The following is a 57,671-nucleotide window of genomic DNA, read 5'->3' as shown; positions in this document are numbered from 1 at the left end:
TGTGTAATGACAACAAAGTTAATTGAACGTTCAAATAGTAAATTGTGGCTGGCGGCAATCAAGCCGCCCATGTACAGCGTTGCGGTGATTCCTATTTCAGTAGGAACTGCAATTGCTTTTGCCGAAACTCAAACGATTAATTCGTCAATTTTTTCGACATTTTTAATGTCAGCCATTTTGATTATAGCATGGCTGAATCTCAGCAATGATGTATTTGACTCAGAAACAGGCATCGATAAAAACAAAGCGCATTCCCTAGTTAACTTAACCGGAAATAAAGCTTTAATTTTCTGGCTAGCCAATCTGTTTTTAGCAGTCGGAGTGTCAGGAATCTGCGCCATAAGCTGGTGGCAAAAAGACCCAACAGTAATTTTGCTAGTAGTTTTATGCTGTGCTCTCGGCTACACTTATCAAGGGCCTCCGTTTCGTCTTGGCTATCAGGGTTTGGGAGAAATTATTTGCTTTTTCACCTTCGGGCCACTAGCTTTGGCTGCGGCTTATTACAGTCAAACTCAAACTTGGTCTGCCACTAATTTGGTGGGTTCTGCAATCGTGGGAATTACAACGAGTATCATTTTATTTTGTTCCCATTTTCACCAAGTTGAGGACGATTTGGCTGCGGGTAAAAAATCGCCGATTGTGCGACTCGGTACGAAAAAAGGTGCTCAGTTGTTGCAGTGGTTATGCGGGAGCGTTTATGCTTTGACTGTGCTATTTGTGGCTTTGGGAATGTTCCCAATTGGGACGCTGTTGATTTTTGGGAGTTTGCCATTTGCGATCGACCTTTGCAGCCATGTCACAGACTATCACGACCAACCGATAAAGGTCAGCAACTCTAAGTTTATCGCAGTTACGCTGCATTTTTCGAGCGGATTGCTGCTGGCGTTGGGGTTTGTTTTGTAGAGTGGCTAATCAAAAATTTCGGTAAAATTGAGGTATGGTTTGCTAAGCTGAGGGAGTTGGGAGAGTTGGCCGAGTTGGGTGACTTCTCAAAATCTTCTTTAATTTAGCAATCCGTACCTCACATTGAATCGTATATTTGTATATGGAAAAATTTAATAATTATAAGTTTCAATATTCCTTAACTGGTCACACAAATCAGCCAAAAATTTTATTTTTGCATGGATTCACGGGCAGCACTCAAGACTTTAGCAGGGTCATTCCCTTACTTTCTAACAGTTATTGCTGCTTAGCAGTTGACCTTCCCGGTCACGGAGAAACCAGAGTAATCGGCGACGAAAGTTGCTACAATATATCAAATACAGCTCAAGCATTGATACACTTATTAGATGATTTACAAATAGATAAATGTTTGTTGTTGGGCTATTCAATGGGCGGGCGGTTGGCACTTTACATGGCATTACATTTTCCAGAAAGATTCGAGAAAGTAGTGTTAGAGTCAGCTTCGCCAGGATTGAAGACAGAAAAAGAGCGATCGCACCGCCGGGAAGCCGATTTACCGATAGCACAAAAGCTGGAAAATAGCAACATTAAAGATTTTTTATTCAACTGGTACGATCGCCCTTTATTCAAATCTTTAAAAAACTCTCCCAATTTCGACAAACTCATAGAAACCCGCTTAGCAAACAATCCCTTAGAGCTAGCCAAATCTCTCCGCAATATGGGAACCGGCAACCAGCCCTCTCTCTGGGAAAAACTCGCACAAAATCACATCCCCCTCCTCTTGCTAGCGGGAGCTTATGATGATAAATTTACAAGTATAAATACCGAAATTGCCAGCTTGTGTCCAGCCGCCCTTCTGGAAATTGTACCAAAAGCTGGTCATAATATCCATTTTGAAAATATTGATACGTTTGTCGCACTTGTGAGAGAATTTTATGATTAACTAAAAAACTAATGCTTTATCAATTCGAGTTTCGCACTTATCAGCGAAAATTTAAGCGTCCCTTGCAAACAAGTCACGGCATCTGGGATATTCGATCAGGAATTATCCTGCGACTTGTGGGCGAAAACAATCAAATTGGGTGGGGAGAAATTGCCCCTTTGAGTTGGTTTGGTTCCGAAAGTTTTGAGCAAGCTTTAGATTTTTGTAACTCGTTGCCAGGTAATATTTCATCAGAGATGATTTTTGCTATTTCCGCTGAATTGCCGGCTTGTCAATTTGGCTTTGAGTCAGCACTATCAAACGAGCAAAATTCACCCCCCCCAGCCCCCCCTTGGCAAGGGGGGGAGAAAAGCGAAAATTTAACTTACCTTTGCCAAGAGGAGGAGAAGAGGCTGAGTCAGTACAGCGGTTTATTGCCTGCCGGAGAAACAGCTTTGCAGGCTTTGCAAGTGCTTTGGTTAGAGGGATATCGGACGTTTAAATGGAAAATTGGTGTTGCTGCAATTGAACAAGAATTAAAGATTTTTCAGCAGCTAATCGAAGCAATGCACAATTTGTGCGAGCGCGAAAAAGCATTTTTGCGCTTAGATGCCAACGGGGGACTCAGTTACTCGCAGGCTAAAACATGGCTGGAAGCTTGCGACGAGGTAAAAGCAACTCCCGATTTTTCCGCAGACATTGAATTTTTGGAACAGCCCCTGCCCGTAACCCAGTTTCAGGAAATGGTAGAATTGAATGCTATTTATGCAACTCCGATCGCCCTTGATGAATCTGCCGCCAACCTCGATCGCATCCAAGAGTGCTACAGCCAAGGCTGGCGGGGCATTTTCGTCATTAAACCTGCGATATGCGGTTCCCCATCCCAACTGCGAAAATTTTGTCAAACTCACAATATAGACGCTGTTTTCTCATCAGTATTTGAAACCGAAATCGGCCGACAAGCAGCATTAAATTTAGCAACACAATTGTCTTTAAATAAGAGAGCACTCGGCTTCGGCACCGATTGCTGGTTCGATGAAAATCATTCGATTTTAGATTTTAGATTTTAGATTAGTCTCACGACTAAATCAGGCGAGTTAGGTAATTGTTTTGAATCGAGAAACTTGGTGAAAGCATCTATGGCAACAAATCTCACAGTAAATATTCGGGATCTCGCGCCTAGCTTGCCAGATAATTGGCTGATTGGTTGTGACAGTCGCGAATTTTCCCGAATTGTCGATCGGCTATTTCAAGAAATCACCCAAAATCACGCACAAACAACACCCCCAAAAATTTGCCTCGCAGAACCAGATCCCGTGCAATTTCTTGCCAGTTTCACCGCCGCCCGCGCCGCCCAATGCCAGATTTTTCTGTGCAATCCCAACTGGGTAAAACAAGAATGGCTACAAGTCTTTGATTTAGTTCAACCAGACATATTTTTAGGACAATACCCGCTTCCCAACAATCCCCATATCCCAGTCCGCGAAGGCGGACTTCGTTTGTATAGCCGCGAATTCCATTCGCCGACAAAAAGCGGTTTTGATACGATCATGATTCCCACCGGCGGTTCTTCAGGAAAAATTCGTTTTGCCATCCACACTTGGGAAACGCTAACAGCATCCGTACAAGGTTTTCAACAATACTTTCAAGTTGACAAAATCAATTCATTTTGCGTTTTGTCATTATACCACGTCAGCGGTTTAATGCAATTCATGCGTTCCTTTACTACCGGAGGACAACTGGCTATTCAGCCATTTAAAGAATTAGAAAATGGTAAAAAAAGCGATATCGAACCCGAAGAATTTTTCATTTCTTTAGTTCCCACTCAACTGCAAAGGCTGCTGCAAAACCCAGATACAGCTAATTGGCTGGGACGGTTTCGTGCTGTACTTTTGGGCGGTGCTCCCGCTTGGCCGGAACTTTTAGAAACAGCTAGAAACTATCAAATCAAATTAGCGCCTAGTTACGGCATGACCGAAACAGCCTCGCAAATTGCTACACTAAAACCCGAAGATTTTCTCGCGGGTAATAACAGTTCCGGTCAAACTTTACCGCACGCTCAAATAACTATTCGCAGTGCAAAAGGCAAGATTTTGTGCGATAATAAAATTGGAAATATTGTGGTTAATGCTCAATCTTTGGCGTTGGGTTATTATCCTGAAAAATTTGGAGATCGCGAATATTTCCAATTAGACGACGTGGGATTTTTTGATAAAAATAACTACTTAAATATCGTCGGACGCAGCAGCGATAAAATTATCACAGGCGGAGAAAATGTATTTCCGGCGGAAGTTGAAGCCGTTGTGCGATCGACTAATTTAGTTGCGGATGTTGCTGTAATTGGCTTGCCAGACAAAGATTGGGGTCAAGTCGTTACGGCTATCTACGTTCCCGCTAATTCCGAAGTTACTATCAAAAATCTGCAAGCGGCAATAGAAGATAAGTTGAGCAAGTTTAAGCGGCCGAAATATTGGGTAATCGTCGAACAATTGCCCCGCAATTCTCAAGGCAAAGTCAATCGAGAACAATTGCAAGAAATTGCGCTCAAAGATCAATAATTATTAGGCGCAATCTATACAGAAGGCAGAATTTATCATGCTTATTTCCGACTCCTGACAACAGTCAACAGTCAACATTCAACAGTCAACTGACTAATTACGACAAACCTAACAGCCTTCTCGTCCTCTCTGCTTCTTGTCTTTGAAAATCCACAAACTTCAACATTCGGTAAAGTACCTCTATTTGGGGCAACTTAACACCTGCTTGCTGCGCCACCCGTATCGGATTACCAAAAATTGCCTCAACTTCCAGGGGCCGCGATTCATCATAATCGATTTTCATGCTGGTGCGGTAAGGCTTCATTTTCTGAGTGTATTCAAGCATTTGTGGGATAAAGTCATCGGGAATAATGCGATCGCAACTTTTGGCTCCCGCTACCACTTCCCCCATGATTTCCTCCACTAAAATCAGAGTATCAGGATTAGCCATCAGTTCGTCAGTTCTCGCATCCAAAACTACAGACAGCCCGTTATAAGGAATATTCCAAACCAGCTTTTTCCACCTTGACAATAGCAAATCATCGCTCATTTTTATGGGAATATGAGCACGTTTAAAGTCCGCTGCAATTTGGTGCAATCTATTAGTAATACCGATTGCTTTGTACTCTTGGGAATATTCTCCCAGCGTGATAGTGCCGTAATCTAGGTGGCAGATATGACCTGGCCCAACTTTATAAGAACAGAGAAAACACAGCCCGCCAACCACTCGTTCTGCACCGACAATTTTAGCTACTTCCGGTTCTGTATTCAATCCGTTTTGCAATACTAAAACCGCGCCGTTATCCTTTAATAAAGGAGGCAAAATTTTGGGCAACAAGTGATTTTGAGTTGTTTTCAGCGCTAGAATTACTACGTCGCACTGAGGCATTTTGTGCGCGTCGTGGTAGGCGCGGACGTGGGGGAGGGTGAAGTCGCCTTCGGGAGACTCGACAATCAAACCGTGTTTTTTGACGTAATCGTAATCGCTGCGCAGCAAAAAATTGACTTCTAAACCTGCTTGTTGCAGTCTAGCACCGTAGAATCCGCCTAAAGCTCCCGTGCCCACAATGGCATAATTGCGATTTGACATAATATCAACAATTCAGAAATAATTATCAACAAAACAGAAATTTTACAGTCATTCCCTGCTATTATTTAAAGATAGAACTAATCGGAAATCTCAATCTCAAATTTCCTCATCCACTGCATCAAGTCTTCAGATAGCTGTTTTCTAGTTCGGCTAAGTGCATCGATGCAGACGTGCTTAGTCAGAGCTTTAGCAGCGCTTCTTCCTGCAACTTCCTCAGAAAATACTTGATAGGCAATTTCAAATTCATCGCCAGTAAGTTGTTTGGGCGTCAATTGAATTATCAGCCGATCGCCCGCAAACATTGGGCGATAAAAATCTACACTAGCATGAATTATGGGAAAGGCAACCTCGGAATTGCTGAAAAATGCTTTGAGATTGATTCCAGATGCTGCTAGAGATGCCTCGTAAGCTTCGTGGCACATCGCTAAAACGTTAGCAAAGTAAACGACTCCAGCAGCATCGGTATCTTGAAAGCGAACAGTACGGGTGTAAGTGAAAGGCATTTGAGGTAGTAGCTGGCGATCGCAAATTTGATCGCAATTTTACTAACCATCATATCGGTAAACCCGCACTTTTGGAGAAGTTATCAGCTAAGTAAGTAGGCGCTAATTTTTTATATTGTAAAATTCGCTTTCCTCACTCCTCCCCCTTCTTTCTTAACCTTTGTTCTTAATCAACATCACGTCTATAATCTTGAGCGCAACATCTTCGGAAAGCCCCAAGGCACTGTAAAGATCGTTCAAAAGTTGTTCTTCTTCTTCTGAAACCTCGCCATCGGCTAAAGCGATATCAGTTGTGACAGCAAAAACAGTTTCTTTAAGTTCGTCGGGAAGCGTTGCTAAAGCCGCATTAAACAGTACCTCAACTCCTTGCCGTTGCAGAATCATCAGCAGGCGATCGAGCATTTTTCTCATCACGTCATCGGGATAACTGCGGAACAGTTGCATCCGAGATAGCGTCATGCTAATCGCTTTACTTTCGCTGTCATTGATGTAACCGTCGGCTGCTACGGCAATTAGCGCGATCGCGGCAAATGATTCGGCAGGCCCTAACGTTACGTCCGTTTGTTGGCGAGTCTGCGATACTTTATCAAATAAACCCATGATATTTTCCTCATTATTTAGTGGTCGATTTATGGAGTCAGGATGGGTTCTGGCTCTGGAGGTTTCTTTGGGGATTTTGATAATTATATCAAATTTTGTTAGTTAGTTGTTATGAATAAAATTATGAAAAAATTAAGAATTTTTATTTCGCCCTTGGGTGCTGTAAGGGCGGGTTGATTCATATCCTGAATTGCCTTCCCATATATCGGCTAAAACAGGCATCTTGCACCCTTGTAAGTAATAGGCAAGATGCCTGTTCCACAAAGAGTGAATTTTATTGTGGAACAGGCATCTTGCCTGTTCATAAAAAACTTATTGAGAAGGATGTAACATCTCAGTTAAAACCCGCCTTCCCAGCGCAGACCATCTATTTGTCAAAAAGGGCTAAATCTGCTTTCAGGAAATCAACAAACTGCCGCGCAGTCCTGCCCGATCGCCCGTTGCGACGAGTTGCCCATTCTTTAGCACGGTGTTCCAAATCCTCAGCAGCGAGTTTGATTCCAGCGAGTTCTGCCAGATGTCGGACAATTGTTAAATAAGTGTTTTGATCGGCCGGTTCAAAAGTTAAAGTCAACCCAAATCGATCGCTAAATGAAAGTTTTTCCTGCACAGTATCCCAAGCGTGAACTTCGTCTCCATCGCGGGGGCGAGGTCTGTCGTCAAAAAACTCTCGAATTAAATGCCTGCGGTTAGATGTGGCGTAAACTACCACATTTTGAGAGCGAGCAGTGACATTCCCCTCTAAGACAACTTTCAGAGCTTTAAAAGCATCGTCATCTTCCTCAAAGGAAAGGTCGTCCACAAAAATAATAAACTTTTGAGGAACTCCTCGCAACTGCTCGACAATTAGCGGCAAATCTTGCAAATCCGATTTAGATACTTCAATCAAGCGCAGATTGCGAGAGCCAAATTCATTTAATAGCGACTTCACCAAAGAAGACTTGCCCGAACCGCGGCTGCCGTACAGCAAGACGTGCAAAGCCGGATAACCGGCCAACAAAAACTCCGTATTTTTCACCAGAGCATCCCGCTGCCAATCGCAGCAAACCAACTCTTTTAAAGTTATACCATCGGGATGCGAAATACTCGCCAACTGCCCTCCCCGCCACCTAAAAGCGCGATATTCAGCAAACAAACCTGTGCCAAACTGTCGGTAATAAACTGCCAAAGATTCCACCGCGCTCGACCATTTTTCCAGTTTTCCGTGCAGCGGCAAATCTCCCGGTTCTGCTACAGTTTCTGAATGCCAAATCGGAGGAACTGCGTCAAGTTGACCCGCTACGCGCACCCACTTGCTCAACTGTTCGCTGCTGCATTCGTAAATATTTTGCAGCACTTCTAAATCATGTCGGGCGGCTTCCACCAAAGCGGGGGGCAAACTTGCAAAATCTGTTTGCTGAGCTCGGCGAGAAAAGGGGTTTTCGTCTTTGAGAATTTCGGAAATCAGAGAATCTTTCCAGCTTAAATTTTTAGCAGCCTGAAGTTTGAACCAGTTTCCGTAAGCTATCTGACATTCCAAACCGCTGACTTCGCTGTGATGAAGGGCTTGCAGCAAATCGAGAAAAGCTTGACCTGCGGGGCTTTTGAGAACTGATTGATACAGCAGCAGGGATGCTGCTTGGCGCTGGAGGTAACGGATTTGGGCGATCGCACCAGAAGTTAGGGCTGACATAATGGCAATTGTATAACAGTTACATATCCTGACTGGCTTTAATAAATTTTCTAACAATTCGTGACACTAATTGCAGGCTGCGCTGTATAAATTTAGATGCAAACAGTGAAATCGGGAGGATTAAAAATGAATTTAGGTACAACAGCCGCGATCGGCTACGGCATTTTAACACTGGTTGGCGGCATCATGGGTTATATCAAGGCCAAAAGCCAAGCCTCACTCATTTCCGGCCTGATTAGCGGTTCCCTGCTAATTTTTGCCGGCACCGCCCAGCTTATGGGACAAAGTTGGGGTTTAACATTAGCAGCAGCCATCTCCGCTGTTTTAGTAATAGTCTTTATTGTGCGCCTTGTTAAAACTCAAAAATTCATGCCGGCCGGAATGCTAATTTTAGCTAGCTTAGCGTCTTTGGGCGCGATCGTTTACGAAATCAGCGGTCAATATCAATAATCTGTTGACGGTTGACGGTTGACTGTTGACGGTTGACTGTTGACTGTTGACTGTTGACTGTTTTTAGTGGTCAGTGGTTATTTGTTAATTGTTAGTTGTTCGTTCTAATAACCAATAACCAATAACCAATAACTACTAACCAATAACCAATAACCAGTGACCAATAACTAATGACTAATGACTAATGACTAATGACTAATGACTAATGACTGCATCAATATACTGCTGAACTTCCCTGAGTTGCTGCCGCTGGCATTCGATCCAAATTTTTTCCGCAGATCGCTGTTCCGGCGTCTCTTTCTGATACCGCGCCTGCTTCTCTAAAAAATTATTGTAGAATTTAATCGCTTTTTCAACTGTTTGAATTGCCAGTTTCATGCGCTCCTCAAAAATTGCTATAATCACATTATCCAGGATTAACCCAATCACTTTACAGGACTCTTCAAAATCGACCAAACTGATTCCCATCTTGCTTTTGTGAACCAAATTCTCTACAGGTTCTTTCAGTGTTTCTTTAAAAGTTTTAATATAAGAATCAGGCAAATATTTCAGTGGCTCCGTAAACTTCGATACAATCTCCCCGCCTATTGATTGTAGTCGCTCTCTAAATTTCGACTGACTCTTTAGGTCGAAGCATTCAATACAAATTTCAAATTTTTCTATATCTATAGATTGTAATTCTTGAAAAATTAAAGTTAGTTCATTCTCCATAATTAAAATCACTCGCTCGGCTTGGGCATCAACTTCATTCCGCAACTCTTTGTGCAAATTATCTTTTTCAAAAAAACCAATAGTATCTCTTTGAAAGACTTGAGCGTTTTTATCCCACAAAAACCACTGATTTTTTAACTTAGTCGCCTTGTCGCTCCAAGATTTGCGAACTTTAACAACAGCATCATATTTGCCCTGCTTTCCTAAACTGCGAATTCTCACATCGCATCCGCTTAGTTCGCCAATTTGCTCCCAGACATCAACAGGAGATGATCCAGCAATTCTCGGCTTGCTATTCCAGACATCCTCAGCCTGAGATACATCTTTGAAACATACCTGAAGTAACCCCTTGAGTCTGATGGCAGATTGCTTAATTTCGTCAATACAAGGTTCCACATCTAAACTGAGTTGGGTAGCTGACTGTTTAATCTCCACGGATTGATATTCGTCTGCCAACAATCGATCGCTAAACTGGGTAATAGCCTGGAATGCCTTGAGATACTCATTCATTTCCTTTCATGCCTCGTTTCCATAAACAGCATACAATACAGAACATCTGCGTTTTTGAATGGAAACTGAGTCACAACATGGATTATATATTCACCCCTGCAACTCAGGCGCGACTCAATAGTGGCAACCTTGTACAGCCTGCTGCCAAAACAGGAAAATTGCTCCCTGCTGCTAGAGATCCGGTGACAGGAGAGTTTGTGGAGATTGCAAAAATTTTTTATCAATCAAAAAGTGAAACTCAATCGGATCGCGGAGTTATAGGATTGCTCGCACAGTTAGGCGGAGGTGGCCCCATACAGCCGCTGGTAGCTCCCGTGTACGTGACACTGGCGCCGTTGCAGGTGGCTCAAACTCATCAGGGGTTTCAAAAAACATACAGAATGCTTAACTGTCTGAAAATTAATTTGGCAGTGATCCAAGCAACTGCTGCTGTCATTGGTATTGGCACTGTATCGAGCACAGTTTTGTCAGCAGTAAACCTCAACCAAGTATTAAAAATCCGAGAAGAGGCCAAGCACCAGAAGCTAAAAATTAAAGACGGGTTTATTGATCTCAGACACATCCTCAAAGATAGGGGAGTAGAGGTGATCCAGCATATTTTTAAGGTGGCTCACGACTCTAGTTTTGAAATGCACCGCCAGAAACTGGTTAACGGTTATGAGATTTTTTCTAAAGCTATCAAACGCTGTCAGTCAGCCCTGACAGTGCCAGATATTAAACTTCGGAATTCCGAAATTAATAGCGGGCGGGATATGCTGTTTGAGGCTTTAAAAATTTATGAGAATCCTAGTTTGTTAGAGGGGCTATGTTCTGCCGGACAACTCAGGCAAATGGAATGTGTTTGGGCGATCGAGCAGGCGATCGGCGTCACGTTTCACTTGCAGCGGGCCTACGATATGGTGAGCGATCGCCTGCGGGAACTCCAATCAAAAATTTGTCAAAATCTTCTAACTGTTGTTAAAGGATGTCAATCCGAACCAGAACTAGATTTTTTATTTCCCGAAGTTACTAGGATTCTAGGTCATGATTTAAGTGTAATAGAATTTTGGCAAAATGAGGTTGATTGGATGGAAACTTTGTCTCCAAAAGAGCAGCACCAGTTAGCTAGTTTAGATAAACTCACTGCCGATAGTTTAAAAAGCAGCGTGTACACTACATTCGCGGTATTAGCTACGGAACCTTCCCTTTATGAAACTTTAAAGCAAAAGTCTCACTTTCTATCCTTGCGCGACCAGCTAACCTTCGCTGTGTCGCCGGAAATCCGCCGGGGATACGAATTTTATATCAGCCAGCAGGCGATCGCTACTGGCTATCAAGCTTTAGCTGCCTCGAATTGGCAAGAAATATCCGATTTAACTGTGGCTAACCTCTACCACTTTTTTCAAATTCGAGAGGAATCCCCTGAAAATTATCCAACTGAGGACGAATTAGAAACGCCTTATTGGCACTTTCCCAAAACCTTAAAAAACGAGTTGAATTACAGCAATTAAATGACTAATGACTAATGGATACTGTTGACTGTTGACTGTTGACTGTTGACTGTTGACTGACTTCTTCCCTCGTAGATACAACTTTTCAATTGTTACACTATCTGTAGTAGTAAGGTGTGTACTGCCCACCCTACAAGTATAATCTGTGCGTCAAGGACTATTTCTCCTTCTTCCTTCTATCTTTTACATCCGTTACATCCGTTACATCCGTTACATCCGTTACATAATCCGTTGCCGAACTTCCTTCTGATTACCTCAACCACAACTTAATAGTATTGTCTTTAGAACCGCTAGCAATAGTTTTGCCATCAGGACTAAAAGTCACCACATAAACCTCATCGGAATGTCCCGTCAAAGTATTCAGCAATTCTCCGGTAGCAAAATCCCAAACTTTAATAGTTTTATCCTTGCTCCCGCTCGCAATAAAATTCCCATCCGGGCTGATAGCAACCGAGACAATATCGTCAGAATGTCCCTTGATAGAGCGAATTAAATCTCCTGTTTCGATATTCCAGATTTTAATACTTTCATCGTAGGAACCGCTAACAATGGTCTTGCCGTCTGGGCTAACAGCAATCGACCTCACGGGGTCGCCGTGTCCCTCAATAGTTTTGAGCAACGCCCCTGTTGCGACATCAACAATTGTAATTTTTTTATCCTTAGAAGCGCTAACCAAACTTTTTCCATCTGGAGTGAAAGCCACAGAATAAACAAAATCTGTATGGTCTGGAAAACTCTGAATCAAACGGCCAGTTGCTGCCTCCGAAATCTTTGTGGTTTTGTCTCCGCTGCCACTAGCGACAAGCTGTCCGTCGGGGCTGAGAGCGACAGACCACACAGAAGCAGTGTGGTCTAGACTGCGAATCACTTGCCCTGTTTTCAAATCCCACAGCATGACTCGCCAAAAACCGGTTCCAGTCGCCAGTTTAGTACCGTTTGAGTCAAAAGCAACCGACCAAATGGTGGAGGAATCTCCTGGAAAAGTGCGGATAGACTTGCCTGTAGCTAAATCCCAAATTTGGATGGTTTTGTCTTTAGAACCGCTGGCTAACATTAAGCCGTCTGGACTGAAAGCAACAGACCCAACGGCATCTGAATGCTGAGCGAAATTTTTGACTTTGGCGTTCTTCCACCGCAGACCTGCTTGGCACTGTTCCTGTAACTCCTGAGCGGATGAATAGCTGCTGGAAGTGTTGGCAATTGTTGGTATTTGGCTGATGCAGTCTTCATAATTACTGCCTTTATAAAAAGCTTCAATTTGATTGAGCTCTTGGGATTCTTTCTGGGCTCGCTGCTGCCATTCTTGCCACTTGAGATATCCGTAAATTCCCCCGATCGCAGCTAAGAGAGCCGCAATTGTTGCCCCGGCAAGATAAGGATTGAATTTGCGAGTTTCTTTGGGGACAAGTGCTGCTGGGCTGGCGATCCTCTCCGTTGGCGTAGCCCCCGTAGGGGCGGGCTGCGCTAACGAGAAATCGGTTTTTCCGTTCAGATTTACCTGCGAGGATACCGCCGGACTTGCCTGCAATTCGAGGTGAGGGGCGCTACTCGGTGGTGGCAGATTGGGGTTGCGGTGTCCCTCCAAAACTGTGGAGATCGCCTTGTACAATTTAGCAAATAAAGATTTAGGAATGACTAATTCTTCGATTTTCGCGGCATCTTCGTCGGTAAGCCCTAAAACTTGCTGCAAGCGTTTTAACTCCTCGCGAGTTTCCTGAGAAAAGGGATATTCTTGCTGCATTGCTTCTTGCAGTGATTGTTCGTAGCGTTCGCCTTTTTGCCTGTATTTCCGGTAAGGGTTCAATACCTCATCTTCGATCGCCTCTGCTTCTTCTGGCAGCAATTCCAAACTGACGCGCAGTTCATCTAATATTCTCCGACCGACGACGGTAATATCACCCCGGCTGCTGCTGCGCCGATCGACTTCTTCGCGATATATTGTTAGCTTGGGAATCCGCGCCCGCGATCGATCGCCAATTTTCCTCAAATCGGCTAAAGCTTCCGCCGCCGACTGGTACCTCTCCCGAAAATCGTAGCGCACCATATTATCCAAAACATCGGCCAGCGCTTGGGAACACGTGGCTAAATGCCGCCAAACAATTTCGCCTTTATTAGAATTTTTCAAATCCCGCAGTTTCGGCAAATCGTAAGCCGGCAAACCCGTCATTGCTTGGATGCCAATCATTCCCAAAGCGTAGATATCGCTGTTGAGTTGCGGGTTGTATTGAAATTGTTCGATCGGCATATATTCCAGAGTGCCAATCCGCACAGTTACCGGCGCTTGTCTTTGAGCGATGTGAATTTCTTTCACCGAGCCAAAGTCAATCAAAACTAACTTATTATCTGAATAGCGGCGGATTAAATTAGCCGGTTTAATATCTCGGTGAATTACTCCCTGTCCGTGTACAAACACTAAAATTTCTAACAGTTCCTTCAGCAAAGGAATCATTTTTTCTTCAGTTAGAGGCTTGCCCGGTACAATCTCGGTTGATAGCGAGTGACCGGCAACAAAGGATTCAACTAAGAAAAATTCTTCATTTTCTTCAAAATAAGCGAATAGCTGAGGAATTTGGTCGTGTTGACCGAGCTTTTCTAGAACTTCTGCTTCTTTTTGAAAAAGACGGCGCGTAGTATTAATTAATTTCGGTTCGGTAGTACCGGGACGCAGGTGCTTGACAAAGCACTGCGGTTCTCCGGGACGGCGAATATCTTTGGCCAGATAGGTTTGTCCAAATTCTCCTGTTTCTATGACTTCAATGATTTGATAGCGTCCATCTAAAAGTTGGCTCACCATGATAATAACGCAGCCTTTTTTTGGTTGATTTTCGCAAGAAACAGTTGCAATGTTGAGTCAGTTGTATAGCCTTGTTCAGGTGAATTAGGTCTTCCTGGGCAGGGGCAAAACAGGGCATTGGGCATTGGCAAAACAGGGAATTGGGTATTCGGAATAGTTGTTTCTTTCCTTCTTCTTTCTTTCCTTATTCCGAGTTCCATCGGACTTCTTCCCTCTGACTTCTTTCCTTCAGACCTCTTTCCTTCATACTTCTGACTTCTGACTTCTGACTGAGATATTGCACCATTCTCAATTACTTGTTGAGGAACAGGCAAGATGCCTGTTCCACAAGAAAAATCATTCTTTGTGGAACGGGCATCTTGCCCGTTCTTGACAATGGTGTAACATCTCAGTTCTGACATACTTTATTTTTTCAACATCTGCAAAGCTTGATATCCCAAAAAGAAAAAACCCAAAGCGCCGAGTACCGCTATCGTGTTCGCAAACACATCGACTGTAAAAAATTCGCCCATTGCAATATCCTCTGAAAACTGATATCTATCCTCGGCTTTTCGGTCGCTGTCTGGGTGAGGGGTCTTGCCCCTCGCTGCGGGCGAGCCGAAAGATGCTCACAAATTATAGCAAAAGAGTTGGTCAATCGATTTTAGATTTTAGATTTTAGATTTTAGATTGAAGCATTGACCCCACGGATGAATCCGGGGGCTTGTATCCTGGATGCTTTCGGTCAAAATAACTTTTCGGGCGATCGACTAGCTTTTTGTTTTAATATTTTTTAATATTTAGGGAGACAAATCCTGTACCGAAATTTTGAGGTCAGTTCGCTTTGATATTGTTAACCCTGCTAATTTTTTCTCTGATTGTAAGTAGAGCTTACACTAAGAATTTGCGCCGATCGGTCGAAAATGCGCCTCGAACCGACACAAATTCCGCGAGGCCCTCACCGGAGTCCGCCGCAAATTTCCCTAAAGTTTCGGTAATCGTACCAGCATACAACGAGGCAGAGAATATTCGGGATTGCGCGATCGCCATTTTGGAGAGTACACCGCTGTCTGTGGACAACTTAGAGGTTTTAATTGTAGACGATCGCTCGACAGACGACACGTTAGCGATCGGGCAAACCCTGCAACAGCATCTCAACGACCCCCGGCTTAAAATATTAGCAGGTCAGCCGCGACCAACCAACCAATATTGGGCGGGCAAAAACTGGGCCTGTGCCCAAGCTGTTCAAATAGCAACCGGAGACTTCTTATTATTTATCGATGCCGACGTGCGACTCAAACCAGGGGCGATCGAAACCGCTATCGCCACAGCCGAAACCGAGAAAATAGACTTGTTCACCTGTATGCCAGCGCTGGTTTGTGAGTGTTTGGCCGAGTGGTTAGTACAGCCGATAATGTTCAATCACCTAGCAGTTTGCTACGACTTTACCGCCGTCAACGATCCCTCGAAAACAGACAGTGCTTTTGCCGGCGGGCCGTTCATGTTATTTAGGCGATCGGGCTACGAAAAAATAGGCGGCCACGAAGCAGTTGCCGGCGAAATTGTGGAAGATGTGGAACTAGCTAGACGCATCAAACGTGCGGGTTTAAAGCTCGGACTTTATTCCGGGTCAAATTTGGCATCCGTGCGGATGTATCGGTCTTGGAGCGCATTGTGGGAAGGCTGGACAAAGAATTTGTATCTCGGCGCTAACCGCAGTTGGGGCTTGATGGTTTACATGGCTGCAATTATGTTCTTTATTTATCCTATGCCGTGGATAGGATTATTCATTATTCTGAAACAAATAATTTCCGTCTTCCCTCTTTCTTCTTCCGTCTTCTCTCTTCCTTCTTCCTTCTTCCTTCTTCCTTCTTCCTTCTTAGTAATAATCGTAATTTGGCAGCATTACAATTTGCGCCGCTTGGGTGCCGAGATTTCTGAATGTCCGACGAAATACTGGTGGTTAGGAGGTTTGGGAGGTGCGTTAGTGGCGGCGATGGCGATCGGTTCTGCGATTAAAACCGAAACTGGTTGGGGATGGACTTGGCGCGGTAGAACTTTGCAAATTAAGAGTTAATTAAGACTTACATAGGGGCAGGCAAGATGCCCACCCTACAAAAAATTAACTCCTTGTGGAACAGGCATCTTGCCTGTTCTTAAAAATCATCGAAAATGTGAGTTATAGAAGACCGAAGGCAGAGCTAATCATAACATCCGTTACATCCGTTACATCCGTTACCGAACTTCCGCGTATACAAAAGCAGGTACGCGCTTGTAAGCAGGCGTGCCCGATCGCTTTTCAATCTCCGGGTGAAAAATCACATTAACTTCAGGATAAAACATCAAAGCAGCACCCTCACGAACCGCCCCGTAAATCACCTCGACATTTTCCATTTTCCCCACATTTCCCTGCACCGTCACGCGCTGATGTTCTTGAAAACCAGTGCTTTCTGCATCCGCGCGATTCATCAAAATGCAGTTGCGGTGCGGCATTCCCCGGTACTTGTCATCAATTTTGTAGACGACAGTATTATGCTGAGAATAGCTGCGTCCCGTCATCAATGCCACAACAATACCCTGTGTTGACTCCGATACTCCAAATTCTTTCGCTTCCGGTAATTTCAGCTTAGGTAAAGGCGTGACAAACATCTTCGCTTTCCCAGACTCTGTAGGGAATTTAGGTTCTGTAAAAATGCGACCGCCGATCGTGAATTCCTCTTTTGTTTCATCAATTGTGGCTATTTTTTCATAGCCCGGAATAGTTTTAGCAATCAATTGGCGAACGTATTTTGTGTCTTGAAGTTGGCGCCAATTAACGGGAAAATTACCGTGAATTCGGCTGGCTAATTCTGTTAAAAAATGTACTTCAGGAATCAAATCCGAATTCTGGAGATGAGTTTCTCCCTCATCATTTAAACGCACAAAATTATTCCCCGATTCCACCGTTGTTTTGTGGGGGTTTTCAAAGCGATTCAGCACGGGAATCACAATTGTATTGTGCTTGGCTAATCCGTGAAAATGCCCTAAATTCGGTTTGGTTGCGAGGTAGATAACGGTTTCAACATTGCTTAAAGCGCGTTTTGCCTGCGTTGAATCTGGATTCGCCCCGTACAAGTTGCCGCCCAGACAGATCAGCGTATCGACTTTGCCTGCATCTGCTGCTTCAATGAGCGATCGAGTTTCGTAACCCTTAACAGGACTGAGGGGACGATTTAATAACTTTTCTAAAGCTTGTTGAATTTCTTTTTTCAGCTTGACAGTGACGCCCATAGAGCCGAATCCTTGGACATTTGAGTGTCCTCTGACTGGCATTAATCCCGCCCCTTCTTTGCCGACATTTCCCGTCATCAATGCCGTATTGGCGATGCTGAAAACGTTATCTACACCGTTACCGTGTTGGGTAATTCCCATCGCCCAACCGAATACAACTCGCTTTGAAGTGCCCAGGATTTTGGCTGCTGCCTCAATTTCTGCTTGGGAAACTCCGCAGGTTTTAGTAATAGTTTCCCAAGAGGTTTCGCGGGCGTGCTGGACTACTGCTTCCCAGCCTTCTGTATGAGCTTGCAAATAGCTTTCTTCCAGCAAACCTTGTTCGATTATAGCCTTTTGAATGCCGACAAATAGCGCCGTATCGCTGCCGGGAATTGGTTGCAAGTATAAGGAGGAAATATCGGAACCGGGGATGAGCGACTTGACAGGAAATGCGGGAGAACCAAACTTGACTAACCCAATTTCCATCACCGGATTGATTACAATTATTTTACCGCCTTTGTCGCGAATTTTAATTAACTCGTTCATCAAGCGGGGATGGTTGTAGGAAGAATTGCTGCCCGCTAGCACGACGCAATCTGCTTCCTTCAAGTTTTCTAGACTCACTACCGAGGTGCGTGTGGCAAACATTTCGCTTAAGCCAGTTGTCGAGGGAGCGTGACAGAGATCGGAACAATCTGCTAAGTTATTGGAACCCATCGCCCGCATCATCAATTGCAGCAGAAAAGCCGCTTCGTTGGAAGAGCGACCAGAACTGTAAGATGCGACTCTTTCGGGGGTTTTGCGAAAAGCAGCTTCGGCAATTTGATAAACTTCTTCCCAAGAAATGCGATCGTAATGAGATGAACCAGCCCGCAAAATCATCGGAAAACTCAGCCTTCCCAGCCTATCGGCTTCCATTGAAGTTAATTGCTGTAGTTCTGCAATACTCTTCTTTTCAAAAAATTGAGTTGAGATAGCCGGCTTGATTTCAGCGGAGATGGCTTCGACGCTTTTCATGCAGCGCTGAAGTTTTTCACCCTCTTCATTTGTAAAACCTCCTTTCTGCCCGCCAGTGCCCCAAGAACATGACAAACAAGCACTTTTGTGCAGCAAAGTTTTCCAAAGTTTCGGCCCTTCCGGGGACAATGTATGTTCTGCCCAATATTCTATTACGGGCAAACCGCCACCTATGTCTGGTGTTTCCTCGTTTGTCTCGTTGAATGGCGGGATTGGTTGGACATTTTGGGAGTTGACATCCATGTGGTTGACCTTTTGTTTGAATTGCGGATTGATGGGGCGGGCGAACCGCCAAATGAGTTAAATTTATTACTGGAATTTTACCGCAAATTTACAGCCCAAAACACCAGTCAACAGATAGATTTTTTAATCTAAATTTAACTCCATGTTCGCCGTCACGAATGCAAGTTTTTATTCATCCGCCGACAGAGGAATGCAGTCCTCACTAAAGGGTTTATTTCCTCTTATTTAACGCCTGCTTGCCAAATCCCAGACACAGCAGCCGATCGCCCTCAGCAACATTCGGGTCATTCTGCAAATAATCTCCCAACCATTCGCAACTCCGAGCAATGATTTTATTCAGTTCAAAATTCTCCAAAGGCCACAGAATTATAGTCCTATCGCTGCTAGCAAAAGCCAGAGTTTTGCTGTCAGAACTAAAAGTAACGCTCAACACGCGATCGCTCGATTCTAACGTCTTAGATAGCAGCGCCTTCTTGCCGTCAAAATCCCACAGCTTAACAGTATTTCCCCCACTCGCCGCCGCAATCAATTTGCCGTCTGGACTAAAACTCACGCTTTCTACAGTATCGCTGTGGTCTAGTTTTTCAGTTAAATTCGCCACCTTTCCATCAAACCCCCACAAGTAAACTTTTTTGTCAGCGCAAGCAGCAGCAATAGTCTTACCGTCGGGACTAAAACTAACATTTTTAACGCTGTCTTGGTGGTCGAGAGTTTTCAGGATTTTCGCCGACGCACCGTTAAATTGCCACAGGTAAACTCTCTTCTCTCCGGTAATTTCAAAAGCCTTTTTCTTCCCGCTTGCCTTGTCCTCAGCAGCGGTAGCAGTAGCAATAAATTTGCCGTCGGGACTGAAGGTAACGCTAATTACTGGATTGGTGTGATCGAGTTTTGCAAACAAAGTTGCTTTAGAACCGTTCCACCGCCATAGGTACAATTTGCGATCGGCACTGGCGGCGGCAATTATCTTTCCGTCCGGACTAAAACTCACGCTTTTAACAATACCGCTGTGGCTGAGAGTATTTAACAGTTTGCCGTTTAAACTCCAGACTTTCACTGTTTTGTCATCGCTGGCAGAAGCAACAGTTTTATCATCAGGTGAAATGCTCACCCAGGTAACAGAATCATTGTGACCTTCTAAAGTTGTGAATAAACTGCCATCATCCCGCCAAAGTCTCACTGTTTTGTCCCCGCTAGCAGAGGCAATTGTTTTACTGTCAGCACTAAAACTGACTTTGTAAACCCAGTCTCCGTGTCCCGATAAAATCTTATTCAGCGGAGTGCTGTCCGGTTTCCAAATTTTCACTATTTTGTCTTTACTTGCGGAAGCAATAGTGCCGTCACCGCTGAAACTTACGGCCCTTACGTCGTCTTGATGTCCTCGAAAAGTATTGAGCAAAGTGCCACTGCGACTCCAAACTTTCACCGTATCGTCGGCACTGCCGGTGACAATTTGTTTGCCGTCGCGACTGAAACTCGCGCTGACAACTTCATCGTTATGTCCTTTGAGAGTTCTGATTTCCTCACCATTGCGGTTCCAAATTTTGGCTGTGGTGTCGGCACTTGCTGAGACGAGTTCTTGACTATTTGGACTGAACTTAATGCTGTACACAATGTCAGAATGTTTGGTTAGTGTTTTGGGATTAATTTTAAATTTCTGGGTTTTAGTTTCTCTGTTCCAAAGTTTGACAGTTTTGTCAACACTTGCTGAGGCTATTGTTTGGCCGTCGGGGCTGAAACTGACACCGAGCACCCAGTCTTTGTGTCCGGTTAAGGTTTGCAGCAATTTTTTGTTCGCAAGGTTCCAGATTTTGACTGTGTTGTCGTGACTGGCGGAAGCTAGGGTTTTGCCGTCGGGACTGAAACTGACGCTGGTGACGATATCGCGGTGGCTGGATAAAATGGCGATCGCACTTTTGTCGTTATTTACTTGCCAAATTCTAATTGTGCGATCTGCACAACCAGTCGCGATCGTTTTCCCATCGGGACTAAAACTAACACTCGTCACGCTATCTGGGTGATTGAAAGTTTTTAATAACTTACCTTCTTTGCTCCACAATTTAACAGTTTTGTCAGCACTTGCCGAAGCAACTGAATTGCCGTCGGGACTGACACTCACATCCAAAACAAACTTGCTGTGCTGCTCGAAACGGTTGCGTTCTTGCACCCCGGAAACTGCTTGTCTGAGTCTTTCTGCAATTTGAGTTTTAGTCTCCACAGGCAGCGCTGTACTTTTCAGAGAATCACGACCAATTTTGATACTATTTCCCAACACTCCTAATTGATTTTTTTCATTAGAAAGCACCAAAGCTTCCGACGCCGAATTTAGGGCATCAGTCCGACTGTTTTCTGCTTCTTGCCGTGCGCTTTCTGCTAATTTTGCTTGCTCGAATGCCATCCCCGAAACACCTGCGAGTACAAGCACTCCTAGAACCGCCGCCCGCAATTGCCATCTCCGAGATTGGTAAAGTTGAGCTTCCGCTTCGTGCTGTTTCTCTCTAGCTTCCGACAGCAAAGCATCTTGCTCTCTGTCTTTGCGAATTTGTTCAATTTCATCTCGGTTAATTTGGTTTTGCTTTCGCAGTTCCTCAACTTCTGCCTTTTTATCTAATTCTTGCTGCTGGCGAATGAAGCTAACTAAATAATCGTGAACGAGCTGATAAAGCTCAGCAGGCAGTTCCATCCATCGAAAAACTAAACCAGAGTTTACTAAAAGTTCTAAGACTAAATCTAGTTTATCAGGTTCAGCAAATGTCGCTAGATTTGAAGCTAATTCGGCGCGGGTTTTTAAGGGACGTATTTGCTCTTCATCTGTGAGCAAATACAATACTCTGCGTGCAGCTACTTCATTCTCCGGGCCGCAATCTTTGATGACTTCTTCGAGAAACCTTTCGACTAATTTTTGTTGCGGATTGTTGCCAAGTTCCTGATATTGAGTTAAAGTTCTAATGTTCTCTTGTTGCAGTTGAGCCCCGACAAGTTGTAGTTCGATCGGGCGGACTTCTCCTAATTCTCCAGCTAAATCTTGGACTAATTCTTCGATCAGCTCCGGTTCTAAGTAAAACTGCGCTCGCTCAGTTAAAGTGCGAATTACCGATCGCGCATCGACCAGCGAAAAGTTTCCCAAATAAAACAGAATGTTTTTGCTGAGAATGTCCTCCAAAATATCATTGTTAACGAATCCTGTCTGGTTTTTTGGTCGGGAAAATTCCAGCAAATAGTGCAGGTAATCTTCCCGCAAACACAGGACGACTTTTAAATATTTGATTTTCAAGCATTCCCGCAAAAAATCAAAAAATATTTGTCTTTCCGCTGGCTCTTTCCACACGAAAAAAAATTCTTCAAATTGGTCAAATATCAGAACAGTCACTAAATGTTCGGAATTTATTTGCAGCTCCTTGAGAATATTTTCGTATTCGATCGCCTGTTGTTGTATAATTAATTCTACTGGCTGTGACTGGTTCCTTTGATCCTCATTATTCCCAGTCGAGCCACCGTGAAATCCCGAAATAAGATTTCCCTTGACTGCACCTGCTTCTACGGTCAAATTTACAGGAGAAATTTCAGGTACTGCTTCGGAAATTTCCGAATCGAATATTTCAGCTTTCCCAGCAGATAACTGTCTGGTCAATTCCCGCGGCCAGTTGTTGTAAACTTGCAGCACTACGGGCAAAACAGTCCGCATTTCTATTTTTTTTTGTTTGAGAGCTGGTACTAATCCCCCGGTGACTATTGAACTTTTGCCAACTCCAGACTGACCGTAAATTACTGTCAGTTTGTCAGGGGTATTGTTCATCCTATATATTAAGCGGTTGAGGTCTTGCTCTCTGCCGGAAGCTGTAATTTCGTCAGCAATAGTAGCAGCGCCGGCAATAGTTTCGGCGACGGAATTAACCGCTTCTCTGTGCGGCTGCAATTTTCCGGCTCCAATAAAAGCTCGGAACCGATAGGTGTGTTCGACCGCTCGATAATCTTGCTTAATTTGAAATGCTTCGAGATATTCTCCCCGCTGAAAATAAAGCGATCGCAGCATTTCTAAAACCCGCAAATACAGTTGCGGGTTGTAGCAAGGTTCGGTTTCCGAGCGAGCAAGCTCTAAATGCCCGATCGCCTCTTGTACCTCACCTAACTGACTCTGGGCCTCTGCTAAAATTAACAGATACAAGCCTAGATGCTGCGACTTTACATGGGTTCCCTGTCCCGTCGCTTCTAAATTTGAGTTGAGAACGTCTAGAGCGATTAAAGCCCACTCTTTCGCCCCTTGCCAGTTCTTTTGCTCTAAGGCTACTCTAGCCAAAAAGCCGTAATCTTGAGCCAAATTAACTGCTGAATTTTCCATATTTTCATGTAACCTCCGAGCTTTGATAGCTAAATTCCAGAGTGCATCCCAATCTTCTAAATGCTGCAATACTTCGCCAAGTTGATTGATGAATATAACAACGGCATCCGGCCGCCCCGCGCGTTCTAAAACATCAATACATTCCTGAAAATAATTCTTAGCTTCCGTCCAGTAAGGACGGTTGCCGCTGCGGTGTTGTTCTGCTTGGAAGCGGTAGCAAAGACCGATGTGGAATAGCAGAATTCCCTCTAACACCGGTGCTGGGTGAACGGTAAATAACAAATCGCTAAATTCTGTTTTTTGTCCACCAACAAATGCTACTTGATACTTCCAAAAACTGAGACTTTTTTGATACAATTCAATCGCCGGCGGGATGCGGTGACAAGCATATTCATGCCTACCGCGAATAAATTGCAAACTTGCTTCAATAGCTGGTTCTAACCTGATGTTGCAAGTTTGCAAGTCTTGGCTGGCAGACTCTAGTTCAGTCAAAGAATTGGCTCCGAGAATGGCAGAATTAGTTAAACGCCAATTGCCACTTTCTAAAATGTTGGAAAAAATGCGATCGGCACTTTTGCCCAGGAACTCCACCAAGTCGTCGGGGCCAATCACAAATTCAACACTTGTCGTCCAAGTTTCGATATCTGTTACTAACCGAATCAGTTTTTTTAAGATTTTGTCTGTCACCCACAGCACCACCGGGAAGGAAAAATTATTCCGAAATTCTTCCCTCACGTAGTTGGTAGAAGTCAGGAGTCGATCGATCGCACTTACCGATTCCAATCCCAACACCATTAAAGCTGCCGGATGGCTGCAGGAAATTTTGGTTTCTATCGTGGTGTAAAGAGTTTTAACAGAGGGCGGGAGGACAATTTCTCGAATCTCGATCTCAGACTCCTCCCGCAATTGCCTTACAATTTCCTCTCTCATCGCACTGTAATTGCACCGCACCAAAATCAGGGAAAATTGCCCCTGAGACATTCTCAGAGTCCGGGAGAGAGTTTGCAGCGAACTTTTGTTTTGCTGTGCTGCGGTGTCTTGCTGGCAGTGCGAATTAAGCATAATTAATATTTGAAAAATATTCTCAGGATAGGTGCTGTCAACTGCCGAAAAAAGGAAGTTCGGCAACGGATTATTTAACGGATGTAACGGATGGCAGTTCGGCAACGGATTATTTAACGGATGTAACGGATGTAACGGATGGCAGTTCGGCAACGGATTATTTAACGGATGTAACGGATGTAACGGATGGAAGGAATCGACGGCAGGGGAAAGTGCAATTAAGAACGTCCTAACCATTTTGGCGGTTGCTCTAAGTTTACTTTTACCCGTTTTTACGTTTGCCAATCAGAGCGAAGAATCACATGATTAATTTTATTTCTGCCATTTTGGGCGATTTCCCATCACTGGGAACCATAAAATAGTTAAGTTTATTTCAGCCTGCATACTTATTATGTTAGCCGATCGCAATTAAAGCATACCCAAATAAATACATACTCTGTTATTCGCATATTCCCAGCAAAATCAACCGGAGTTTACTGAAATCTTGATAATTGCTCCAATTCTACCCAGCAAATGAGTCTTTGTTTGCAGGAGTCCCAGCCATCGCCAAAATCGCACCAATCCGATTCAGTTATTCGCATATCCCGGAAATCCGGCATTCCCTGGTTGACTGACCCCTCGCCGCACTGAGATAAACTACCGGGGGCGGCTCATCAATTACAGCTTGAAGATTTTTTGTCATAAATTTATTAATCTCCATATCTAAAGTAGCTGTAAAATCAGGTTCATCCCAATCCTCGCTTTCTTCAATGCTAATTGTTGTTGGTGGCCCAATATCAAAATCTAGCTCATCGCCAAAATCCGAAACTTTCTTAATTGGCTCTATTTTCTGATCGGTATCAGTCGCTAAAGCTTGAGTTGTATTGGCTATTAGTACGAGCGGCAGTGCTACTATGGCACTTATCGTTTGTCGCGCCGTGATTTTCCTCATGGTATCCTCCTGGTATAAACTAACTTTTGGTGCTGCTATACATTCAACATCTGCGCCTACTTTAGAGCGCTTTCAGTCGATTTTAGATTTTAGATTTTAGATTGACTCCACAGAAGAATCTGAGAGCTTTAACTAGGGTCTAAAATTGTGCGCTGCTTAACACTCCGGCACTTCGCAAGTATCCGTTTTTGAGCAGAGTCATTAATTAATAGTGGCTTGTTTTTCCACAGGATATAACCTGATCTGTAACTGTTTGTGGCAAGTTTGTTTAACGGAGCATATCCGGTCAAGTGTTTGCCTTTCTATTTACTACGTGAAAACTCTTAAACAGTCAGGTTTTCCCGTTAAGAAGTAATTCCCCGGTGTTTGCGAGTGTTCATCTCAGACTCGAAGCAAAGTGGGTGAGAAGTCCGCGCCTGCGTAGCTATCCCGTAGGGAATCGCACACCCGTTTTCGCACACCCGTTTTCGCACTCCCGCGCTGCCACCAGCAAGCTGATGTGACATACCACAGCCACGGAATATCTGTCAATACTTATATCTTAACATTTCTAATTTTTTGCATAATTCTCGTTACCAGGAAGAGCCTGGTAACGCAGCTCGGCGAGGCAGAGCCTCCAGCCAAGTCTAGAGGACTCCTATTTCGTCAAGCCGTGTTCGAGAGCGAAGCGAACCAACTCAGTACGGCTGTTAGTACCCGTCTTGCTAAACAAACGGCTGACGTACTTTTCCACATTACGCACGCTAGTTTCCAAGCGGCGGGCAATTTCCTTATTCATCAAACCTTGAGCAACCAAATCCAAAACACTTTGTTCTCGCGGAGTCAAATCAATTTTAATCGGCGAAGGACTTTGGGCGATCGAACTCCGCCCACTCAGCAAAGACTCAATTCTCGCCATTTGGCTTGTCAAAGCAGCAATATCTGGACTTTCAGCATTTTCGCTTGTCTCCTTAGCAGCCGCGCGGCGGGCCAGCAAATTGGTTACTATTGCTACTAATTCGTCGGGATCGAAGGGCTTAGAAAGATAAGCATCGCAGCCTGCTTGATAGCCTTGAATACGATCGCTCGTCATCCCCTTAGCCGTCAAAAACACCACCGGCAAAGCTTTATAGCGAGGATCTTCCCGCACTTGCTTGAGAAACTGATAACCGTCCACCTGGGGCATCATAATGTCTGAAATCACCAAATCCGGATTAGTCTGCTGCAAGATTTCCCAGCCGTCGCGAGCATTACTGGCAACCTCAACCGCAAAATCGCTATCTTCCAAATAAGCTTGTACTGCTTCCCGCAAGCCCGGTTCATCATCTACCAATAATAATCGTGCTGACATCTCTGTTACCTTCTTAATAGTGTAAATATTGTAGGTTGGGTTGAGGAACGAAACCCAAATCTTCATTTTAAATAAGGTGTTGGGTTTCGCCATCGCTCAACCCAACCTACAGAATAAAAACTTTAGCTCAAAACTCAAAACTATTGTCTTTTGTTCCCCTTAAACTTTGGAACGATCGGTCAAAATTTCATAGCCAGTTTCTGTCACCAACACAGTATGCTCAAACTGAGCTGACATAGCATTGTCAACTGTTACAGCAGTCCACTTGTCAGAAAGCGTCCGAGTGTACTTAGAACCCGCATTCAGAATCGGTTCGATCGCCAATGTCATACCTGCTCGCAATTTCACGTTCGGCATTTCCCGCGTGCGGAAATTGAAAACCGACGGTTCCTCGTGCAAATTTCGTCCGACACCGTGGCCGGTAAACTCCTCAACGATACTAAAACCGTTGCTTTTGACATGATCTTCCATCGCACCAGCCAGATCGAGCAAATAAGCTCCCGCCTTGACTTGTTCGATGCCTTTGTAGAGCGTTTCTTCTGCGACTCGGATTAATTTTGCCGATTCGGGAGTCACTTCCACAACTGCGATCGTAATGCAAGAATCGCCGTGAAAACCTTGGTAATATGCCCCCGTATCTACCTTGAGAACATCTCCGGCCCGAATTACTTTTTTGGCGCTGGGGATGCCGTGAACAACTTCGTTATTAATGCTAGAGCAAATCGATCCCGTGAAACCGTGATAGCCTTTAAAACTGGGAGTTGCACCCATTTCGCGGATGCGTCTTTCGGCATAAGCATCCAAATCAGCAGTAGTCATTCCCGGTTTCACCATTTGGGAAATTTCTTTGAGTACCGTTGCAACGATTTTCGCTGCTTGCCGCATAATTTCGATTTCGCGTTCCGACTTAATTTCAATGCCTCGACGCTGTTTTTTGACTTGGGGTGCTTGAGTTGGGCTAGAAAGCAGACTGCTAAAAATATTCATGTATTGATGGGCGGGTAATTTTGTACTTGGACGGCAGGTTGAAGCAAAAAACGGCAAATATCCAGCTTTTTGTGGAAAAATGGGTGTCTTGTTCCGAACTGTCGATCGCGTGTCCTTTAAGCTAGCTTAATATTTTTCTCAGTAATCAGCACGGGATTGGGGGGTCAACAAAGCGGTTTTAACCGCCGAGTCCGTCGGCTCAGGATTTCCGAGTATTCCTGTGAGGTTAGCAATTGCTGCAATTAACTTAGTTATGTCAACTGGTTTAGATAAGTGCATCTGGAAACCAGCTTCCAGCGCTTGCTGGCGCTCTTCCTCTCTCGCGTAGGCCGTCAGAGCGATCGCAGGCATCTTTCCACCCCTGAGCCTTTCCATTTCTCTCACCCGCGCGATCAACTCATAGCCGTCTGCTTCCGGCATTCCAATGTCGCTCAGCAGCAGAGCCGGCCAATAACTGTCCAGTGCGGCTAGAGCCCCGGCAACCGATGCAGCCGATCGCACCACAGCTCCTTCGTCCTCAAGTAAAGCAATCAAAAACTCCCGCGTGTCATCGTCATCATCCACCACCAGCAATTGCAAATTAGCCAGAGTGGGAAGGGTCTCTGCCTGGTCATTGAGGTGCGACCAATCATCGTCAGCAGCGAGGGCGTTCCTCTGTGCCACAGGGAGAGCCACCGTAAATTTCGCACCCTCGCCCGGATTATTCTCTGCATGCACCTTACCGCCGTGCTGTTCCACCAAGTGACGGACGATCGCCAATCCCAGTCCCAAACCTCCGTAAGACCTAGTTGTGCTGCTATCAGCTTGGCGGAAGCGATCGAAAACATAAGGCAGAAAATCAGGCTCAATACCAATGCCGCTATCAATTATCTGAATGTGAGCCTCATCTCCAACTGACTCTAACCGCACCTCTACTTTACCCTCTTGCGGACTAAACTTAATCGCATTTGACAGCAAATTCCACACAATTTGCTGCAAGCGATCGGGATCGCCGATAACTTCACCTACATTGGGACTGCACGTTAATTCTATGACTATGGATTTTTCCTCAGTCAGCGGCTCCAAAGAATCTATTGCCAGCTTAATCGCAGATTCCAACCGAATCGGATGCTTATTTAAATTTAGTTTACCCCGCAAAATCCGCGAAACATCTAAAATATCTTCGATGAGTTGAGCTTGAGATTTAGCATTGCGCTCAATTGTTTCTAGGGCTTTCTCAATAGTGTCTTGGTCAAATGTTTTGGTACGAAGCAGCCTAGACCAGCCGAGAATTGCATTTAAAGGAGTGCGGAGTTCGTGAGAGAGAATAGCTAGAAATTCATCCTTCATCTGGTTAGCTCTCTCCGCTTCTTGCCGCGCCACTTGTTCGCGGATTAGTCTCCCGCGTTCTTCCTCTGCTTGCTTGCGGTCTGTGACATCTCTAACCGTGCCCACATGACCGATAAGTTTTCCCAAATCCGAAAACATTGGTGACGACTGCACGTGAACCCAACGCACGCTTTCGCTACCAGCTAATCGAAACTCGTTAGAATATTCCTGACTTTCTTTAATCCAAGCTAACCAATCTGTGACTACGCGATCGCGATCTTCTGGATGAACTTCCCGCTGCCAAACCTCTACCAAGCTTTCGTCCAAAGCTAACCCGCAAATCGCTTGACAACGGGGATTAATGTAAGTACAGCGGCCTTCAACGTCAGCTAAGTAAATTCCCAGTGGCGAACAAGCACACAAAGTGCGAAACCGCTCTTCACTTTTACTTAGTTCACTATTAACAGCCGCTAACTGTGTTGCTTGCTGCTTCACCTCGACGGTTTTTTGGAACAATTCCACAAATACCTGCACCTTCGATGTCAATATTTCCGGTTCCAAGGGTTTGAACAGGTAATCCACTGCACCCAGAGAATAACCTTTAAACACGTGGGTGTCATTACTGCTGAATGCTGTGATAAAAATAATCGGAGTCGCTCGCGATCGATCTCTAGAGCGAATCAATGTTGCTGTCTCAAATCCATCCATTCCCGGCATCTGCACATCAAGCAAAATTACTGCAAAATCTTCATTAAGCAGACATCTCAGAGCCTCCGCGCCCGAACTAGCTTGTACTAGATTATAAGAGGGGCTGTTGAGAATAGCTTCTAGAGCTATCAAATTTTCTGGGCGATCGTCAACTAAAAGGACATTTACTCGATGGGGGGACTGCTGATTCATAATTTTTTTAATCTTTAATTCTTAGCAAATTGACTAAACAGGGAGCAATTTTAGAGAGGGGTAAAATCCAGTCTACTTCAACATTTGCGATCGCTGACGCTGGCATGGTCGGGCACAGAGCTGAAGCCGGTTCCTCCACAAATGTCAATCCTCCTTCAGCTTTAATTTTTGCCAGCCCTTTACTACCATCCGAATTCGCTCCCGTTAAAATTATGCCGATAACTTTCTCCCCAAAGGCATCCGCAGCAGACTCAAACAGCACATCGATTGATGGCCGCGCGTAGCAGACAGGAGCCTCAGTTGATAGTGCAAATGTAGGAGTTCCGCGATTGGGGATTGGGGATTTTGAATTATGGATTGACTCCACTGCCACGCTCCCCCATTCTGTAAAGTTGTTTTGATACAGGCTAAACTCCTCCTCACAGGGAGATTCTATTAGCAAGTGATAGTCAGCGGGAGCCAAGTAAACCCGTCCAGGTGCGATCGGCTCTTTGTCTTTTGCCTCTGTGATTTGGAGAGAGCTTTGCTTTTGTAAAAAATAAGTAAGCCTATTCTCAGAACTCTTATGGCGGTGTTGGACAATAACTACAGGCAAAGGAAAGCTTTGGGGCAAATCTGCCAGCAGCACAGTCAGAGCCTCTAGCCCTCCCAAAGACGTACCCACAACCACTATTTGAAAATTTTTCTTATTTAATTCTCCGGTAGAGTTTCTCACTACTTTCAATTGGTTCATAGTATTTTTCATAAGGTGTAAAAGTCAGAGACTCCTGATGTCCTAGTCCTAAAACTCCAAACATTCCCAGGCTCTCATAAAAAAGCTTGTGTACCCGCTCTTGGAGGTGTGAATTGAAATAAATCAGCACATTACGGCACAAAATAACATTAAATTCATTAAAAGAATTATCCGTTGCTAGGTTGTGGTGAGCAAAGACAATATTATCTTTAAGTGAAGAGCGAAAAATCGCATTTTCATAGGCAGCAGTGTAATACTCAGAAAACGCTTTCTTGCCCCCCGCTTGGTGGTATAGTTGCGTATATTCTTGCATTTGTTTCAGCGGGAATATCCCTGTTTTGGCTGTTTTCAACACTAATTCATTCATGTCCGTAGCGTAAATCCGACAACGGTCATAAAGTCCTTCTTCTTGCAGCAAGATTGCCATAGAATAGACTTCTTCGCCCGTTGAACATCCAGCGTGCCAAATCCGAATAAAAGGATAAGTACGCAGCAGCGGCACCACTTTATTTCTGAAACTAATGTAAAAGCTGGGATCGCGAAACATCGCCGTTACATTGACAGAAATATCCAGCAGTAAACGATCTAGGTAAGCAGGATTGTGAAGTACCTTTTCCTGAAGTGCAGAGACAGTGGTGAGCTGTTCCGAGCGAATAGTGTTCCTAATACGGCGCTTGAGAGAGGCAAGAGCATAATTACGAAAATCAAATCCGTAATAGCGAAACATTCCCTCTAGTAGGAGTTGAATTTCGATTGTTTCAAGTTCATGGCTTTCGGACATTTTTAATGACTAATTGGTTATTGGGCATTTTTGACTGTTGACTGTTAACTGTTGACTGTTGACTGTTGACTGCTGACTGCTAACTGCTGACTGCTGACTGCTGACTGCTGACTGCTGACTGCTGACTGCTGACTGCTGACTGCTGACAACTGCCAACAGTCAACTGCCAACTGACAACGGACTTCCATTATCGATAAAGCCAGACACGCAGCAGCGAGAGCAACTGTTCCGTATCAACAGGTTTGGTAATGTAGTCAGACGCACCAGCTTCGATACATTTTTCCCGATCGCCCTTCATAGCTTTCGCAGTAAGAGCAATCATTGGCAACGAAGCAAATTGAGGCATACTACGAATAGCTTGCATTGTTTCGTAACCGTCCATCTCTGGCATCATCACGTCCATCAACACAATATTTATGCCAGGGGTATTTTGCAATTTAGCAATGCCCTCTCTGCCATTCTCAGCATACACAACTTCCATTTTATGGCGCTCCAGCATACTTGTGAGGGCGAAAATATTCCGCATATCGTCGTCAACAATCAAGACTGTTTTGCCCGCGAGCGTCGAATCTGTTTGATACAATTGCTCTAGCATTTGGCGCTTGGGTTCCGGCAAATTTGCTTGAACTCGGTGCAAAAACAAAGCGGTTTCATCTAACAAACGTTCCGGCGAGCGCACATCTTTAACAATGATTGTTTCCGCCATGCGCTTGAGTTGAGTTTCTTCGGATCGTGTCAACTCTTTGCCCGTATAAATAATAAGCGGCAGACTTTTCAAATTAGCCTCTTGCTTGATCTGCTCGATCAGTTCAAAACCAGTCATATCTGGTAGTCCCAAATCGAGTACAACGCAGTCAAAATGCCCGGATTTCAAAGTTGCTAGTGCCTCTGCACCACTCCCCACAGCCGTTGTAGAAACATCGTGATTGCCGATTAAATCCACAATGCTCAGACGCTGTGTTTCGTCGTCTTCCACGACTAGCAAATTCTTCACTGGCCGCTCCACAAAACCCTTAATATCAGTCAAAGCTTTGCTCAAGGCTTCGCGACTGACAGGCTTTTGTAAGTAGGCGATCGCCCCTAACTGCAAACTGCGCTGCCGCCCTTCTTCAACTGATACAATGTGAACCGGAATGTGGCGCGTACTTGGATCGTGCTTCAAGCGATCGAGCACTGTCCAGCCATCCATCACAGGCAAATTTAGATCCAGCATAATCGCAGTTGGCTTGAACTCTCGCGCCATCGCCAAACCGATATCGCTCCGCAAAGCCACCAAACCTTTAAAACCCTGTTCCTGCGCCATATCCAACAGAATTCGAGCGAAGTTTACATCATCTTCAATAATCAAAAGCACGCGATCGTCACTCTCAATATTTTCTCGATCATCAGAGATTAAAGGTGAGGGGTAAGGCGCGATCGGCAAGTGGAAATTCGGCAAAGGAAGTGCGGGAGAATTAGCAGAGGGTAATTGAGGCGTTTGCTTGCCCGTTCCCGAGCCCGTATCAGTGATTATTATTCGCGATTCTTGGTAAGTTTGTGGCAGATAAAGCGTGAACCTACTACCCTCACCAGGGCTACTTGTCAATTTAATTTCTCCGCCTAGCAAATTAGCGATTTCTCTACTAATTGACAAACCCAAACCCGTGCCCCCGTATTTGCGGCTAGTGCTACCATCTGCTTGTTGGAAAGCCTCAAAAATAACCCTGTGTTTTTCAGCAGAAATCCCAATCCCGGTATCGCTAACTGAGAAAGCCAAAACAGTAGGGGAACTCCTTAAACTTTCTATCTCTAAACTCCACCCTTCCCGCGCTACTTCCGCACGCAATTTCACCTCACCTCGCTCTGTAAACTTAAACGCATTAGAGAGGAGATTCTTCAAAACTTGTTGCAGCCGTTTAGCATCAGTATAGAGACCTTTTGGCAACCCAGCCTCAAGCTCTATTTTAAAACTCAACTTCTTATCCTGGGCGATTTGGCGGAAAGTCCGATCCAAATGATCTCGCAAGTCCGTAAACAACACTTGCTCAATTTCCACCGACATCGTGCCCGATTCAATCTTAGCGAGATCCAAGATGTCATTAATCAGCCCCAGCAAATCATTTCCCGCCGAGTAAATTGTGCGCGTGTATTCAACTTGCTTCACAGTCAAATTGCCTTCAGTATTGTCAGAAAGCAATCGAGCCAGAATCAACAGCGAATTTAGCGGAGTTCGCAACTCGTGAGACATATTTGCCAGAAACTCCGACTTATACTTAGAAGTTAGAGCCAACTGTTCGGCTCTTTCTTCCAACAACCCCCTCGCCTGTTCGATATCTCGGTTTTTCCGCTCAACTTCCTTATTTTGCAGCGCTAGCAATTCCGCTTGTTCTTCTAGTTCTTCATTCGTTTGTTGCAACTCTTCCTGCTGACTCTTCAACAGTTCCTCCGATGCGCGGAGTGACTGCGCTTGTTGTTCGAGACGCTTGTTAGTTTCCGTTAGTTCTTTTTGCTGAGTTTGTAACTCTTCTGCCAAAGACTGTGACTGTTTCAGCAACTCTTCCGTCCGCATACTCGCCGCAATTGTATTTAAGACAATGGCGATACTTTCTGTAAGTTGGTCGAGGAATGTCAAGTGTATTTCGCTGAATCGGCGGAACGAAGCTAACTCGATTACTGCCGTCACTTGTCCCTCAAATAATACGGGTAAAACTACCACATTCAGCGGCGTAGATTCTCCCAGTCCCGAACCAATTTTAACGTAGTTTTCCGGCACTTCTGTCAACAGTATCCGTTCCTTTTCCAGGGCGCACTGCCCTACCAAACCTTCGCCTAAATGGAATCTATTTCCTAACTGTTTGCGTTCGCGGTAGGCGTAGGTACTTAACAGTTTGAGAAACGGATCATGTTCGACAGATTCCATCATAAAGAAGACGCCATGCTGAGCAGAAACCAACGGCGTCAATTCTGAGAGAATTAGTTTAGAAACAGTTTCTAAATCCCGCTGACCTTGTAGCATTCGAGTGAACTTAGCAAGGTTTGTTTTCAGCCAATCTTGCTCAGTATTTTTCTGCGTAGTCTCCCGCAGATTGGCGATCATCTGGTTAATGTTGTCCTTAACGATCGCAACTTCTCCTTCCGTGGCGACGGAAATTGACCTCGTTAAATCGCCTCTGGTAACAGCAATTGCCACTTCTGCGATCGCCCGCAACTGAGTAGTCAAATTCGCCGCCAACTCATTCACATTATCCGTCAAATCTCGCCACGTCCCCGCCGCGCCCGGAACCTTCGCCTGGCCACCCAATTTCCCTTCAATTCCCACTTCCCGCGCCACTGTAGTAACTTGATCTGCAAACGTCGCGAGCGTATCAATCATCTCATTAATCGTATCTGCCAGAGTCGCAATTTCTCCCTTAGCTTCCAGCATTAATTTGCGCTTCAAATCGCCATTCGCCACCGCCGTCACAACCTTAGCAATACCCCGCACTTGCGCTGTCAAATTCCCCGCCATCGAGTTTACGTTGTCGGTTAAATCTTTCCAAGTTCCCGCAACTCCTTTCACCTCAGCTTGACCGCCCAATTTACCCTCAGTTCCCACCTCCCGCGCCACCCGCGTTACCTCAGAAGCAAAGGAATTAAGCTGATCCACCATCACGTTAATAGTGTCTTTCAACTCCAGAATTTCGCCTTTAACATCCACGGTGATTTTCTTAGACAAATCGCCATTTGCCACCGCTTTCGTCACTTCCGCAATATTCCGCACCTGCGCCGTCAAATTCCCCGCCATCAAGTTTACGTTGTCGGTTAAATCTTTCCAAGTTCCCCCTACACCCCGCACGTAAGCTTGCACACCTAATTTACCTTCCGTTCCTACTTCTCTCGCCACCCGCGTTACTTCAGATGCGAAGGAACTCAACTGATCCACCATGATGTTAATCGTGTTTTTCAGTTCGAGAATTTCGCCTTTTACATCTACTGTAATTTTTTTGGATAAATCGCCATTTGCCACCGCCGTTGTCACTTCGGCAATGTTACGCACTTGTGCTGTTAAATTCCCCGCCATCGAGTTAACTGAATCCGTTAAATCTTTCCAAGTTCCGGCAACTCCTTTAACTTCAGCTTGCACACCTAATTTCCCTTCCGTCCCCACTTCCCTAGCAACCCTGGTTACTTCCGAAGCGAAGGAATTTAACTGATCCACCATCGTGTTGACGGTGTTTTTTAACTCCAGAATTTCACCCTTAACATCTACAGTAATTTTCTTCGACAAGTCGCCATTTGCCACCGCAGTAGTAACAGCCGCAATATTCCGTACTTGCTCTGTCAAACTACCCGCCATGAAGTTAACGCTATCCGTTAAATCCTTCCAAGTTCCTGCTACGCCTCGCACATCCGCTTGACCACCGAGTTTACCTTCGGAACCCACTTCCCTCGCAACCCTGGTTACTTCAGATGCAAAGGAATTAAGCTGATCCACCATCACGTTAATGGTGTTTTTCAGTTCTAAAATTTCGCCTTTAACCTGTACCGTAATTTTTTTAGATAAGTCACCGTTAGCAACAGCCGTCGTCACCTCAGCAATGTTGCGGACTTGTGCTGTTAAATTCCCGGCCATTGAGTTAACTGAATCTGTTAAATCTTTCCAGGTTCCTGCTACCTCCTGCACTTCAGCTTGCACACCTAATTTCCCTTCCGTTCCCACTTCCCTAGCAACCCTGGTTACTTCAGATGCGAAGGAATTTAACTGGTCAACCATGGTGTTGACGGTATTTTTGAGTTCAAGAATTTCCCCTTTAACATCTACGGTAATTTTCTTAGATAAATCGCCCTTTGCCACAGCGGTTGTCACTTCAGCGATGTTCCGCACTTGTGCTGTCAAACTGCCTGCCATGAAGTTAACGCTATCCGTTAAATCCTTCCAAGTTCCGGCAACTCCTTTCACCTCAGCTTGACCGCCAAGTTTGCCTTCGGAACCTACTTCTCTCGCCACCCGCGTTACTTCAGATGCGAAGGAATTTAACTGATCCACCATGATGTTAATCGTGTTTTTTAACTCCAGAATTTCACCTTTAACATCTACTGTAATTTTTTTAGATAAGTCACCATTTGCCACAGCAGTCGTCACGTCGGCAATGTTCCGTACTTGTGCGGTAAGATTGCCGGCCATTGAGTTAACTGAATCCGTTAAATCTTTCCAGGTTCCTGCAACTCCCCGCACTTCAGCTTGCACCCCTAATTTGCCTTCCGTTCCTACTTCTCTCGCCACCCGCGTTACTTCAGATGCGAAGGAACTCAACTGATCCACCATGATGTTAATCGTGTTTTTCAGTTCGAGAATTTCACCTTTTACATCTACTGTAATTTTTTTGGATAAATCGCCATTGGCCACAGCCGTCGTCACTTCGGCAATGTTACGCACTTGTGCTGTTAAATTCCCCGCCATCGAGTTAACTGAATCCGTTAAATCTTTCCAGGTTCCAGCAACTCCTTTAACTTCTGCTTGCACGCCTAATTTCCCTTCGGTTCCCACTTCCCTAGCCACCCGCGTTACTTCCGACGCAAAGGAGCTCAACTGGTCTACCATTGTGTTAACAATTTGCGCTGTTTGGAGGAATTCTCCTTTGAGGGGTCTGTCTTCTATTTCTAAGGCGATGGTTTGCGATAAATCTCCTTTTGCTACGGCCCGAATTACTCTGGCGGTTTCAGAGGTTGGTTGCACTAAATCTGTAATTAGGGTATTGACAGAGTTGACGCTAGCTGCCCATGACCCCTCGGCGCTGCCGATGGTGGCACGCTGGGCGATTTTGCCTTCTTTACCGACAACTGTGCCGATGCGATCGAGTTCGGCCGCCATTCTCTCATTGAGCTCGATAATGTCGTTAAGTTCGTCAGCAATTTTCCCCGCTAGACCGGTCTGGTCTATGGGCATCCGAACTGAAAAGTCCCCTTTTTTGACTGCCACTAAGGTTCTAAGTAACTGTTTGGCATAATTATTGGAATTGGGGCTGGTTATCTGTGCAGTTGACATGAGCGTTACCTTTGACGAGTTTGAAGGGGAAGGGGGGAATATTTTTGAGATTATTGATATTATCCAACTAAAGCAGTGTCTGATTGCTTCTGTCGAAAGATGGATGACAAATTGCTGTTTATCAGCTATTTTGTTATTGGTTATTTTATACTGGTTAGCAAACTCTTCTTGCTAACGAGTTAATTGTGGGGTGTCAGGAACAAGCCCGAAAGCCTGTTCCACCCTGTTCCACACAGAGTGAATTTTATTGTAAGGCGGGCAGGATGCCGGCCCTACAGATTATCAACTGCGATTATTTCCAATTTTGCCACGAACTATTGAAAATAGAAGTACCCGGAAAGGCGATCGGATTGGCATTTTGTTGCAACCGCAACTGCAATACTTCCAAGTTGGGCTCGCGAGACGGCAATTCGTCCACTAATTCATAAGGTAGAATCCCTTTTTCCAAGGAAAAAGCAGCCGTAACTCCCGCCGCCGCACCGGCAGACCATTCAAAAGAATGCACTCGATAAGCAGCGGCCGCTGTGTGGCTAACAGCAATACTTTTACCCGCCACTAACATATTGTCAATTTTCTGAGGAATCATTGCCCGCAGGGGAATTTGGAAGGGATAAGCTTGCCCTTGACCTTTGCGAGTACCTTCCCGTTCGGTATTTCCCGGTGCTTCCGGCGGACTGTTGGTCATGCAGGGGTGAAAGTCGATCGCATAATGACCGATACCCACAGAATCAGGATAAATCGTAGCGCGCGATCGCGATTTTGTATCCTCAACAGATTGACTTCCCACAGCCAAAGCCGGCGCATTCAAACCACCCACAGCTAACCACAAATTCCGATACTCTTCCTCCGACAAATTCTGGCGATAAAAATCAGCCGTAAAGTCAGTGCGAGACATATCAACTTCCCACACGGTAAAACCTTGAGGCTGATTAAAACTCGGCCGGCCAATAATACGTCGGCCCTCCCGCATATAAGGATATTTAGAAAGTCCGTGCACCGTCCCCATCGGCGAATCCAACCCGCTCAAAAAACGATTGTTTGGATTAGGCTTTTTGACTCCCTCTCCTAGCTGCGAGTCAGTAGTTCCTGTTACCAGCCAGTAGAAAAATCCTTTGGCATTTTCCTCTCCCTTTCGCAAAGTTTCGGTTCGCAAACCGCCCATCCATCCCCCCGGTTGCAGTTGACCGGACTCTTCCAACTGCTTGCGAGAATAAATTAAATTATCCTCAGCAGAACCGGGACGATAGTCATTGCCCCAAGTCCAGTTTTGCATCGAAATATCCCCCGGATAAATCGGGAATTGCTTCGGGTCTAAAGGTCGCTTTTCATCCGGTCTCCTGGTCCTGATTTGGCGGTAGCTGAAAACTAAGGGAAAGCTCGCCAATCTCTGCAATTCGTAGCTGTAGTAAGGAGCGTATTGTTGATAAAAAGACGGCACTTGATGCTGCTGCGGTTCCTTCGTTGCCTCCATCGCAAAGGTGTAGGTAAAACCTTGAGTGCAGTAAGGGTCGCCGGTTGGGCTAGCGGAGGAAGGTTCCAGAGGGGAACGCGGGTCAATTCCGAGGCGGTAGGGAACATCGGCAAGTCCGATCAATTCACCTGTTTCAGTGGCATCTACAACGTACCAACCAGCACCCCCTTGTAAAGGGGGGGAACTTGTGGCATTCCCCACCATTCTGGGGTTAGGGGGGGTTCCAGATGATTTAGAAATAAACCGAATAATAGTTTTATTAAATCGCGGAGAATTTTCGTAGCGATAGGCATCTTCGATAGTTTGAGAAAGAGTTTCGGTGTTGAGTGGTGGGGTGTTGGTGGCCGGTTTGTGTTGAATGGCGATCGCACTTTTAATTTGTTGACCCCCAACCGTATTCCCCGCCACAGCAGGAGTAATTGCTAGTTCTTTAATAACCGTATTGGGAAACCATTTCAGCGTGCCTTTGCCTTTTCTAGCGGCATCCTGCAAGATGTTAAAGAGAATTTTGTGACCGTCGTAGGGCATGAAACACGAATAGCTAACCCAACAGCCTCCGGGATTTAGCCGGCCGTAATGTTCCTTGATCCGCTCCCGCAATTCTAGGTAGCCACGGGGGTAAAATAAGAGTGATCGCTGAGTATCTCTTTCATCGAGTGCGGAAGTTCCCTGGGAGGAAATTTGACCGCCTACCCAATCAGTAATTTCAGTGAGGCAAACTGTGCGCCCCGCCAGCAAACCTTCGTAAGCGGTAGCAGCGCCTGCGAGCCCGCCGCCTGCTACTAGAATGTCGCAAGTTTCAGCAGTGTCGGGATTGCGGGGAGGTGCAGCAAATACTGGCGAAATGCTCCCCATCGCGGAAATTATGCCGAGGGTGAGGCTAAGGATCGATCGACCTTTGAGCAAAAATAGATACTGTCGAAGTTTCATCGGAGATTGTGGAATTAATTTTGACATAGCGCGAAAAACACTCATCCCATCTAAATGTTTATTTTGCAGTATACTGGTATTTCGCGCTGTTGTCAGGGAAAACTTTTTTAGAGAAGAGGCATTAATACCAGCAACAACTATTGAACAGCCGGATGAACCTTATGCTCAAGATAGTCAAATTTTTTAGGTTATTTATTCCTTTTGAGACTTTAACAATTACCACCAGTTTAACTTATTCGGAAGTTTTACGCAGGTTGGACGAAGTTGTTACTCCTCCCAAAGTTTTTAGAATAATTTTACCCTTTGGTCAGCCCCCTGCCAAACCCTATGAAGGAACGATTTATGGCAAAAACTTCAAAATTAATCGCATCATCATCGGTAGACATTTATTGTTCCCAATTATACAAGGAGATATACATAATCAACAGTTCGGTTGTTCCATTAGAATTAGGATGAGTTTACATACAACAGTTATAGGATTTCTGATTCTGTGGCTGTGGACAACTGGCAGTATTGGAATGTTTTCTTTATTTGCTTGGTTAGTCGAACCATCCGTGGGAGCCATATTTTTACCAATTTTAGGAATGTTTATTTTTGGCTGGATTTTGTGCTTGATTCCATTTAAGATAGAGGCAAAAGCAGCTATAAAATTTTTGTCTATTCTCTTAACATAAAGTAATTTATTACGACCATATTTGAGGTGTATTATTAAAAACAATCTGGCTTCATCTGCGGTAAAAAACAACTAAACTTTCCGGGATTACCCATGCGTCAAAACAAACTCAAACAAAAAATTAAACAAGGCGAAACAGTCCTCGGTTTATTTATGAACTGCGCTTATCCCGCATTCATGGAAATATGCGGTCACGCTGGATTTGATTTCGCCGTTATCGACATGGAACACGGCCCCCTAAACCCGCTTGCTGCTGAAGATTTGTGTCGCGCCGCCGACTGCACCGGAATTGCACCGATTGTTCGTGTCCGCAAAAACGACGGGCCGCAAATTCAACGAGCTCTCGACATCGGCAGTGCAGGAGTTCAAGTACCTCAAATTGAAAGCAAAATCGATGCCGAAACCGCTGTCAAAAGTGCTAAATACAGTCCTCTGGGCACGCGAGGCCTTTCCTTTGCTACGCGGGCAGGACTTTACACCGCTGCAGGTACAAATATCACCGATCGACTCAACGAAGAATCCTTAGTTGTGATTCATGTCGAAGGCAAATGCGGCATCGACAACCTGGCAGAAATTGTTACTGTGCCAGAGGTGGACGTGATTTTTCTGGGGCCTTACGATTTGTCACAGTCGATCGGCATTCCCGGCCAAGTCCGCGATCCCCGAGTCATCGACATGATGCAAGAGGCAGTCCAAACCATCCGCAAAGCAGGCAAAGCCGCCGGTACTTTTGCCGAAAACCCCGAAATCGCCCAGCAGTGGATTGATGCTGGCGTTCAGTACGTCGCACTTGGGGTCGATGTTGCCGTTTTCCTGCGGGCCTGTCAGTCGCTGGTGAAAGCAGTCAATCGATTTTAGATTTTAGATTGGGGATTTTGGATTAAAAGAAGAACCAGCCCCCAATTCATCTTGTCGTCTTTACGATATCTTTGCAATTTTTGTAGTGTTTTTTACGACACATACAAAAATCCTGCGCTAGAGTAGAAGCATACACCTCCTCCAGGCAAATTTAGGGAGGGGAGCAAGGCTTCAGGGAGTAAAATCTATGAAAACCGTATTAGAATCCATTCATTTGGATTATGCCTTCATGTTTACTTTCAAAAAAGTAAACTCGATTAAGCTAGAAGGCTTCAAGGAATTTTTTGACGATATGCCTGTCGATCCGTATGTGAAAGGTAAGTATCGTTCGAGAAGATTATCGCGGTTTGCAGTCAACGGAAATGAGTTAGTTAAGTTACCTCACGGCTATTTGTATCAAAGCAAAACATACAATCCGCTAGTGGGTGATATCAGGCGGGAATTTGCCGAATTGGACGATCGACTAATCGCCCTCGATAATTTCAAACAGATGATTTTTGCTTTTTTCGATTCCTGCAAAATTCACCCGGAAGCTGAAATCGGCATCCATCAAATCAGGACGACTTGTTCGCCAAACAATTTTGGCAACCCCGCACCGGAAGGCATTCACCAAGACGGTACTGATTTTATCGGGATTTTCTCAGTTGACAGAACTAATATTGTAGGCGGGGAAACGCATTTGTACTTGGCTAAAAAAGAGAAGCCTGTTTTTAATAAAATTCTGCATCCGGGAGAATTGCTGTTAGTTAACGACCACGAGTTTTTCCACTTTACTACACCGATTAAACCGGAATCTGAAGGGGTGGGAACCAGGGATGTCTTTGTGCTGACTTCTCCGAGTTTGCTTACCGATTGAGGATACAGTCTGGCACGAATAACCTAATGATGTAGGGTGCGCGCCGCGCACCTTACTTCGATTACCCATTACTGCATCCCACAGAGCACCTTTTGGTTGCGCCCTTACCCATCTCGATCGTGGTTAATGCTTGGGAAAATCGATTCCTGAAATGGATATTCCTTCCATCTTCTGCACATATCGTCCTTGAGCAGCTACACATTCTGCCATTTTTTCAGCTTGTATGGGTTGACTCCTGCGATCGGAGGAGATACCTCTATACTCCCATGTACCGCGAATGTCGCCAGAGAATGCTTTTCCATTGTTTTTTAATACTAGCTCCGTGCCAGTTGCATCAATATAGTATTTCCCATTTTCCAAAGACACGCTGCTAATTGTGATAGATTCGACTCCTTTGTAGGGAGTTGCAGGGCCATCGACGATCTTGATGCAGATTCTATTGTTTTGATGTGCAATCTCTCTACGGGAGTTATTGAACATTGTTCCTTGAGCGTAGTAAGCTCCTGTGGGTAGAATTGTAGATCCTTGTTGATTACTTTGAGCAGAGGACAATGATGAGATTGACAGAAGGATAGAACTAAAAATTAGTGTTTCGATCGCCAAAAATTTCATTTGCAACAAAACTCCATTAAAATTGTTTTTTCAGATTCTACACGATCGCAGATGCTCTATAAACTTCTCTAGAGTTCTTGCAAAAGTCAAATTCACCTCCCGCAAGTCCCCCCTTATTCAGGGGGGAAACAAGAATAATCTTGCCTCCTCCCCTGATTCAAGGGGAGGGTTGGGGTGGGGTGTCTTGTATTTTTGCAATAAATCTAATCATGATTCAAGTCCTTACTACAAACCTTTCGTTAGTAGTGAGGACTTTATTCGTCTTTCTGGCGTTTAGTCAATCATGACTAAAGTTCTCACTACAAACCTGCATATTTTCCTAAAAAGCCAGGTTTATGCCTCTAGCAACTCACAGATAAATTTTATCGAAACTTCCGTTCAGACTCTTGAATGGGAACATCATTAATGCTAGCTTCACGTCTTCGCATTAACCCATTTTCTGCAAATTCCCACTGTTCATTACCATAGGCGCGATACCAGTAGCCAGAATCATCGTGCCACTCATACTCAAATCGAACAGAAATCCGATTGTCTGTAAAACTCCACAGTTCTTTCTTTAAACGGTAATCTAATTCCTTTGCCCATTTTCGTCTTAAAAAAGCCTTGATTTGTTCCCGTCCGCTGAAGAATTCGGCACGGTTTCGCCACTGAGAATCTTCCGTATAAGCTAAGGCTACTCGTTCTGGATCGCGGGTATTCCAGGCATCTTCAGCAGCTTGAACTTTGGCTTTAGCCGTTTCCAACGTAAAGGGCGGTAGAGGTGGTTTAGTTTCCATCAGCTTTGTTTTTTGTGATTATAAAAGATTAGGTGCGGGATGCTCGCGCTACAGAGAGAGTTTTGAAAATTTGATATCAGTCCTCAGCATCGGGATCGATTCCCATTGCTCGCATTCGATCGGCTAACTGGGTAACTTTTCGCTCTGCTTGTTCGGCTCTTTCCCGTTCTTGCTCGGTTCTAGCCCGCTCAATTTCAACTTGTTCGGAGCCAGTTAACAGCAAATTCCCCTGGGAATCCCACCACCGCAGCCAAAGCAGTTCTTGATTTTGATAGCTTCCCTGCCACAGTCCCAATTCTACATCTAGTACAGGAATGGGATAGTGACCGCGTTCGTTTGGCTCCATCCTTCGATACACAAAATCTATCAGGTGATAGACCTCTAAATTGCCCGTTCTCATTTCATAAATGCCGTAGTAAGGAATGCGGATAATTCTCTCGTACACCCAAAACTTACCCGGTTTAGTGGTGGTACCGTCAGCGGCCACACTCAAGGGAGTACGTGAAGCGAAGCTATCCCGTTCCCCGTAGGGGTTCCCGAAGGGTAGGGAATCGCGCTCTTCATCTCCATTACCGCTAGCAAATTCTAAAGCAATGAACGGAGCCATGTGTTCCCGCCAAAGTACATAAGAACGGCGAAAACCGTCAAGTGTTGCGGGTACATTCGGCACGTAAAACCAATCCGGTGCTTCTGCGCCTCGCTCTGGCGGGTCAGTTTCTCGCCAGTAAATGCCGCAATCTTGCCCGCATATTGTCCGTCTGGATGCAGCCGCTCTACAACCGGCCCGATCGAATCTGTCAGAATGATGCTCTGGGGATGCTCCTGAAAATTTTTTACAAATGTACCGTCTTCGTCTGGCAATTGGGTATGATCGGGGAATGCAGGAGGCAGACCTGTAGCAGTTATTGTCTCGTTCATAGTCTTTTCCGTGCAGCTATTGTTGATTGTACTGCGAAATTTTAGAGCCATCTGATTTGAAATTTTAGCTAATATTAACTAAACCCAGCTAACCACAGCGGAAGCATCAACAGCAACCCGACGGAAGTTATGGCGATGCTGCTAGCTAACAAATCGCGATCGAGCTCGTAGACTTCTGCTAAAATCAGCACAGAAAGAGCTGTGGGCGTTCCCGACATCAACACCAACACGAACCTCGGATCGCCGCTCAATCCGAAATAACTAGCACCCAATCCGATCAGCACCGGCACAATTACCACTTTTAACAGCGACGGGATTAACGCCAGTTCAAAACTTTCCCATTTCTTAATAGACCTCAGCCGGATGCCAACCAGCAGCAAAGCACTGGCAATTACCACCCAAACAGCAGTCTGCAATCCCGATTCCACTATCTCGGGCAGGGGGATGTTTCTAGTATAAAAACCAATTAAAAATGCCCACAGAGCGGGAACTGTCAGCACGTCCCGGATCTGAGTCCACCAGTGATTTTTTTGCTCGGAGTTCCCGAAATAGCTAGCAATAAATACACCGAAACAATAAGTTCCAATAACATTGTTAGTGACGCTGTACAAGACAGCCCAGTTGGTGTTATCGGTGCTGATGATAGACGGGGTGATTGCTAATCCAACAAAGCCCGTATTCCCTAACATCGAAGCTAGGATAAAACTCCCTTCGCTCGATCGCTTCAGGGAATTAAAATTTAATAAAAATAAATTTACCAGAGAATTTTTGCCCTGAAAATAGGGCTTTTTGATGTGGGCCGCACTCAGCCTACGCAATAATACCCAAGTCAGCCAAGCAAAACTCGTACTCAGAAATAACACGAATATGGCGATCGCAGGTGTGAATCCCACAGCACCCGAAAATTCGCTGTGACGGGCTAAAACTAGAATTTGCAGCGGTATCCCAATCCAGAAAAGAAAGTAGCTCAGCAGCTTGGGAAAGTCAACTGGGATGTACCGAAACAGCAGCAGTCCTAAGCCAGTCCAGATAACTAGAGGCGTATAAGCGTGAAATAAGGTTTCAATCATAAAAATTTAACTAGACAATTGGAAATGCCTCTATCTATTAATAGTAATGCTAAAATCAGTTTAAGAAATGCCAATTGTCGTTAGCGGAGCCATCGAAGAGGATCGCACTTGCACGCTTTTTCGTCCTAGCGTGTTGGCAGCACTGCAGGCCCGAAAATTTCCGCCCAAATTCCCGCACCTTCCAGGGCACAATCCTCAGACTGGCAGCCCCAAATGCTTGCAGCTTTTTGCCTTCACATTCACCAAACCTCTGTTAATTTGACAAATGTGCGATCGAGCTATCTTGCCTTTTCCAAACAGATGTCCCACGTTTTCCTGCCGTTTCGAGCGAACGGAAACAGGGCGACACTAAAGCTGCTGATGACTTGCACTCATTAATTCAATTTCAAAGCATTAACAGGCACCTCATCCCAAGAACTAACAGTCCGCAAGGTAGCAACCCAGCCCTGCTGTTTTTGCTCTGCCGTCAAATTCTTCTCAAAAGATTCGTGGCAATCCTTCGCTTGAGTCTCATCGCAACAAGCAATGCAAGAATAAAGAATACCAGACGGATCGATTTGCTCGTTTACCCAAATAATCACGATCTACTCTCTCAATCAAAATCTACTGTTACTTAAATTTTCCTATATTTTTGCCACTTAAGTAGGTCGGTATTAATTAACCGGAGTGCGGCCTTTTAGCTTAACAGGCAAGATGCCTGTTCCGCACACAGGCAAGATGCCTGTTCCACACACAGGCAAGATGCCTGTGTGTGGAACAGATGAATTTTTTGTGGGGCGTTGCTCCTAGCCCACCCTGAATTACTTCGATGCCAAAGTTGCCAAAGACTCGCCCGCAACCCGGCAAATCCGCCAGTCGGGCATCACATCAGCACCGATACCCTTGTAAAATCCGATCGCCAATTCATTCCAATCCAAAACACTCCATTCCAAACGCCCGCAGCCCCTTTCCACCGTCAACTGCGCTAAATAAACTATCAAAGACTTGCCAATTCCCCGCCCTCGAAACTCAGGGATCACAAACAAATCTTCCAAATAAATTCCCGGCTGAGTCAAAAAAGTAGAATAATTGTAAAAAAACAGCGCCCAGCCCACAACTCGATTTTCGCACTCGGCTAAAATCGCTTCAGCAAAAGGTCGATCGCCAAACAAATGATGCTCCAAATCAACGGCATTGCCAGTAACGGCATGAGATAATTTTTCGTAGTCAGCTAAAGCTTTAATCAAATCAAACAGCACCGGCACGTCAGCGCGGGTAGCTGGGCGCAAAATTACCTCAGAAGACATAAATAAGTAAGTAGGACGCGACAATCAACAATTAAAAATACCACATCAAGACATTTTTGATTTGTAATTTTTAATTAAGTTTGTCAACCTTGAATTAGCATATTTAGGGCAGCCTTGGAGTGCCCACCCACAATAATTTTAATATTTTTCACAATCCCAACTCAATTTTTTTTGCTTATTTCAACCAGCCCTTCAATCGTTCCGTCACTTGAGGGCGGCGCAGCTTTCGCATTGCCTTATTTTGAATTTGACGGACTCGTTCGCGGGACAAATTGAACAAACTGCTGACCTCTTCTAAAGTGTAAGGTTCGCCCGTCAGCAAACCGTAACGCATAGCAACAATCTCTTTTTCCCGCTCAGTCAAAATACTGTCCAACACCTCCAAAATATCTTGGCGCATCATCATCTCATTCATCTGAGCTTCGGGAGATTGCGTCGCGTTATCTTCCAGAACATCCAAAAGTTCCGAACTTTCTTCTGAGCCGATGCGGTGGTTGAGAGACAAAGATTGCCGACGTACTTGCTGGAGGTAGCGAAGCTGTTCGCAAGAAACTTGCATTTCTCTAGCAAGTTCAGTTTCAGTTGGATTGCGTTGAAGAGAACGCCTCAAATCTCGATAAACTTTTTTGAGTTTATTTAACTGTTCGACAATGTGAACAGGCAAACGAATCGTCCGCCCTTGATTGGCAATTGTCCGGGTAATTCCTTGGCGAATCCACCAATAGGCATAAGTAGAAAACTTGTAACCCTTCTCCGGATCGAACTTTTCGGCGGCCCGGTTTAAACCCAAAGCTCCTTCCTGAATTAAATCGAGAAAAGGCACGCCCCGATTAAGATAGCGTTTGGCAATCGAAACCACCAAGCGCAAATTCGAGCTGATCATTTTCCGTTTCGCCGACTGACACTGGTGGCGAAGCTGTTGCAGTTGAGTTTCGCTTATCCCCAAAGCCGTTGCGAGTTCAGCTTTTGTCGGCACTCTGTCGAATTCCTGCTGCAAACGCTGTTCTAGTTCATCCAGGGCTACCAATTCTTGAACGCGGCGCGCTAACTCTACTTCTTCGGCTGCTGTCAGTAGAGGATACCGAGCCATTTCCTTGAACAAAGCTCCCACTGGATCGTCGGCAGACCAGTTGTTGTATGCTGACGATCGAGTTACCGTCGGACGATCGATCTCAGTGTCTTCATCTTGTGCGATCGCGAATGAGGCTTCGGGTGCCACCGCAAAACTGCCTAGGTCAGATTCTGCCATATCGTGCTTGGTGTCGGTGGAAGGATTTGAAAAGTATCCCTTAACTTTAACCAATTTAACCGGAAATTTCCGAAATCCATCTAGAAGCCCGTGACAGAAATTAGATGGCCCCAATTTTATACCTTTCTATTGAGTTCGAGCCAGTAAAGGAGCTGCCTGCAATAATTGCTGAGTATAAGGGTGCTGCGGATTAGTAAAAATATCTCTAGTCTTACCGATTTCAACAATTTTTCCGGCATTCATTACCGCAATGCGATCGCAAAAAAATCTCGCCACCCACAAATCGTGCGTAATGAACAGATAAGTCAAATTAAATTCCTGCTTCAACTCCAACATCAGCTCTAAAACTTGAGTCTGCACGCTGGCATCCAGCATACTCACAGGTTCGTCGCAAATTATCAGTTGCGGCCGAGTAATTAAAGCGCGGGCGATCGAAACTCGCTGCTGTTGTCCTCCTGACAATTCCCCCGGATAGCGACGAAAGAAATCCTCCCCTGGACTTAAACCTACCCGCTCTAACATTTGGATTACTTGTTTTTTAGCTTCGCTGCCATTAGCTAATTTGTGAATAAACAAAGGGTCAGCAATACTTTGCCCGACAGTCATCATCGGATTCAGGCAAGCGTGGGGGTCTTGAAAGATCATTTGCATTTCGCGGCGGTGCTTCCTCACAGCATCGCGGTTCAGGGCAGTTATATCTATTCCTTGAAATTCCACTTTGCCACCAGTCGCGGTAATTAGCTGCAAAATCGTGCGTGACAAGGTACTTTTGCCGCAGCCGGACTCCCCCACCAGCCCTAGGATTTCTCCCCGTTGTAGCTCTAAACTAACGCCGTCTACTGCTTTAATTACCTGGCGATTCCTGGAAAACAACTGATCTAATAAATTGCTTTCTAAACTGTAGTGTTGCTGCAAATTCGTTACGGTCAAAAGAGGCGAATTTGTTGAGTTTGCAGTAACGGCTTCAGTCCTGATTTCCTCGAATGCTAATCCTTTGTCAGAATCGGCTTGAATGTGCAAAGCTGCTTTGAGGAGCGATCGAGTATATTCGTGCTGCGGCTTTTCAAACACGTTTAGCACCGGCCCTGTTTCTACGACTTTACCGCCGTACATCACCGCAATGCGATCGCAATACTCAGCCACCATCGCCAAATCGTGAGAAATCAACAAAATAGCCGTTCCCCGTTCCTCGCAAAGTCTGGTTAATTCCTGCAAAATCTGAGCAGCTACAGTTACGTCCAAACTTGTAGTCGGTTCGTCCGCCACAATTAATTTGGGATCGAGCAAAAGAGCCAAAGCAATTGCTACTCTTTGCCGCATTCCGCCGCTAAATTCGTGGGGAAATTGCGACCAGCGAGACGCGGGAATTTTCACAGCTTCCAGAGTTTCTATCGCCCGTTTCTTAGCTTGCTTGCGATCCAAATTCGGTCTGTGAGCTTGCAAAGTCTCGATGCAATGTTCTCCTACAGTCATCAAAGGATCGAGACGAGTCATCGGATCTTGAAAAATCAATGCTACAGCTTCGCCCCGAAATTGTCTCAGCCGCGAAGCATTCATATCGAACACCGACTCTCCAGCAAAACTAACTCGCCCCTCAATCAGCGTTGAATCCGGCAGCAACCGCATCGCCGCTCTTCCCAAAGTTGACTTACCGCACCCAGACTCCCCAACTAATCCGAGCTTTTCCCCCGGTTTCAGCGTCAGGGAAACCCCGTCAACGGCCCAACCGGATTGGCCCCGCCGCTGAGGATAAGCTACTCGCAGATTGTCAACGGAAAATAGAGAAGAGTCATTAGTCATTAGTCATTAGTCCTTAGTCAGTAGTCAGTGGTCAGTTGTTATTTGTTATTTGTTATTTAATGGTCAATATACTGGCTGTTAGTTGTTACTTCTTAGTGTTCCAGAGTTATTAGTTATTGGCAAGAGACTGCTCTGCTGTTTGTAAATACAAATAAAAATAGCTACAAACAAAGCTTTTATTAGTACATCATTCACCGAGCAACTGATAACTGACAACTGACAACTGACAACTAACAACTGACAACTGACAACCATCAACTGACTAAATTTCCCTTCGCTTCAACTCAGCTCTCCGCAGTATGTAAGTAGCGGCACAATCTGCGTGAGGATGGTCTGCTAAAACTTCCGCGAGTTCCAATACATATCCGGCGATATCCGGCCCCAGCTTCTCAGTCAGCACTTGACGTTCCCTAGAGGCGAGTTCTTGCACGCGGGCCTTAGCTTGCCAATTCGGAGAAAACATCTTGTCAATCTCGGTGTGGAATCCCAGACTTTCGAGAATGTCCCACTCGCCGTTATCGCACCAAATGCCCCCGCACAACATACAGCGCTCTATGTAAAAGGGCACTCTGCTGAAAGGAACTTTCGCCCGCGACAGATAGTGACCGTCTTCGGGACACAGCGCTGCTTTGCTGTCGTAGGGAGACGGCGTGAATTCTATGCCGAGAGTCGCTGTCGCATCAGGCTTCTCGGATTTGTTGTACCACTGGCTTTGCTCTTTTTGCCAAGCTTCGTATTCTCGGCCTGGAATCCAGATACCGTAACAGTTGGGACACCACTGCACCGACATACGGCCGGCTAAGGTACCGCCTTCTAAATTGGGATGTTTACATTTTGGACATTCCACCGCTTTATTTCTCCTTGCCTTATTAATTCCCTGTTAATTCAATTATTAATTCTGTATCTAGGCGGGCCCTGAAGAACCAGAATTTTTTTGCAGCAGCGCGCCACAGTAGCCAATTAGCGTGTTAAGCCGCGCGATCGCCGCAGTTTGCCTCGCCTTTGCTGTCGCTGGCTGGCGCGACGCTTGCAAAAAGGTGACATCTGTCCCCAATAACCGCAGTTGCTTGTGAATTTCCGTCAAATAGGACTGCTCTGGGGGTGTTTCTGAGGCGTCTAACTCATCGCTTTCGGCTCTCATAATTTGGTTTCCGAAAAATTGTTGCACTTTTGTGTATTCGATCGCCAGCGCGACCCGATCCACATTATCCTGTGCAGCAGTTCTTTGTAGTTGTTCTAGTGCTTGCTGTAATTCTTGGTAGCACTGGCGGCGGTCTTCGGACAATATCATGATTTTGTAAACAAATTTGTATTTATAATCAAAGTAGATACTTACTTAAGTTTGCTCATATGGAGGGAAGCGGTGCGTTTTTGGAGCAATTCCCTGTTTTGTGAGAACTTTTTTCGATTTTCTGCCCTAACTCTACCCTTCTGGCTGCTGCTTTTAGTTTAGCGTTGCCGGTAAATGCCGATCCCCCGCAACCTCCACGGCTACCGCCCAAATCTGCTGATTTTACCCGATTTTCCTCGTTCGACAGACTGCGGCGGCGGCAGTGGTGTCACTATATTTTCCTACCTCCGAGGGGGGGCGACTCCGGATTACATAGGTATAGTTTGAGAAAAATCGACTATTTTTTTGAATTGCAAATTGTGGCATTCAATTAGTTTAGTATAGCTAAACACATAATTTCGGCAATTCAACCGGAAACCGGCTTTTAACCATTTGTATTTCTAAGTTTTAAAGGTGTACCCCATGAACGCGAACACTCTGACTCCCTCTCCTTCGATCGATCCTGCCGTAGTTCCCGATTGGCTGCAAGAATGCCTGAATAATCGATCGCAGCCGGATGGGGGCTCTAACCCGAATTGTTCGACTGACGACAGCTTAATTTGTCGGGCCTTTGAATTTGCCCGCGACTTGCACGAAGGACAATACCGCAAATCGGGAGAACCTTACATTTGCCATCCGGTAGCTGTCGCTGGAATACTCAGGTATATGGGCGGCAACAACGTCATGATTGCCGCCGGCTTCCTCCACGACATTGTTGAAGATACAGATATTACTCTCGAAGAAATAGAACAACGGTTCGGCGCCGAAGTGCGACAGTTGGTTGAAGGTGTCACCAAGCTTTCTAAATTTAATTTTTCCAGCAAAACAGAGCGCCTTGCGGAAAATTTCCGCCGAATGTTTCTAGCAATGGCTAAAGATATTCGCGTCATTGTCGTCAAACTGGCAGATCGGCTGCATAACATGAGGACTTTGGAGCATTTGTCCGAAGAAAAGCAGCGCAGTATTGCCCTAGAAACCCGAGATATTTTTGCTCCCCTAGCAAACCGTTTGGGTATCGGCCGCTTTAAGTGGGAATTGGAAGATTTAGCCTTTAAATACCTGGAACCAGAAGCTTACCGCGAAATTCAGGAATTGGTGGCCGAGAAGCGGGCCGATCGAGAAACTCAACTCGCAGAAGTCACAGATAGTTTGCGAGAAAGGCTTGACAATTTAGGCATTAAATGCTATGAAGTTAGCGGCCGTCCCAAACATTTGTACGGGATTTACGCGAAGATGCAGCGCCGCCAAAAAGGGTTTAAGCAAGTGTACGATATTGCGGCGGTGCGGATCATAGTAGAAACTAATGATGACTGTTATCGGGCTTTGGCGATCGTCCACGATTCTTTCCGCCCGATTCCCGGCCGCTTTAAAGATTATATCGGTTTACCAAAAGCCAACCGCTATCAATCTTTGCACACCGGAGTAATCGGAACCAGCGGCCGCCCCATCGAAGTGCAAATTCGCACCGTAGCAATGCACCACATTGCAGAATACGGCATTGCCGCCCACTGGAAATACAAAGAAACTGGCGGTTCTAACACAACAGTCACCGGCGACGACGAAAAATTTACTTGGCTGCGACAACTCCTAGAATGGCAAAGCGACCTCAAAGACGATCGCGAATATTTACAAAGCATTAAGGACAACTTATTCGACGAAGATATTTACGTTTTTACTCCTAACGGAGACGTAATTGCTCTCAATAGCGGGTCAACTCCCGTAGATTTTGCTTTCCGCATTCACACCGAAATTGGTAATCACTGCACCGGTGCCAGAGTCAACGGGCGAATGGTAACACTAGACAAGGTTTTAAAGAATGGCGATATTGTAGAAATCTTGACCCAAAAAAATGGTCATCCCAGTTCCGACTGGCTGAATTTTGTCAAGACAAACGGAGCAAAAAACCGAATTCGTCAGTGGTTGAAGCGATCGCACCGAGATGAAAATCTTGCTCGCGGGCGGGAATTGCTGGAAAAAGAATTAGGTAAAAACGGATTAGAATCTTTGCTGAAATCTGAACCCATGCAGTCTGTGGCTCAGCGCTGCAACTACCACAGCGTCGAAGATTTAATCGCCGGTTTGGGCTACGGCGAAGTCACCCTAAATCTCGTAGTAAATCGACTGCGAGATTTAGTAAAAGTGCAGCAAAAAATTGAAGCTGCTCCCGCAGGAACCCACGAAGTGCCCATGCTCATACCTGCATCGACGACACCGAAACCAGTACCGAGTTCGTCTCCGAGCAAATCGCCGATCGCAGGGGTAGAGGGATTGCTTTACCATTTATCCGGCTGTTGCTGTCCGATTCCTGGGGAATCAATTATTGGAGTTGTGACTCGCACTCGCGGAATTTCGATTCACCGGCAAGGATGTTCAAATGTTGAAAGCGTACCTGGGGATCGGTTGGTTCCTGTGAGTTGGAATTCCAGCAACCGCAATGAATCTCGACCCAACACTTATCCGGTTAACATTCAAATTGAAGCCCTCGATCGAGTGGGAGTTCTCAATGATGTTTTATCGCATTTAAAGGACAACCAAGTAAACGTCCGCAGCGCTCAAGTCAAAACCTACCCCGGATTGCCGGCATTAATTGACTTGTGCATGGATATCCAGGATAAACAACAGTTTGAGCGGACTTGTATGCAAATTAAAAAGATGAGCGATATTTTGAATTTGCGGAGGCTGAGTGAAGTGAATTAAGAGCAAAGACGGCGGTTGAAACCGCGCCTACAAAAACGAACTCCACTCCAAGCGGACTGAAAAAAATAAGGTAATTTTAACCGCCTGTTCTTCAACCCGCACCAGGCGGGTTTTCTTTTTATAGACGCGGTTTCCAGCGCCCGGTCTTCTTAACATTATCTGCGTTTATCTGTGTTTATCTGCCTAACATCTGCGGTTGACCTATCAATCAAAGATTTATGCAACAGGTCTTATGGCTTTGACACGCCCAACTTTTGCTGCAAAAACTCCCGCGCCACTTGTCCGGCTTCCTGCTGTTTCTTATCAACTTGATAGTTGAGTCGTCGCATATCTTCCTCAGAGATTTTGCCACCCAATTGTGCGAGGACTGGACGCAATTCCGGGTATTTTTCCAAAACTTGCGATCGCACAACCGGAACTGCTTCGTAGGGCGGGAAATAGTTCTTGTCATCTTTGAGAACTACTAAACCCAAACTTTGAATCAAACCGTCCGTCGTATTACCAGCAATCACATCTACTTCTTTTTGTTGCAGCGCTTGATAAAGCAATCCTAACAGCAATTCCTTCGGTTGTTCTCGAAATTTAATCCCGTAAGTTTTAGCCAATCCGGGAAAGCCATCTTCTCTCTCGTTAAATTCTGGGCCGAAACCAGCCCGGAGGTTAGGTGAAGCTTTCCCAAGTTGCGAGAGAGTTTGTAAATTGAGTTTTTTGGCATCGTCTCCCCGCACAATAATCGCAAAACTGTTATTAAATCCTAGCGGTTCCGTCCATTCTGCTTTAAACTGTTTGGGATATTCTTGTTTGAGGTAATCGAGGACTTTTTTGGGGTCAGAAATCGGTTTCTGTTTGAGCAGGTTGGCGTAAGCAGTACCCGTATATTCGACGTACAAATCGATTTTACCTGCTGTTAGGGATTGATGGCAAAGCGAACCTCCGAGATTCAGTTCTCGTTCTACTTTGATATCTGTTTTAGCTTCGATGTGCTGTGCTAAAATTTCTGCGAGAATGGCTTGTTCGGTAAAGTCTTTTGAGCAGATGACAACTTGCTTTGCGGGCTTAGAGGTACATCCTGCTACTGCAAGCAAGCAAAGCAGCCAGCAGGAATAGAAAAAAAAATCGTTCTTAGATATTTTCATGACTTAACTCACATTAAAAATCTACAATTAATACCTTATAAGTTATAGCATAAAGCCCAGATCGCAGACTTATTCCAGAAGTCTACGCTTTAACACCGATCGCACTTTACCCGACTTTCCTTTTACTGTTGTAACATTTATTTATAGACATGGAGGACAAAAAATGGTAATCAGCGTCAGCGATATTATCCAGCAGCAGCGGCAATTTTTTGCGACTGGGAAAACGAAAGATGTGGATTTTCGGCTTGAACAACTGAAAAAACTTAAAAGTGCGATCGAACTTAATCAATCACGAATAGTCGATGCCGTCAAGGCAGACCTGGGTCGGCCGGAATTCGAGGCTTATCTTGAAATCGCATCGATTGCCGAAGTTAATTATGCCCTCAAAAACCTCAAATCGTGGGTAAAGCCGAGAAAAGTGCCTGCTTCGATAGATCAATTCCCAGCATCAGCCCGCATTTACCCTGAACCTTTGGGCGTAGTGTTAATCATCGGGCCTTGGAATTACCCGTTTCAGTTAATGATATCACCCTTGGTCGGGGCGATCGCCGCCGGCAACTGTGCACTTCTCAAACCTTCGGAAATCGCCTCGCACACCTCCGAAGTTATCGCCGACATGATATCCAAAACCTTCGATCCCGCCTACGTAGCCGCCGTCGAAGGAGGAGTCGAAATCAGCCAACAATTATTAGCGGAAAAATTCGACCACATCTTCTTTACCGGAGGCACAAAAATCGGTCGAATTGTCATGGAAGCTGCCGCTAAACACCTGACACCTGTAACCTTGGAATTAGGTGGCAAAAGTCCTTGCATTGTAGACTCCGACATTCAGGTTGAATACACCGCAAAACGCATTGCATGGGGCAAATTTATCAATGCAGGACAAACTTGCATTGCTCCCGATTACCTATTAGTTGATAAAAAAGTTAAACCTGCTTTGATGACAGCAATTAAAACAGTCATTCACGAATTTTACGGCGACAATCCGCAAACAAGTCCCGACTATTCGCGGATTATCAACCAGCGGCAATTAGACCGTTTGAGTGCGTTTATCAAAGATGGAGAAATTGTCGTCGGTGGGGAAGTTAAGCCGGAAGATAGATATATTGCACCGACGGTTTTAGATCGTGTTTCCTGGGATTCGCCGGTGATGCAGGATGAGATTTTTGGGCCGATTTTGCCAGTTTTGGAGTATGATGATTTTGGAGAGGCGATCGCCCAAATCAACGCCCGTCCCAAACCCTTAGCTTTGTATTTGTTCTCGAAGGATAAAGAGAAACAAGAGCGAGTTTTGCGGGAAACTTCTTCGGGGGGAGTTTGTCTCAACGACACGGTTATGCAAGTGGGAGTAAAAGATTTACCTTTTGGCGGAGTTGGTGAAAGCGGCATCGGTAGCTATCACGCAAAAGCGAGTTTTGATACTTTTTCTCATTACAAAAGCGTGCTGCAAAAGTCATTTTTACTTGACTTAAAATGGCGGTACGCTCCCTATCTAGGTAAGTTGGATTTGATTAAGAAAATTATCGGTTAAGCGCACTTGGAGGGGCGGCTTCACCAAGGTTTACAATCTCAGAAAGATAGCCAAATCAACCCGCCCCTTCCTGATATTATCGGTTTAAGCGATTCCACTGTGAACTATTATTTCCAAAAGCTTTAAATGATTGCTCATCGGTTTTTTGAACGATTTCGATCGCACTCTCTACGTCACTCCTAAAGGACAGTTGCCCCGCCCAAAATAATTCAGATTAGAAATGTCTATAATATCTTTTAGCATCTTCTCGCTAACAAGCAATTTATGGAACCTTTAGCAACAGAACGCTGTGCCGCCTGCCGCCCAAACTCTCCCCGCGTCACAGCTTACGAAATTGTCCAACTCAAACCTCAAATTCCCGATTGGAATTTAATCGAAAAAAATGGCATTCCCAAAATAGAACGTACCTACGAATTCCCGGATTTCAAAAGTGCGATCGCCTTTACAAACAGCGTCGGCGAAGCAGCAGAAACCGAAGGACATCACCCCGCACTGTTAACCGAGTGGGGAAAAGTTACCGTGACTTGGTGGACTCACGCGATTTCTGGACTGCATCGCAATGATTTTATTATGGCTGCGAAAACAGATGCGATCGCCAATCAATTCTCAAAATAAAATCCTACTTATAGCTCGATCGTAGTCTAAGAACTCACAGCTCCCGGTACCAGCGGAGAAAGCCGTTGATTCCCATTCAACAACTCCAGATTGAGTCGGTAGCCGACATTCCGCACAGTTTGAATCAGGCTCGGTTGTCGCGGGTCGATTTCGATTTTTTTACGCAGAGAGAGTACGTGAGTGTCGATCGTCCGGGGGTTATCAATCGCATCGGGCCAGGCCCGACGCAGCAAATCCGAGCGCGACAGCGGCACTCCTCCAGCTTGAGCTAGCACGTACAGCAGGCTAAATTCCTGGGGAGTCAGCTCAATATGTTCCTCGTACAACCTGACTCGGCGCTGCACCAAATCAATTTTCAGCAGCCCGCACTCCAGCGTCGCCGGCGGTACCATCGTGCGGTTACGGCGCATCAGAGCTTCCACCCTGGCCATAAACTCTTGCATCCCAAAGGGTTTAGTCAGGTAATCGTCTGCGCCCGCCTTCAAACCTTCAACAATATCCGATTCCGAATTCCGCGCCGACAGCATCAAAATCAGCGACTGCTGCTGCTGTTGCAGCCAGTTGCAAAATTCCAAACCATCCCCATCCGGCAATTGGGCATCCAGAATGACTAGGGTTGGCTGACGGCTGAAAAATATTTCCCTAGCGTGACTGATATCCGCTGACTGGTGCACCCAGTGACCGACTTGCTGTAGATGCCAGCCCAAGAGCGATCGCAGGTGCGGATTCCCTTCAACAATTGAAATACTTGCAGATTCCACAGAGGCGAGCTTCCCATATCACTAATTGCTACAAGGTTAACAGAGCTTTTGTCAAGC

Annotated in this window: 45 protein-coding genes and 1 pseudogene; 15 read left to right on the top strand and 31 right to left on the bottom strand. The window is 45.3% G+C overall.

Translation table 11 applies throughout. From position 1 onward, the window contains the following. Positions 1-6 precede the first annotated feature (6 nt). The 4 genes from menA to QUA07_RS10325 all read left to right on the top strand — a co-directional run bounded on the left by menA (position 7) and on the right by QUA07_RS10325 (position 4,383). On the top strand, positions 7-903 hold the full coding sequence (gene menA, locus QUA07_RS10340) for a 2-carboxy-1,4-naphthoquinone phytyltransferase (RefSeq protein WP_333324701.1): 897 nt from the start codon (positions 7-9) through the stop codon (positions 901-903). Between the two features lie 142 nt (positions 904-1,045). Next, positions 1,046-1,846 carry a 2-succinyl-6-hydroxy-2,4-cyclohexadiene-1-carboxylate synthase gene (gene menH / locus QUA07_RS10335; RefSeq protein ID WP_333324699.1) on the top strand — a complete coding sequence of 267 codons (801 nt, stop codon included), beginning with the start codon at positions 1,046-1,048 and terminating at the stop codon, positions 1,844-1,846. Positions 1,847-1,857: 11 nt separating this feature from the next. Next, positions 1,858-2,895: an o-succinylbenzoate synthase gene (locus QUA07_RS10330; RefSeq protein ID WP_333324696.1), complete on the top strand. Its 1,038-nt coding sequence runs from the start codon at positions 1,858-1,860 to the stop codon at positions 2,893-2,895. Between the two features lie 69 nt (positions 2,896-2,964). Continuing rightward, the gene (locus QUA07_RS10325; protein ID WP_333324694.1) at positions 2,965-4,383 is read left to right on the top strand and encodes a 2-succinylbenzoate--CoA ligase; all 1,419 of its coding nucleotides are present in this window, start codon (positions 2,965-2,967) and stop codon (positions 4,381-4,383) included. Between the two features lie 97 nt (positions 4,384-4,480). Here the strand turns inward: QUA07_RS10325 and QUA07_RS10320 are convergent, their stop codons facing one another. The 4 genes from QUA07_RS10320 to QUA07_RS10305 all read right to left on the bottom strand — a co-directional run bounded on the left by QUA07_RS10320 (position 4,481) and on the right by QUA07_RS10305 (position 8,227). Next, entirely contained in the window at positions 4,481-5,452 is a 972-nt protein-coding gene (locus QUA07_RS10320; RefSeq protein ID WP_333324692.1) for a putative 2-dehydropantoate 2-reductase, read from the bottom strand. A gap of 77 nt (positions 5,453-5,529) precedes the next feature. After that, on the bottom strand, positions 5,530-5,955 hold the full coding sequence (locus QUA07_RS10315) for a thioesterase family protein (protein WP_333324690.1): 426 nt from the start codon (positions 5,953-5,955) through the stop codon (positions 5,530-5,532). A 153-nt stretch (positions 5,956-6,108) separates the two neighbouring features. Then, positions 6,109-6,555: a tellurite resistance TerB family protein gene (locus QUA07_RS10310; protein WP_333292876.1), complete on the bottom strand. Its 447-nt coding sequence runs from the start codon at positions 6,553-6,555 to the stop codon at positions 6,109-6,111. A gap of 367 nt (positions 6,556-6,922) precedes the next feature. Then, positions 6,923-8,227 (bottom strand): ATP-binding protein, encoded by a 1,305-nt coding sequence (locus QUA07_RS10305; RefSeq protein WP_333324688.1) that lies wholly within the window; start codon positions 8,225-8,227, stop codon positions 6,923-6,925. 126 nt (positions 8,228-8,353) lie between these two features. Here QUA07_RS10305 and QUA07_RS10300 point away from each other — a divergent pair, with 126 nt between their 5' ends. After that, positions 8,354-8,677, top strand: a complete 324-nt coding sequence (locus QUA07_RS10300) for a TMEM14 family protein (protein WP_333080715.1) — start codon at positions 8,354-8,356, stop codon at positions 8,675-8,677. A gap of 195 nt (positions 8,678-8,872) precedes the next feature. Here the strand turns inward: QUA07_RS10300 and QUA07_RS10295 are convergent, their stop codons facing one another. After that, positions 8,873-9,898 (bottom strand): hypothetical protein, encoded by a 1,026-nt coding sequence (locus QUA07_RS10295; RefSeq protein WP_333324686.1) that lies wholly within the window; start codon positions 9,896-9,898, stop codon positions 8,873-8,875. Between the two features lie 77 nt (positions 9,899-9,975). Between QUA07_RS10295 and QUA07_RS10290 the strand changes: the two genes are divergently transcribed. Next, entirely contained in the window at positions 9,976-11,388 is a 1,413-nt protein-coding gene (locus tag QUA07_RS10290; RefSeq protein WP_333324684.1) for a hypothetical protein, read from the top strand. A gap of 250 nt (positions 11,389-11,638) precedes the next feature. Here QUA07_RS10290 and QUA07_RS10285 read toward each other — a convergent pair whose 3' ends face one another. Both QUA07_RS10285 and QUA07_RS10280 read right to left on the bottom strand, forming a co-directional pair. Then, positions 11,639-14,182, bottom strand: coding sequence for a protein kinase domain-containing protein (locus QUA07_RS10285; RefSeq protein ID WP_333080712.1), 2,544 nt, complete (start codon positions 14,180-14,182; stop codon positions 11,639-11,641). Beyond that, on the bottom strand, positions 14,176-14,583 hold the full coding sequence (locus QUA07_RS10280) for a hypothetical protein (protein WP_333324682.1): 408 nt from the start codon (positions 14,581-14,583) through the stop codon (positions 14,176-14,178). Before QUA07_RS10280 ends, QUA07_RS10285 begins: the two co-directional genes overlap by 7 nt. A gap of 422 nt (positions 14,584-15,005) precedes the next feature. Here QUA07_RS10280 and QUA07_RS10275 point away from each other — a divergent pair, with 422 nt between their 5' ends. After that, positions 15,006-16,238 carry a glycosyltransferase family 2 protein gene (locus tag QUA07_RS10275; protein WP_333324680.1) on the top strand — a complete coding sequence of 411 codons (1,233 nt, stop codon included), beginning with the start codon at positions 15,006-15,008 and terminating at the stop codon, positions 16,236-16,238. Between the two features lie 158 nt (positions 16,239-16,396). On the opposite strand, the gene QUA07_RS10270 is transcribed toward QUA07_RS10275, so the two are convergent. Both QUA07_RS10270 and QUA07_RS10265 read right to left on the bottom strand, forming a co-directional pair. Continuing rightward, on the bottom strand, positions 16,397-18,673 hold the full coding sequence (locus QUA07_RS10270) for an FdhF/YdeP family oxidoreductase (RefSeq protein WP_333324678.1): 2,277 nt from the start codon (positions 18,671-18,673) through the stop codon (positions 16,397-16,399). A 211-nt stretch (positions 18,674-18,884) separates the two neighbouring features. Next, positions 18,885-24,071: an nSTAND1 domain-containing NTPase gene (locus QUA07_RS10265; RefSeq protein ID WP_333324676.1), complete on the bottom strand. Its 5,187-nt coding sequence runs from the start codon at positions 24,069-24,071 to the stop codon at positions 18,885-18,887. Positions 24,072-24,102: 31 nt separating this feature from the next. Between QUA07_RS10265 and QUA07_RS10260 the strand changes: the two genes are divergently transcribed. Beyond that, positions 24,103-24,381: a hypothetical protein gene (locus QUA07_RS10260; RefSeq protein ID WP_333324674.1), complete on the top strand. Its 279-nt coding sequence runs from the start codon at positions 24,103-24,105 to the stop codon at positions 24,379-24,381. A 261-nt stretch (positions 24,382-24,642) separates the two neighbouring features. Here QUA07_RS10260 and QUA07_RS10255 read toward each other — a convergent pair whose 3' ends face one another. The 10 genes from QUA07_RS10255 to QUA07_RS10210 form a co-directional block, all read right to left on the bottom strand. Then, positions 24,643-25,002: a hypothetical protein gene (locus QUA07_RS10255; protein WP_333324672.1), complete on the bottom strand. Its 360-nt coding sequence runs from the start codon at positions 25,000-25,002 to the stop codon at positions 24,643-24,645. 344 nt (positions 25,003-25,346) lie between these two features. After that, the gene (locus tag QUA07_RS10250; RefSeq protein ID WP_333324670.1) at positions 25,347-25,508 is read right to left on the bottom strand and encodes a hypothetical protein; all 162 of its coding nucleotides are present in this window, start codon (positions 25,506-25,508) and stop codon (positions 25,347-25,349) included. A gap of 131 nt (positions 25,509-25,639) precedes the next feature. After that, on the bottom strand, positions 25,640-26,332 hold the full coding sequence (locus QUA07_RS10245) for a response regulator transcription factor (RefSeq protein ID WP_333080704.1): 693 nt from the start codon (positions 26,330-26,332) through the stop codon (positions 25,640-25,642). A 159-nt stretch (positions 26,333-26,491) separates the two neighbouring features. Beyond that, positions 26,492-27,319: a type I methionyl aminopeptidase gene (gene map / locus QUA07_RS10240; RefSeq protein ID WP_333080703.1), complete on the bottom strand. Its 828-nt coding sequence runs from the start codon at positions 27,317-27,319 to the stop codon at positions 26,492-26,494. A 138-nt stretch (positions 27,320-27,457) separates the two neighbouring features. Continuing rightward, positions 27,458-29,527 carry a response regulator gene (locus QUA07_RS10235; RefSeq protein ID WP_333324668.1) on the bottom strand — a complete coding sequence of 690 codons (2,070 nt, stop codon included), beginning with the start codon at positions 29,525-29,527 and terminating at the stop codon, positions 27,458-27,460. A 7-nt stretch (positions 29,528-29,534) separates the two neighbouring features. Further along, positions 29,535-30,260: a chemotaxis protein CheB gene (locus QUA07_RS10230; protein WP_333324666.1), complete on the bottom strand. Its 726-nt coding sequence runs from the start codon at positions 30,258-30,260 to the stop codon at positions 29,535-29,537. Then, on the bottom strand, positions 30,214-31,041 hold the full coding sequence (locus QUA07_RS10225; RefSeq protein ID WP_333324664.1) for a protein-glutamate O-methyltransferase CheR: 828 nt from the start codon (positions 31,039-31,041) through the stop codon (positions 30,214-30,216). Before QUA07_RS10225 ends, QUA07_RS10230 begins: the two co-directional genes overlap by 47 nt. Positions 31,042-31,085: 44 nt before the next feature. Next, on the bottom strand, positions 31,086-31,229 hold the full coding sequence (locus QUA07_RS10220) for a hypothetical protein (protein WP_333324661.1): 144 nt from the start codon (positions 31,227-31,229) through the stop codon (positions 31,086-31,088). Then, entirely contained in the window at positions 31,229-37,045 is a 5,817-nt protein-coding gene (locus QUA07_RS10215; RefSeq protein WP_333324659.1) for a HAMP domain-containing protein, read from the bottom strand. The genes QUA07_RS10220 and QUA07_RS10215 overlap by 1 nt, the downstream gene beginning before the upstream one ends. 292 nt (positions 37,046-37,337) lie before the next feature. Next, entirely contained in the window at positions 37,338-39,446 is a 2,109-nt protein-coding gene (locus QUA07_RS10210; protein ID WP_333324657.1) for an FAD-dependent oxidoreductase, read from the bottom strand. A 161-nt stretch (positions 39,447-39,607) separates the two neighbouring features. Here QUA07_RS10210 and QUA07_RS10205 point away from each other — a divergent pair, with 161 nt between their 5' ends. The 3 genes from QUA07_RS10205 (at position 39,608) to QUA07_RS10195 (ending at position 41,833) form a co-directional block, all read left to right on the top strand. Continuing rightward, the gene (locus tag QUA07_RS10205; RefSeq protein ID WP_333324655.1) at positions 39,608-40,120 is read left to right on the top strand and encodes a hypothetical protein; all 513 of its coding nucleotides are present in this window, start codon (positions 39,608-39,610) and stop codon (positions 40,118-40,120) included. Between the two features lie 92 nt (positions 40,121-40,212). Then, complete coding sequence (locus tag QUA07_RS10200) at positions 40,213-40,977, top strand: aldolase/citrate lyase family protein (RefSeq protein WP_333324653.1); 765 nt, start codon at positions 40,213-40,215, stop codon at positions 40,975-40,977. A gap of 187 nt (positions 40,978-41,164) precedes the next feature. Then, on the top strand, positions 41,165-41,833 hold the full coding sequence (locus QUA07_RS10195) for a 2OG-Fe dioxygenase family protein (RefSeq protein ID WP_333139431.1): 669 nt from the start codon (positions 41,165-41,167) through the stop codon (positions 41,831-41,833). A 123-nt stretch (positions 41,834-41,956) separates the two neighbouring features. Here the strand turns inward: QUA07_RS10195 and QUA07_RS10190 are convergent, their stop codons facing one another. The 4 genes and pseudogenes from QUA07_RS10190 to QUA07_RS10175 form a co-directional block, all read right to left on the bottom strand. Next, complete coding sequence (locus tag QUA07_RS10190) at positions 41,957-42,445, bottom strand: hypothetical protein (protein ID WP_333324651.1); 489 nt, start codon at positions 42,443-42,445, stop codon at positions 41,957-41,959. A gap of 362 nt (positions 42,446-42,807) precedes the next feature. Beyond that, on the bottom strand, positions 42,808-43,221 hold the full coding sequence (locus QUA07_RS10185) for a nuclear transport factor 2 family protein (protein WP_332978470.1): 414 nt from the start codon (positions 43,219-43,221) through the stop codon (positions 42,808-42,810). Between the two features lie 76 nt (positions 43,222-43,297). Next, positions 43,298-44,139 (bottom strand): annotated as a pseudogene (locus QUA07_RS10180) (Uma2 family endonuclease). 74 nt (positions 44,140-44,213) lie between these two features. After that, positions 44,214-45,209 (bottom strand): AEC family transporter, encoded by a 996-nt coding sequence (locus tag QUA07_RS10175; RefSeq protein ID WP_333324649.1) that lies wholly within the window; start codon positions 45,207-45,209, stop codon positions 44,214-44,216. A 213-nt stretch (positions 45,210-45,422) separates the two neighbouring features. Here QUA07_RS10175 and QUA07_RS10170 point away from each other — a divergent pair, with 213 nt between their 5' ends. Beyond that, entirely contained in the window at positions 45,423-45,587 is a 165-nt protein-coding gene (locus tag QUA07_RS10170) for a hypothetical protein (RefSeq protein WP_333324647.1), read from the top strand. Here the strand turns inward: QUA07_RS10170 and QUA07_RS10165 are convergent. The 6 genes from QUA07_RS10165 to patD form a co-directional block, all read right to left on the bottom strand. Then, entirely contained in the window at positions 45,584-45,790 is a 207-nt protein-coding gene (locus QUA07_RS10165) for a glycogen debranching protein (RefSeq protein WP_333038077.1), read from the bottom strand. The genes QUA07_RS10170 and QUA07_RS10165 overlap by 4 nt on opposite strands. Before the next feature lie 219 nt (positions 45,791-46,009). Next, positions 46,010-46,495, bottom strand: a complete 486-nt coding sequence (locus QUA07_RS10160) for a GNAT family N-acetyltransferase (RefSeq protein WP_333324645.1) — start codon at positions 46,493-46,495, stop codon at positions 46,010-46,012. A 175-nt stretch (positions 46,496-46,670) separates the two neighbouring features. Then, positions 46,671-47,744 (bottom strand): RNA polymerase sigma factor, RpoD/SigA family, encoded by a 1,074-nt coding sequence (locus tag QUA07_RS10155; protein WP_333324643.1) that lies wholly within the window; start codon positions 47,742-47,744, stop codon positions 46,671-46,673. 126 nt (positions 47,745-47,870) lie between these two features. Further along, complete coding sequence (locus tag QUA07_RS10150) at positions 47,871-49,544, bottom strand: ABC transporter ATP-binding protein (RefSeq protein WP_333324641.1); 1,674 nt, start codon at positions 49,542-49,544, stop codon at positions 47,871-47,873. Positions 49,545-49,806: 262 nt separating this feature from the next. Beyond that, the gene (locus QUA07_RS10145) at positions 49,807-50,391 is read right to left on the bottom strand and encodes a zf-TFIIB domain-containing protein (protein WP_333052547.1); all 585 of its coding nucleotides are present in this window, start codon (positions 50,389-50,391) and stop codon (positions 49,807-49,809) included. A gap of 57 nt (positions 50,392-50,448) precedes the next feature. Continuing rightward, positions 50,449-50,835, bottom strand: coding sequence for a heterocyst frequency control protein PatD (gene patD / locus QUA07_RS10140; RefSeq protein ID WP_333324639.1), 387 nt, complete (start codon positions 50,833-50,835; stop codon positions 50,449-50,451). Positions 50,836-51,297: 462 nt separating this feature from the next. Between patD and QUA07_RS10135 the strand changes: the two genes are divergently transcribed. Further along, the gene (locus QUA07_RS10135; protein ID WP_333324637.1) at positions 51,298-53,571 is read left to right on the top strand and encodes a bifunctional (p)ppGpp synthetase/guanosine-3',5'-bis(diphosphate) 3'-pyrophosphohydrolase; all 2,274 of its coding nucleotides are present in this window, start codon (positions 51,298-51,300) and stop codon (positions 53,569-53,571) included. 230 nt (positions 53,572-53,801) lie between these two features. Here QUA07_RS10135 and QUA07_RS10130 read toward each other — a convergent pair whose 3' ends face one another. Then, entirely contained in the window at positions 53,802-54,707 is a 906-nt protein-coding gene (locus QUA07_RS10130; protein WP_333324635.1) for a glycine betaine ABC transporter substrate-binding protein, read from the bottom strand. A 163-nt stretch (positions 54,708-54,870) separates the two neighbouring features. Here QUA07_RS10130 and QUA07_RS10125 point away from each other — a divergent pair, with 163 nt between their 5' ends. Beyond that, the gene (locus tag QUA07_RS10125) at positions 54,871-56,238 is read left to right on the top strand and encodes an aldehyde dehydrogenase (RefSeq protein WP_333324633.1); all 1,368 of its coding nucleotides are present in this window, start codon (positions 54,871-54,873) and stop codon (positions 56,236-56,238) included. Positions 56,239-56,502: 264 nt separating this feature from the next. Next, entirely contained in the window at positions 56,503-56,853 is a 351-nt protein-coding gene (locus QUA07_RS10120; protein WP_333324631.1) for a 4a-hydroxytetrahydrobiopterin dehydratase, read from the top strand. Between the two features lie 26 nt (positions 56,854-56,879). On the opposite strand, the gene QUA07_RS10115 is transcribed toward QUA07_RS10120, so the two are convergent. After that, positions 56,880-57,614 carry a response regulator transcription factor gene (locus QUA07_RS10115; RefSeq protein ID WP_333324629.1) on the bottom strand — a complete coding sequence of 245 codons (735 nt, stop codon included), beginning with the start codon at positions 57,612-57,614 and terminating at the stop codon, positions 56,880-56,882. Positions 57,615-57,671 lie beyond the last annotated feature (57 nt).

It is taken from the genome of Microcoleus sp. T3_A4 (genome assembly GCF_036700465.1).
Classification (GTDB): Bacteria; Cyanobacteriota; Cyanobacteriia; order Cyanobacteriales; family Microcoleaceae; genus Microcoleus.
This window is presented reverse-complemented; position numbering and strand designations above follow the sequence as displayed.

Coding starts and splice junctions, on each gene's coding strand:
- menA (WP_333324701.1), top strand. CDS start 7: ATGACAACAAAGTTAATTGAACGTTCAAATAGTAAATTGTGGCTGGCG.
- menH (WP_333324699.1), top strand. CDS start 1,046: ATGGAAAAATTTAATAATTATAAGTTTCAATATTCCTTAACTGGTCAC.
- QUA07_RS10330 (WP_333324696.1), top strand. CDS start 1,858: ATGCTTTATCAATTCGAGTTTCGCACTTATCAGCGAAAATTTAAGCGT.
- QUA07_RS10325 (WP_333324694.1), top strand. CDS start 2,965: ATGGCAACAAATCTCACAGTAAATATTCGGGATCTCGCGCCTAGCTTG.
- QUA07_RS10320 (WP_333324692.1), bottom strand. CDS start 5,452: ATGTCAAATCGCAATTATGCCATTGTGGGCACGGGAGCTTTAGGCGGA.
- QUA07_RS10315 (WP_333324690.1), bottom strand. CDS start 5,955: ATGCCTTTCACTTACACCCGTACTGTTCGCTTTCAAGATACCGATGCT.
- QUA07_RS10310 (WP_333292876.1), bottom strand. CDS start 6,555: ATGGGTTTATTTGATAAAGTATCGCAGACTCGCCAACAAACGGACGTA.
- QUA07_RS10305 (WP_333324688.1), bottom strand. CDS start 8,227: ATGTCAGCCCTAACTTCTGGTGCGATCGCCCAAATCCGTTACCTCCAG.
- QUA07_RS10300 (WP_333080715.1), top strand. CDS start 8,354: ATGAATTTAGGTACAACAGCCGCGATCGGCTACGGCATTTTAACACTG.
- QUA07_RS10295 (WP_333324686.1), bottom strand. CDS start 9,898: ATGAATGAGTATCTCAAGGCATTCCAGGCTATTACCCAGTTTAGCGAT.
- QUA07_RS10290 (WP_333324684.1), top strand. CDS start 9,976: ATGGATTATATATTCACCCCTGCAACTCAGGCGCGACTCAATAGTGGC.
- QUA07_RS10285 (WP_333080712.1), bottom strand. CDS start 14,182: ATGGTGAGCCAACTTTTAGATGGACGCTATCAAATCATTGAAGTCATA.
- QUA07_RS10280 (WP_333324682.1), bottom strand. CDS start 14,583: ATGTCAGAACTGAGATGTTACACCATTGTCAAGAACGGGCAAGATGCC.
- QUA07_RS10270 (WP_333324678.1), bottom strand. CDS start 18,673: ATGGATGTCAACTCCCAAAATGTCCAACCAATCCCGCCATTCAACGAG.
- QUA07_RS10265 (WP_333324676.1), bottom strand. CDS start 24,071: ATGCTTAATTCGCACTGCCAGCAAGACACCGCAGCACAGCAAAACAAA.
- QUA07_RS10255 (WP_333324672.1), bottom strand. CDS start 25,002: ATGAGGAAAATCACGGCGCGACAAACGATAAGTGCCATAGTAGCACTG.
- QUA07_RS10250 (WP_333324670.1), bottom strand. CDS start 25,508: ATGTCACATCAGCTTGCTGGTGGCAGCGCGGGAGTGCGAAAACGGGTG.
- QUA07_RS10245 (WP_333080704.1), bottom strand. CDS start 26,332: ATGTCAGCACGATTATTATTGGTAGATGATGAACCGGGCTTGCGGGAA.
- map (WP_333080703.1), bottom strand. CDS start 27,319: ATGAATATTTTTAGCAGTCTGCTTTCTAGCCCAACTCAAGCACCCCAA.
- QUA07_RS10235 (WP_333324668.1), bottom strand. CDS start 29,527: ATGAATCAGCAGTCCCCCCATCGAGTAAATGTCCTTTTAGTTGACGAT.
- QUA07_RS10230 (WP_333324666.1), bottom strand. CDS start 30,260: ATGAACCAATTGAAAGTAGTGAGAAACTCTACCGGAGAATTAAATAAG.
- QUA07_RS10225 (WP_333324664.1), bottom strand. CDS start 31,041: ATGTCCGAAAGCCATGAACTTGAAACAATCGAAATTCAACTCCTACTA.
- QUA07_RS10220 (WP_333324661.1), bottom strand. CDS start 31,229: ATGGAAGTCCGTTGTCAGTTGGCAGTTGACTGTTGGCAGTTGTCAGCA.
- QUA07_RS10215 (WP_333324659.1), bottom strand. CDS start 37,045: ATGTCAACTGCACAGATAACCAGCCCCAATTCCAATAATTATGCCAAA.
- QUA07_RS10210 (WP_333324657.1), bottom strand. CDS start 39,446: ATGAAACTTCGACAGTATCTATTTTTGCTCAAAGGTCGATCGATCCTT.
- QUA07_RS10205 (WP_333324655.1), top strand. CDS start 39,608: ATGCTCAAGATAGTCAAATTTTTTAGGTTATTTATTCCTTTTGAGACT.
- QUA07_RS10200 (WP_333324653.1), top strand. CDS start 40,213: ATGCGTCAAAACAAACTCAAACAAAAAATTAAACAAGGCGAAACAGTC.
- QUA07_RS10195 (WP_333139431.1), top strand. CDS start 41,165: ATGAAAACCGTATTAGAATCCATTCATTTGGATTATGCCTTCATGTTT.
- QUA07_RS10190 (WP_333324651.1), bottom strand. CDS start 42,445: ATGAAATTTTTGGCGATCGAAACACTAATTTTTAGTTCTATCCTTCTG.
- QUA07_RS10185 (WP_332978470.1), bottom strand. CDS start 43,221: ATGGAAACTAAACCACCTCTACCGCCCTTTACGTTGGAAACGGCTAAA.
- QUA07_RS10175 (WP_333324649.1), bottom strand. CDS start 45,209: ATGATTGAAACCTTATTTCACGCTTATACGCCTCTAGTTATCTGGACT.
- QUA07_RS10170 (WP_333324647.1), top strand. CDS start 45,423: ATGCTTGCAGCTTTTTGCCTTCACATTCACCAAACCTCTGTTAATTTG.
- QUA07_RS10160 (WP_333324645.1), bottom strand. CDS start 46,495: ATGTCTTCTGAGGTAATTTTGCGCCCAGCTACCCGCGCTGACGTGCCG.
- QUA07_RS10155 (WP_333324643.1), bottom strand. CDS start 47,744: ATGGCAGAATCTGACCTAGGCAGTTTTGCGGTGGCACCCGAAGCCTCA.
- QUA07_RS10150 (WP_333324641.1), bottom strand. CDS start 49,544: ATGACTAATGACTCTTCTCTATTTTCCGTTGACAATCTGCGAGTAGCT.
- patD (WP_333324639.1), bottom strand. CDS start 50,835: ATGATATTGTCCGAAGACCGCCGCCAGTGCTACCAAGAATTACAGCAA.
- QUA07_RS10135 (WP_333324637.1), top strand. CDS start 51,298: ATGAACGCGAACACTCTGACTCCCTCTCCTTCGATCGATCCTGCCGTA.
- QUA07_RS10130 (WP_333324635.1), bottom strand. CDS start 54,707: ATGAAAATATCTAAGAACGATTTTTTTTTCTATTCCTGCTGGCTGCTT.
- QUA07_RS10125 (WP_333324633.1), top strand. CDS start 54,871: ATGGTAATCAGCGTCAGCGATATTATCCAGCAGCAGCGGCAATTTTTT.
- QUA07_RS10120 (WP_333324631.1), top strand. CDS start 56,503: ATGGAACCTTTAGCAACAGAACGCTGTGCCGCCTGCCGCCCAAACTCT.